55 protein-coding genes (1 of these 55 only partly in view) are annotated in these 55,100 nt (G+C 60.7%); 32 read left to right on the top strand and 23 right to left on the bottom strand.

Annotation, left to right across the window (positions count from 1 at the left end; all coding sequences use genetic code 11):
* Positions 1–54: 54 nt before the first annotated feature.
* The 5 genes from glyA to AC09SL_RS25240 form a co-directional block, all read right to left on the bottom strand.
* On the bottom strand, positions 55–1,293 hold the full coding sequence (glyA, locus tag AC09SL_RS25260) for a serine hydroxymethyltransferase (RefSeq protein ID WP_058543594.1): 1,239 nt from the start codon (positions 1,291–1,293) through the stop codon (positions 55–57).
* 11 nt (positions 1,294–1,304) lie between these two features.
* The gene (gene thrC, locus AC09SL_RS25255) at positions 1,305–2,558 is read right to left on the bottom strand and encodes a threonine synthase (protein ID WP_058543595.1); all 1,254 of its coding nucleotides are present in this window, start codon (positions 2,556–2,558) and stop codon (positions 1,305–1,307) included.
* A gap of 94 nt (positions 2,559–2,652) precedes the next feature.
* The gene (locus AC09SL_RS25250) at positions 2,653–3,084 is read right to left on the bottom strand and encodes a Rid family detoxifying hydrolase (protein ID WP_058543596.1); all 432 of its coding nucleotides are present in this window, start codon (positions 3,082–3,084) and stop codon (positions 2,653–2,655) included.
* A 29-nt stretch (positions 3,085–3,113) separates the two neighbouring features.
* A complete protein-coding gene (locus tag AC09SL_RS25245; protein WP_058543597.1) occupies positions 3,114–4,286 on the bottom strand; it encodes an NAD(P)/FAD-dependent oxidoreductase in 1,173 nt (390 codons plus the stop codon).
* On the bottom strand, positions 4,283–5,488 hold the full coding sequence (locus AC09SL_RS25240) for a benzoate/H(+) symporter BenE family transporter (protein ID WP_058543598.1): 1,206 nt from the start codon (positions 5,486–5,488) through the stop codon (positions 4,283–4,285). The genes AC09SL_RS25245 and AC09SL_RS25240 overlap by 4 nt, the downstream gene beginning before the upstream one ends.
* Before the next feature lie 342 nt (positions 5,489–5,830).
* On the opposite strand from AC09SL_RS25240, the gene AC09SL_RS25235 reads away from it, so the two are divergent.
* Entirely contained in the window at positions 5,831–7,222 is a 1,392-nt protein-coding gene (locus AC09SL_RS25235) for an aminotransferase-like domain-containing protein (protein ID WP_058543599.1), read from the top strand.
* 66 nt (positions 7,223–7,288) lie between these two features.
* Here AC09SL_RS25235 and AC09SL_RS25230 read toward each other — a convergent pair whose 3' ends face one another.
* The gene (locus AC09SL_RS25230; protein WP_003205410.1) at positions 7,289–7,549 is read right to left on the bottom strand and encodes a YebG family protein; all 261 of its coding nucleotides are present in this window, start codon (positions 7,547–7,549) and stop codon (positions 7,289–7,291) included.
* 323 nt (positions 7,550–7,872) lie between these two features.
* Here AC09SL_RS25230 and AC09SL_RS25225 point away from each other — a divergent pair, with 323 nt between their 5' ends.
* A complete protein-coding gene (locus AC09SL_RS25225) occupies positions 7,873–8,373 on the top strand; it encodes a phosphate-starvation-inducible protein PsiE (RefSeq protein ID WP_047699631.1) in 501 nt (166 codons plus the stop codon).
* Here AC09SL_RS25225 and AC09SL_RS25220 read toward each other — a convergent pair.
* The gene (locus AC09SL_RS25220) at positions 8,370–8,687 is read right to left on the bottom strand and encodes a DUF3509 domain-containing protein (protein WP_058543600.1); all 318 of its coding nucleotides are present in this window, start codon (positions 8,685–8,687) and stop codon (positions 8,370–8,372) included. The genes AC09SL_RS25225 and AC09SL_RS25220 overlap by 4 nt on opposite strands.
* Positions 8,688–9,194: 507 nt before the next feature.
* Here AC09SL_RS25220 and AC09SL_RS25215 point away from each other — a divergent pair.
* Entirely contained in the window at positions 9,195–9,605 is a 411-nt protein-coding gene (locus AC09SL_RS25215; protein ID WP_058543601.1) for an HPF/RaiA family ribosome-associated protein, read from the top strand.
* A 132-nt stretch (positions 9,606–9,737) separates the two neighbouring features.
* Here the strand turns inward: AC09SL_RS25215 and AC09SL_RS25210 are convergent, their stop codons facing one another.
* Entirely contained in the window at positions 9,738–10,613 is an 876-nt protein-coding gene (locus AC09SL_RS25210; protein WP_058543602.1) for a helix-turn-helix domain-containing protein, read from the bottom strand.
* Between the two features lie 137 nt (positions 10,614–10,750).
* Here AC09SL_RS25210 and AC09SL_RS25205 point away from each other — a divergent pair, with 137 nt between their 5' ends.
* A complete protein-coding gene (locus AC09SL_RS25205; protein ID WP_058543603.1) occupies positions 10,751–11,653 on the top strand; it encodes a DMT family transporter in 903 nt (300 codons plus the stop codon).
* A 44-nt stretch (positions 11,654–11,697) separates the two neighbouring features.
* Here the strand turns inward: AC09SL_RS25205 and AC09SL_RS25200 are convergent, their stop codons facing one another.
* The 5 genes from AC09SL_RS25200 to norR form a co-directional block, all read right to left on the bottom strand.
* Entirely contained in the window at positions 11,698–12,669 is a 972-nt protein-coding gene (locus AC09SL_RS25200) for a 2-hydroxyacid dehydrogenase (RefSeq protein WP_058543604.1), read from the bottom strand.
* A gap of 209 nt (positions 12,670–12,878) precedes the next feature.
* Positions 12,879–13,628 (bottom strand): YkgJ family cysteine cluster protein, encoded by a 750-nt coding sequence (locus AC09SL_RS25195; protein ID WP_058543605.1) that lies wholly within the window; start codon positions 13,626–13,628, stop codon positions 12,879–12,881.
* 79 nt (positions 13,629–13,707) lie between these two features.
* Positions 13,708–14,034 (bottom strand): hypothetical protein, encoded by a 327-nt coding sequence (locus tag AC09SL_RS25190; RefSeq protein WP_058543606.1) that lies wholly within the window; start codon positions 14,032–14,034, stop codon positions 13,708–13,710.
* 102 nt (positions 14,035–14,136) lie between these two features.
* Positions 14,137–15,039: a chemotaxis protein CheV gene (locus tag AC09SL_RS25185; protein ID WP_058543607.1), complete on the bottom strand. Its 903-nt coding sequence runs from the start codon at positions 15,037–15,039 to the stop codon at positions 14,137–14,139.
* Between the two features lie 384 nt (positions 15,040–15,423).
* Complete coding sequence (norR, locus tag AC09SL_RS25180; RefSeq protein ID WP_058543608.1) at positions 15,424–16,980, bottom strand: nitric oxide reductase transcriptional regulator NorR; 1,557 nt, start codon at positions 16,978–16,980, stop codon at positions 15,424–15,426.
* Between the two features lie 153 nt (positions 16,981–17,133).
* Here norR and hmpA point away from each other — a divergent pair, with 153 nt between their 5' ends.
* The 9 genes from hmpA (at position 17,134) to AC09SL_RS25135 (ending at position 25,561) form a co-directional block, all read left to right on the top strand.
* Positions 17,134–18,315, top strand: coding sequence for an NO-inducible flavohemoprotein (hmpA, locus tag AC09SL_RS25175; RefSeq protein ID WP_064106949.1), 1,182 nt, complete (start codon positions 17,134–17,136; stop codon positions 18,313–18,315).
* A 318-nt stretch (positions 18,316–18,633) separates the two neighbouring features.
* Complete coding sequence (locus AC09SL_RS25170) at positions 18,634–19,143, top strand: disulfide bond formation protein B (protein ID WP_058543609.1); 510 nt, start codon at positions 18,634–18,636, stop codon at positions 19,141–19,143.
* Between the two features lie 775 nt (positions 19,144–19,918).
* Entirely contained in the window at positions 19,919–20,866 is a 948-nt protein-coding gene (gene cyoA, locus AC09SL_RS25165; RefSeq protein ID WP_058543610.1) for a ubiquinol oxidase subunit II, read from the top strand.
* A gap of 3 nt (positions 20,867–20,869) precedes the next feature.
* Positions 20,870–22,900: a cytochrome o ubiquinol oxidase subunit I gene (gene cyoB / locus AC09SL_RS25160; protein ID WP_058543611.1), complete on the top strand. Its 2,031-nt coding sequence runs from the start codon at positions 20,870–20,872 to the stop codon at positions 22,898–22,900.
* A 3-nt stretch (positions 22,901–22,903) separates the two neighbouring features.
* Complete coding sequence (locus AC09SL_RS25155; RefSeq protein WP_003205395.1) at positions 22,904–23,530, top strand: cytochrome o ubiquinol oxidase subunit III; 627 nt, start codon at positions 22,904–22,906, stop codon at positions 23,528–23,530.
* The gene (gene cyoD, locus AC09SL_RS25150) at positions 23,531–23,866 is read left to right on the top strand and encodes a cytochrome o ubiquinol oxidase subunit IV (protein ID WP_058543612.1); all 336 of its coding nucleotides are present in this window, start codon (positions 23,531–23,533) and stop codon (positions 23,864–23,866) included.
* Between the two features lie 11 nt (positions 23,867–23,877).
* Complete coding sequence (gene cyoE / locus AC09SL_RS25145; protein ID WP_058543613.1) at positions 23,878–24,765, top strand: heme o synthase; 888 nt, start codon at positions 23,878–23,880, stop codon at positions 24,763–24,765.
* Between the two features lie 140 nt (positions 24,766–24,905).
* Positions 24,906–25,250 carry a hypothetical protein gene (locus tag AC09SL_RS25140; RefSeq protein ID WP_058543614.1) on the top strand — a complete coding sequence of 115 codons (345 nt, stop codon included), beginning with the start codon at positions 24,906–24,908 and terminating at the stop codon, positions 25,248–25,250.
* Entirely contained in the window at positions 25,247–25,561 is a 315-nt protein-coding gene (locus AC09SL_RS25135; protein ID WP_003205391.1) for a helix-turn-helix domain-containing protein, read from the top strand. The genes AC09SL_RS25140 and AC09SL_RS25135 overlap by 4 nt, the downstream gene beginning before the upstream one ends.
* Before the next feature lie 95 nt (positions 25,562–25,656).
* Here the strand turns inward: AC09SL_RS25135 and AC09SL_RS25130 are convergent, their stop codons facing one another.
* From AC09SL_RS25130 to AC09SL_RS25120, 3 genes are all read right to left on the bottom strand, one after another.
* Positions 25,657–26,361 carry a hypothetical protein gene (locus AC09SL_RS25130; protein WP_058543615.1) on the bottom strand — a complete coding sequence of 235 codons (705 nt, stop codon included), beginning with the start codon at positions 26,359–26,361 and terminating at the stop codon, positions 25,657–25,659.
* A gap of 104 nt (positions 26,362–26,465) precedes the next feature.
* A complete protein-coding gene (locus AC09SL_RS25125; protein ID WP_058543616.1) occupies positions 26,466–27,479 on the bottom strand; it encodes a GGDEF domain-containing protein in 1,014 nt (337 codons plus the stop codon).
* Positions 27,480–27,696: 217 nt separating this feature from the next.
* On the bottom strand, positions 27,697–28,614 hold the full coding sequence (locus AC09SL_RS25120; RefSeq protein WP_064106950.1) for a LysR family transcriptional regulator: 918 nt from the start codon (positions 28,612–28,614) through the stop codon (positions 27,697–27,699).
* Positions 28,615–28,713: 99 nt separating this feature from the next.
* Between AC09SL_RS25120 and AC09SL_RS25115 the strand changes: the two genes are divergently transcribed.
* Entirely contained in the window at positions 28,714–29,889 is a 1,176-nt protein-coding gene (locus AC09SL_RS25115; protein ID WP_058543617.1) for an aspartate aminotransferase family protein, read from the top strand.
* Between the two features lie 152 nt (positions 29,890–30,041).
* Positions 30,042–30,776: a YiaD family glycine zipper/OmpA-like lipoprotein gene (locus AC09SL_RS25110; RefSeq protein WP_003205385.1), complete on the top strand. Its 735-nt coding sequence runs from the start codon at positions 30,042–30,044 to the stop codon at positions 30,774–30,776.
* A gap of 225 nt (positions 30,777–31,001) precedes the next feature.
* On the opposite strand, the gene ehuA is transcribed toward AC09SL_RS25110, so the two are convergent.
* From ehuA to ehuB, 4 genes are all read right to left on the bottom strand, one after another.
* On the bottom strand, positions 31,002–31,871 hold the full coding sequence (gene ehuA, locus AC09SL_RS25105) for an ectoine/hydroxyectoine ABC transporter ATP-binding protein EhuA (protein WP_014340096.1): 870 nt from the start codon (positions 31,869–31,871) through the stop codon (positions 31,002–31,004).
* The gene (gene ehuD, locus AC09SL_RS25100; protein ID WP_058543618.1) at positions 31,871–32,527 is read right to left on the bottom strand and encodes an ectoine/hydroxyectoine ABC transporter permease subunit EhuD; all 657 of its coding nucleotides are present in this window, start codon (positions 32,525–32,527) and stop codon (positions 31,871–31,873) included. Before ehuD ends, ehuA begins: the two co-directional genes overlap by 1 nt.
* On the bottom strand, positions 32,524–33,183 hold the full coding sequence (gene ehuC, locus AC09SL_RS25095; RefSeq protein WP_058543619.1) for an ectoine/hydroxyectoine ABC transporter permease subunit EhuC: 660 nt from the start codon (positions 33,181–33,183) through the stop codon (positions 32,524–32,526). The genes ehuD and ehuC overlap by 4 nt, the downstream gene beginning before the upstream one ends.
* Before the next feature lie 83 nt (positions 33,184–33,266).
* Entirely contained in the window at positions 33,267–34,121 is an 855-nt protein-coding gene (ehuB, locus tag AC09SL_RS25090; protein ID WP_058543620.1) for an ectoine/hydroxyectoine ABC transporter substrate-binding protein EhuB, read from the bottom strand.
* 290 nt (positions 34,122–34,411) lie between these two features.
* On the opposite strand from ehuB, the gene ehuR reads away from it, so the two are divergent.
* The 8 genes from ehuR (at position 34,412) to AC09SL_RS25050 (ending at position 44,070) form a co-directional block, all read left to right on the top strand.
* Positions 34,412–35,806, top strand: a complete 1,395-nt coding sequence (ehuR, locus tag AC09SL_RS25085) for a MocR-like ectoine utilization transcription factor EhuR (RefSeq protein WP_058543621.1) — start codon at positions 34,412–34,414, stop codon at positions 35,804–35,806.
* A gap of 288 nt (positions 35,807–36,094) precedes the next feature.
* Positions 36,095–37,066: a hydroxyectoine utilization dehydratase EutB gene (gene eutB, locus AC09SL_RS25080; protein WP_058543622.1), complete on the top strand. Its 972-nt coding sequence runs from the start codon at positions 36,095–36,097 to the stop codon at positions 37,064–37,066.
* Between the two features lie 22 nt (positions 37,067–37,088).
* Positions 37,089–38,081 carry a cyclodeaminase gene (locus AC09SL_RS25075; protein WP_058543623.1) on the top strand — a complete coding sequence of 331 codons (993 nt, stop codon included), beginning with the start codon at positions 37,089–37,091 and terminating at the stop codon, positions 38,079–38,081.
* Positions 38,082–38,120: 39 nt separating this feature from the next.
* The gene (doeA, locus tag AC09SL_RS25070; protein ID WP_058543624.1) at positions 38,121–39,311 is read left to right on the top strand and encodes an ectoine hydrolase DoeA; all 1,191 of its coding nucleotides are present in this window, start codon (positions 38,121–38,123) and stop codon (positions 39,309–39,311) included.
* Between the two features lie 3 nt (positions 39,312–39,314).
* A complete protein-coding gene (doeB, locus tag AC09SL_RS25065) occupies positions 39,315–40,316 on the top strand; it encodes a N(2)-acetyl-L-2,4-diaminobutanoate deacetylase DoeB (RefSeq protein ID WP_058543625.1) in 1,002 nt (333 codons plus the stop codon).
* A 274-nt stretch (positions 40,317–40,590) separates the two neighbouring features.
* The gene (locus AC09SL_RS25060) at positions 40,591–41,070 is read left to right on the top strand and encodes an Lrp/AsnC family transcriptional regulator (RefSeq protein WP_058543626.1); all 480 of its coding nucleotides are present in this window, start codon (positions 40,591–40,593) and stop codon (positions 41,068–41,070) included.
* A gap of 130 nt (positions 41,071–41,200) precedes the next feature.
* Complete coding sequence (locus tag AC09SL_RS25055; protein ID WP_058543627.1) at positions 41,201–42,688, top strand: NAD-dependent succinate-semialdehyde dehydrogenase; 1,488 nt, start codon at positions 41,201–41,203, stop codon at positions 42,686–42,688.
* Positions 42,685–44,070: an aspartate aminotransferase family protein gene (locus AC09SL_RS25050; RefSeq protein ID WP_058543628.1), complete on the top strand. Its 1,386-nt coding sequence runs from the start codon at positions 42,685–42,687 to the stop codon at positions 44,068–44,070. Before AC09SL_RS25055 ends, AC09SL_RS25050 begins: the two co-directional genes overlap by 4 nt.
* Positions 44,071–44,240: 170 nt before the next feature.
* Here AC09SL_RS25050 and AC09SL_RS25045 read toward each other — a convergent pair whose 3' ends face one another.
* On the bottom strand, positions 44,241–44,678 hold the full coding sequence (locus AC09SL_RS25045) for a Z-ring associated ZapG family protein (protein ID WP_058543629.1): 438 nt from the start codon (positions 44,676–44,678) through the stop codon (positions 44,241–44,243).
* A gap of 147 nt (positions 44,679–44,825) precedes the next feature.
* Here AC09SL_RS25045 and AC09SL_RS25040 point away from each other — a divergent pair, with 147 nt between their 5' ends.
* From AC09SL_RS25040 to zapE, 3 genes are all read left to right on the top strand, one after another.
* Entirely contained in the window at positions 44,826–45,455 is a 630-nt protein-coding gene (locus tag AC09SL_RS25040; protein ID WP_058543630.1) for an alpha/beta hydrolase, read from the top strand.
* A 24-nt stretch (positions 45,456–45,479) separates the two neighbouring features.
* Complete coding sequence (locus AC09SL_RS25035; RefSeq protein ID WP_064106951.1) at positions 45,480–46,835, top strand: tryptophan--tRNA ligase; 1,356 nt, start codon at positions 45,480–45,482, stop codon at positions 46,833–46,835.
* A gap of 102 nt (positions 46,836–46,937) precedes the next feature.
* Positions 46,938–48,032 carry a cell division protein ZapE gene (gene zapE, locus AC09SL_RS25030; protein WP_058545581.1) on the top strand — a complete coding sequence of 365 codons (1,095 nt, stop codon included), beginning with the start codon at positions 46,938–46,940 and terminating at the stop codon, positions 48,030–48,032.
* A 191-nt stretch (positions 48,033–48,223) separates the two neighbouring features.
* On the opposite strand, the gene AC09SL_RS25025 is transcribed toward zapE, so the two are convergent.
* Positions 48,224–49,120 (bottom strand): GlxA family transcriptional regulator, encoded by an 897-nt coding sequence (locus AC09SL_RS25025; protein WP_172681420.1) that lies wholly within the window; start codon positions 49,118–49,120, stop codon positions 48,224–48,226.
* Between the two features lie 244 nt (positions 49,121–49,364).
* Between AC09SL_RS25025 and AC09SL_RS25020 the strand changes: the two genes are divergently transcribed.
* Positions 49,365–50,501: an acyl-CoA dehydrogenase family protein gene (locus tag AC09SL_RS25020; RefSeq protein WP_003205367.1), complete on the top strand. Its 1,137-nt coding sequence runs from the start codon at positions 49,365–49,367 to the stop codon at positions 50,499–50,501.
* A 56-nt stretch (positions 50,502–50,557) separates the two neighbouring features.
* Here the strand turns inward: AC09SL_RS25020 and AC09SL_RS25015 are convergent, their stop codons facing one another.
* A complete protein-coding gene (locus AC09SL_RS25015; protein WP_058545582.1) occupies positions 50,558–51,598 on the bottom strand; it encodes an NADP(H)-dependent aldo-keto reductase in 1,041 nt (346 codons plus the stop codon).
* 245 nt (positions 51,599–51,843) lie between these two features.
* Between AC09SL_RS25015 and rplM the strand changes: the two genes are divergently transcribed.
* The 5 genes from rplM to AC09SL_RS24990 form a co-directional block, all read left to right on the top strand.
* Positions 51,844–52,272, top strand: a complete 429-nt coding sequence (rplM, locus tag AC09SL_RS25010; RefSeq protein WP_003205365.1) for a 50S ribosomal protein L13 — start codon at positions 51,844–51,846, stop codon at positions 52,270–52,272.
* A 14-nt stretch (positions 52,273–52,286) separates the two neighbouring features.
* The gene (rpsI, locus tag AC09SL_RS25005; protein WP_003205364.1) at positions 52,287–52,679 is read left to right on the top strand and encodes a 30S ribosomal protein S9; all 393 of its coding nucleotides are present in this window, start codon (positions 52,287–52,289) and stop codon (positions 52,677–52,679) included.
* Positions 52,680–52,935: 256 nt separating this feature from the next.
* The gene (gene petA, locus AC09SL_RS25000; protein ID WP_058545583.1) at positions 52,936–53,529 is read left to right on the top strand and encodes a ubiquinol-cytochrome c reductase iron-sulfur subunit; all 594 of its coding nucleotides are present in this window, start codon (positions 52,936–52,938) and stop codon (positions 53,527–53,529) included.
* A complete protein-coding gene (locus tag AC09SL_RS24995) occupies positions 53,529–54,740 on the top strand; it encodes a cytochrome b (protein WP_058545584.1) in 1,212 nt (403 codons plus the stop codon). Before petA ends, AC09SL_RS24995 begins: the two co-directional genes overlap by 1 nt.
* A protein-coding gene (locus tag AC09SL_RS24990) for a cytochrome c1 (protein ID WP_058545585.1) crosses the window boundary here: on the top strand, positions 54,740–55,100 show its beginning. 419 nt of this gene lie beyond the right edge of the window; the window shows 361 of its 780 coding nt (coding positions 1–361); it begins with the start codon at positions 54,740–54,742; its stop codon lies beyond the right edge, outside the window. Before AC09SL_RS24995 ends, AC09SL_RS24990 begins: the two co-directional genes overlap by 1 nt.

Genomic DNA, 55,100 nt, shown 5'->3' with positions numbered 1-55,100 from the left:
GATCAAAAGATCAAAAGATCGCAGGCTTCGCCAGCTCCTACAGTGTGCCGCTGCCTACCTCAGCAGATACACCGGAAAGCATTCGCACAGGTGCATCACCCGGCGCCGGGTGTTATCCAGGCGTGCTGCGTTGTCTGGCTGTTCCAGCAGGTCGGCGATCAAGTTCGCCACTTCGGCACATTCCGCTTCGCCAAATCCGCGTGTGGTCAGTGCCGGCGTGCCGATGCGAATGCCGCTGGTGATGGCCGGTTTCTGCGGATCGTTGGGGATCGCATTTTTGTTCAAGGTGATATGAGCACTTTCCAGCAGCGCCTCGGCGTCTTTGCCGGTGATGTTCATCGCGCGCAGATCGAGCAGAAACATGTGGCAGTCGGTACCGCCGGACACCACCCGCAAGCCGCGTCGGGTCAGGACGTCGGCCATGACGCGGGCGTTGTCGATGACTCGCTGCTGGTAGTGCTTGAACCCGTCGCCCAAGGCTTCGTTGAACGCCACGGCCTTGGCGGCGATGACGTGCATCAGCGGGCCGCCCTGGTACACCGGGAAAATCGTCTTGTCGAGCAGGGCGCCATATTGCGCCTTGGCCAGGATCAGGCCGCCCCGCGGGCCGCGCAAGGTCTTGTGGGTGGTGGAGGTGATGAAGTCGGCGATGCCAACCGGCGACGGATACACGCCGGCGGCGATCAGGCCGGCGTAGTGGGCCATGTCCACCATCAGGTAGGCGCCGATTTCATCGCAGATCTTGCGAAAGCGCTGGAAGTCGATGGTGCGCGAATAGGCCGAGGCTCCGGCGATGATCATCTTCGGCCGGTGTTCCCTGGCCAGGGCTTCCATTTCTTCGTAGTCGAGGGTTTCGGTTTCCGTGTCCAGGCCATAGGAAAATGCCCGGTAGATCTTGCCGGAAAAATTCACCGAGGCGCCATGGGTCAGATGGCCGCCATGGGCCAGGGACATGCCCAGGATGGTATCGCCGGGTTCAAGTACCGCCAGGAAAACCGCCTGGTTGGCCTGGGAGCCGGAGTGCGGCTGCACGTTGACGTATTCGCAGTCGAACAATTTGCGAGCCCGTTCGATGGCCAGGTTCTCGATTTCATCGACGACCTTGCAGCCGCCGTAGTAACGCTTGCCCGGATAGCCTTCGGCGTATTTGTTGGTGAGCACTGAGCCCTGGGCCTGGAGCACTTCTTCGCTGACATAGTTTTCCGAAGCGATCAGCTCCAGGTGGGTTTCCTGGCGGTTGCGCTCGCGGTCGATCAGGCGGGCAATGGCGGGGTCGAAATTTTGCAGGCTCATGGTGCGATTCCTTAGATAAGCGCTTCGGCCAGCGGCGCAGTCACGTGATGCGGCAACACCCGTGGCTGGCTTTTGGTCGAGTCGGATAGAAAAATGGAGGTGTCTTTCAAACCGCTGCCGGTGATCAGGATCACGGCGGTTTGCGGTGTGTCGGGGTGTGTTTCGGCGTACTTGAGCAGACCGGCGAAGGCACTGGCGGCGCCGGCTTCTGGAAACACGCCGGTGCTGGCGGCCAATCTCGAGGCGGCTGCGACGATGCTCGGGTCGCTGACACAGATGAACTCACCGCCGCTGGCGGTGACCGCACGCATGGCCTTGAGGCGATCACGCGGCAGCGCCACATTGATGCTGCTGGCCAGGCTGGTGGGGGGGCGGCGTTCGGTTTTCTGCATCGAGCGGTCGTTGCGCCAGGCGCGGTACATGAAATTGCTGTGCTCGGCCTGCACCCCGATCAAGCGTGGGATGCGTTCGATCCAGCCCAATTGCAGCAAGTCGAAAAAGCCTTTGTAGACCGAACCCAGGATGCAGCCGTTGCCGACGGGCACGAACACCAGGTCCGGCACCTGCCAGTTGAGTTGTTCGCACATCTCGAAGGCGACGGTTTTCTTGCCTTCGCTCATGTACGAGTTGATCCCGGTGGTGCGGTTGTACCAGCCGTGCTCTTCGCAGGCGTTGAGGCATTGCTCGAAAGCTTCGTCATATTGCCCGTCGACCAGCACGATCTCGGCGCCGTAGCCCTGCATCTGCGCGAGCTTTTCACGGGGCGCGCTCTTGGGCAGGTAGATGACGTTGCGCAAGCCCAGGCTGGCGCTCATTCCGGCCAATGCCGAGGCGGCATTGCCAGTGCTGGCCACCGCCACGGTGCGGGCGCCGGATTGCATGGCGTGGGCCACCGCCAGGGCGCTGGCACGATCTTTCAACGACCCGGTCGGTTGCCGCGATTCGTCTTTTACGAAGACTTTGATCCGGGCGCCTTTACCGAGCAATTCCGGGCGCGAGTACAGCGGCGTGTTGCCCACCAGTAACGGTGGAATGAACTGCGTCGAGCTCAACGGCATCAAGCGGTCATAGCGCCACATGCCACGGGCGTGGTCATGGGCCAGGCTGTCCCGGGACCATTCGCGCTTGAGTGTCGGGTAGTCGTAAAGCGCGTCCAGGGCACCATCGACTTTGCAATGAGGGCAGTAATAGCTGACCTCATGGGGCTGGTAGCTTCGATCGCAAACCAGGCACTGCAATACATACTCTCTGTACGAATTTTTCATGGTCACCCTCTGAAAGTACGCTGTGCTGGTGCTTTCCTTGCCAACGTCGGTCCAATTCGCCGGACCGACGGGCACTCCGCTGACGGAAGGTGTTTCAGATCACCATGATGGCGTCGATGGCAACCAGGGTATTGCGTGCCAGTGCACTGGCGCCGGCGGTGGTGCGGGCCGGGTAGGGTTTGGTGAAGTACTCTTCCATGACGCGGTTGAGGGTCGGGAATTCATTCAAGTCAGTGATGAACGCCGTGACCTTGACCACGTTCGCCAGGGTGCCGCCTGCCGCTTCGGCCATTTGCACCAGGTTGTCGAGGGTCTGGCGCAGTTGGCCTTCGAAATCCTTGGCCAGCACTTCGTTGTTCAACGCCGAGACCGGGGTCTGCGCCGACAGGTAGATGGTCTGCCCGTGATTGACCTTGATACCCTGGGAATAGGTACCCAGCGGCAATGGCGCCTTGTCGGTGAAAATCACGTTCTCTTCGCCAAGGAAAGGTTTGGCGGCGGGCTGGATTTGAGCGGTGGTTTGCATAGTGACGTTCCTTGTTAAGTGGATTGGGGTTAATGCAAATCGGCAACCTGCTTGACGGCCAGGCTGGAAAATTCCTCGTCGCGGCAACGGGCCGGGGAAAAATGCTGGTAATTGAGTTGCAGCGCCGCCAGGTCGTCCGGCATGGCGATGCCCAGCGCCGCATGGCTGCACAGGCGTGCAATGGCGGGCGCGGCCTGGATGCCGTAGCCACCGAGGGCGGCGAGCCAGATAAAACTCTCTTGCTGCGGATCTTGGCCGAGCACCGGCGAGCGGTCGGCGACGAAGGTTCGCAATCCCGCCCATTTGTTGATGATCGAGCGTGGGCGCAGGCGCGTGGTGTTTTGCAGGCGATCCATGGTGATGGCCAGGTCAAGCTCTTCCGGCAGGGCGTCGCAGGGCAACGAGGGGCTTTCATCGCAAGGGGAGACGATCAGCCGCCCGGCTTCAGGCTTGATGAAAATATCCTCGTCGACCGTGCCCAGGTAGGGCGTGTGATGCACGTCACATTGTGGGTCGACCGCCAGCACGGTGCGCCGCAACGGTCGGACACCGACCTTGGGCACGCCGCAGCGCTCGGCGAGTTCATCGGCCCAGGCTCCGGCGGCGTTGACCACGATGGCTGCTTGCAATGGCTGGCCGTCCTGGGTCTGCAGGTGCCAGTGCCCGTCGCGATATTCGCCACGCAGCACTTCGGTCTCACGCTTGATCACGCCACCGCGGGCCCGCAGCCCACCGAGGTAGGCGCCGTGAATACCGTGCACATCCAGATCGAAGGCGCTGGGCTCGTAGATCCCTGCGCTCCAGGCGCCTTCGGCGAGATAGGGGACCAGCTCCTGCACTTGCTTGTCGTCGAGCAACTCGGCCGTGGGCACTTGGCCCAAGACGGCGCTGAAACGCGCTTTGAGTTTGTCCACCCGTGCCGCTTGGGCCACGATCAGCGCGCCCCGGGGCGCCCATAGCGGATGCTCGGCCAGGCCCTCGGGGGGATTTTCGAAAAAGCGCCGGGACGCGCAGGTCAGTGAGCGGATCTGTTGGTTGCCGTAGCTTTCCATCGAGATCGCGGCTGAACGCCCTGTGGTGTGATAAGCCAGTTGTTGTTCCTGTTCGAGCAGGCAGACACTGCCATGGGCCGCCAATTCATAAGCGACAGACACGCCGGCGATACCGCCACCCACCACAATGAAGTCGTAACGAGCGGTCATGGTCGGCTGCCCTCGGCGATAACGGCGGCTTTGCGTTCGCGGGTGTAGGTCAGCACGAAGTGCGCCACGAGGCCGAAGATCAAGCCCCAGAATGCGGCGGCCAGGCCGAGGAAGCTCATGCCCGAAGCCGTCACCAGGAAGGTGATCAGTGCAGCTTCGCGTTGTTTCTCGTCAGCCATGGCGCCGGTCAGCCCGGCACTGATCGCGCCAAACAAGGCGAGGCCGGCGAGGGAGGCGATCAATTCTTTCGGCAATGCGGAAAACACCGAGGCCAGGGTGGCGCCGAAGGTACCCATCAGAATGTAGAACACCCCGCAGGCGATCCCGGCCATGTAGCGTTTGTCGCGGTCTTCGTGGGCTTCGCGGCCGGTGCAGATCGCTGCGGTAATGGCCGCCAGGTTAAAGCCGTGGGAACCGAACGGGGCCATCAGGACCGAGCCAATCGCGGTGACCGAAATGATCGAGCGTGCTGGCGTGTTGTAGCCCGAGGTGCGCAACACCGCCATGCCTGGCACGTACTGGCCGGTCAAGGTCACCAGTGCCAGTGGCAAGCCGATGTTGATGATTGCGTGCCAGTTCCATTCGGGGGCGATGAAGACCGGTTGGGCCACGGCGATGGTGATCGAGCTGCTGTTGAGTTCACCGAATGAGGCGGCCACTGCGCAACCGACGATCAGCACCGACAGGATCGCGTAGCGTGGCGAAAAGCGCTTGAAGACCAGGTACGCCGCGATCATCGCCAGCACCAATGCCGGCTGCAGCTTGATCGAGGTGAACAGCTCGGCGCCGAAGCGGAACAGGATGCCGGCGAGCATGGCGGCGGCAATGGCCTTGGGCAGGCGGCTCATCAGTTTGTCGAACGCACCGGACAGACCGACCAGCGCGATGATCACCGACGCCACCACATAGGCACCGATGGCCTGGGGCAGGGTCACGGTGGGCAGCATCGACACCAGCAACGCTGCCCCCGGTGTCGACCACGCGGTGATGACCGGAACACGCAGGCGCCAGCTCAGGAACAGGCCGGTAATTCCGCTGCCGATGGAAATGGCCCAGATCCATGAAGACACCACGTCGTTGGGCAGGTGCGCTTCCTTGGCTGCCTGGAACACGATGATGAGCGGGCCGGCGTAGGAGATGATCACGGCGATGAAACCCGCGATGACCGCTGACAGGGATAGATCCTTTCTGAATGTGTCCATGATGTCTCGACTTGGCGCGACAGAAGCACGCAGTGAATGATTGAGTCGATTGCTTCGATTCGGAATCAGTGTATTTGAATGAATTGAGTTGATTCAATAGGGAGCGGGATTGTTACGAGATATTTTTCTGCTATGACGGACGGTTTTTGCGATTTTTTAAAGTTAACTGATTGATTTTTAATAATAATATTTGTTCTAAAAATTTATTCGTGTCGCATTGAGAAACGATTCAATAATCGAATCAATCGATTCAAATGGCTGATTGCGTCGAATTATTAGTTGCCTAACCTCCATGTGATATGCTCGGATATTCATCATTTCTACGATGGGCAGTGATCATTCATGTGGGTTCCCCAGCTAAGCGAGTTCAGCCAGCCGATGTATTTGTCGATTGCCGATGCGTTGGCGCGCGATATCAACAACGGCGTGCTGAACGAGGGCGATCGCCTGCCGACCTTGCGGGAGCTGGCCACCACCTTGAATGTCACGCCGGGCACCATCAGCCGGGCCTATAGCGAAGCTCATCGGCGTCGGTTGGTGCAGGGGGAAGTGGGGCGTGGCACCTACGTGCTCAACCAGAAGCAACTGGAGCTGCCGGCCAGCAACAGCGCCGCCGCGCCGCTGAACCTGGGGCAATCCGAACTGCTCGACCTTTCGATCATCAAGCCCTACAGCGAAACCCTGGAGTACTGGTTGCGTGGCGCGCTGGTGGGCATGGCAAAGAGCACCGATTTCGCGCGCGCACTCGATTACGCGCCGGATGGTGGGCACCCGGCGCATCGCGAGGCCGGGGCGCAATGGTTGCGTCATTCATTGCCCGACGCGCAATGGCAGCAAGTGGTGATTACGGCAGGGGCCCAGCATGGCTTGATGGTGGCGATGAGCGCCCTGACCAACGCCGGTGACCTGGTGCTCTGCGAAGCGCTTTGCTACCCGGGGATCATTTCCCTGGCCCATGGCCTGGAACGCCGCCTGCGTGGCGTGCCGATGGATGACGAAGGCATCATTCCCGAAGCATTGCGCGAACTGTGCCTGCGAGAGAAGCCGGCGATGCTGGTCTGCGTGGCGACCTGCCAGAACCCGACAGCGGCGATCATGTCGCAGAAGCGTCGGGCCCAGATCGCCGCGCTTGCCGAGGAGTTCGATTTCATCATCCTGGACGATGACATCTATGGTTTCCTTGCCACCGATCCGTCGATCAAACCACTGTCGGCTTTTGCGCCGGACCGTTCGGTCTACCTGACCAGCTTGTCGAAATCGGTCATGCCGGCGCTTCGCGTCGGTTATATCTACAGCCCGCCGAAACTGCTGTCGCGCCTGACCTCGATGGTGCGCAGCAGCGTCTGGATGCCGTCACCATTGACCGCGCAGTTGGCCAGCAATGTGATTACCGAGGGCCTGGACAAGAAGCTGATTCGTATCCAGCGCAACGAGGCGGCGGGAAGACAAGCCATCGCCCGGGAAATCTTTGCCAATTTCGAGCTCAAGACCCAGCCATATTCCTATCACGTCTGGTTGACGCTGCCGGAGCCCTGGACCAGCGACGAGTTCACCATGCTCGCCCGGGCCAACGGCGTATTGGTGCTCAGCGGCACCCAGTTCCAGGCTGAGCGCTCAGGGACCACCCGCTGTGTACGGCTGGTGTTGATGTCCCCTACCAGCCAGGACGAACTGCGTTTCGCCCTGACCAAGCTGGCGAGCCTGATCGATTCGGATCCGCGCCGTTATTACTAAAAAAAGATCGCAGCCTTCGGCAGCGCCTACGCGGTGTAGGCGCTGCCGAAGGCTGCGATCTTTTGGTCATTCGTCCGACGGATTGAGCAGTTCGGACAAGGCGTCCGGCTGGCTCTTGAATGCCTTGGCAAACACATCGCGATTCTTCGCCATGTAGATCCCGGCTTCCTCGACCTGTTGCTCGCTCAGCGATGGAACGGCTTTTTGCAACACCTCGGCCAGCAATTCGGCGAGTTCCAGCATTTTGTCATGACGGTCAGCTTCGGCTTTATCCATGAACAAGCGCTCCAGATCTCGGCTGCTGCGGTATACCACTTCGACGGCCATTCACCACCTCACATGCCTTCACATTGGTTGTCTTTGTGACTACTGTATTTATATACAGGCAAAAGAATAAGCGAATCCTGTTGCTTTGGATAGTGGCTTTTTAATGTAGACCGATTTCGACATGTGAGGACAAGGCTTGTGCAGGAGCAAAGCTTGTGTGGGAGCAAAGCTTGCTCGCGATAAGGCCGCATGAAGCTCGCAAAAGTGCCGGATGCCAGCCTATCGCCATCTCACCCTCAGTCGCTGGCCTTTTTTCTGCATGCAGAACAACCGTCACGTCCAACCCGCATCATCCGGTCGAGCCGACCTAAGGAAACTACATCGTGAAAATCAACTGGGCCGAGAACCTGCGCCAGAACGTGCATCAGCTGGCCGAATCCCTGGGCAACCTGTTCGTCGAGACCTTCCATTACCTGGCCCTGTTCGCCATCGGTGCGGTGACCGCGTGGGCGGCAGTGATGGAATTTTTGCAGATGATCGAGGCGGGGCACATCAAGATCGATGACATCCTGCTGCTGTTCATCTACCTGGAATTGGGGGCGATGGTCGGGATCTACTTCAAGACCAACCACATGCCGGTGCGGTTTTTGATCTACGTGGCGATCACGGCGCTGACGCGACTGCTGATTTCCAACGTTTCCCATCACAGCCCGCCAGACCTGGGGATCATCTACCTGTGCGGGGGCATCCTGCTGCTGGCGTTTTCGATCCTGGTGGTGCGCTACGCTTCGTCGCAGTTCCCCTCGGTGAAGATCGAGCACCCACACCGCAAGGTCGGCGCGGGTTCCAGCGAGCATGCCGAAGTGGAGAAAGGAGAAATCTAGATCCCGGCGGCAGAGGACGCCGGCCCCTGCGCGTGCGGTGGTGGCAGCTTGATGTTGTCACCGCCGGTCATGGCTTCGAGGATGGCCACGGCGCTGTGGCCCTGCTCGATGGCGATACCGAACTGAATGCTTTGCACCAGGCGCTTGAGCCGCTCCGGGTCGTTGCGCTGCTGGGCGCTGATCATGCGTTTGGCGACGATGCGCCCGCTCTTGGACAGGGTCAGCATGATGCTGCCGTCCAGGCCTTGGATACTCAGGTTGATTTGATAATGCGGCGCAAAGGCGTCGGTAATGATCTGAAAAGGGTTGTCCATGATGCGTCACCGCCTGATTGAACGTGCAGTTGTTGACCGGCCGTGATCGGGATTAGTTCGCAACACCGGACCACCGGCCATTCCATGATCGTATTCATCTCAAGATTCCAGGGGCCGGGCAGGCCTCAAGATCAAAAGATCGCAGCCTGCGGCAGCTCCTACAGGGAGTTAGCAAGTGGCATGCCGGAAAAACTGTCGGACAATGATCCCGGAGCCTGGGCGCCAAACGCTCTGGAATGCGGCTGTGGCCGCTGCCCGTTTCGGGGCAATAAAGCGTGGATGTTCGCTGACGGTGCAGGAGGGGAGGCGATAGGCGGTGGGATAGCGGGGCGGGGCAACTCCCGACATTAACAGCGCTTTTGCCCGTTGTCTGGCTTTATTTGCATATGAATATTTATCTTTTTTTAGGGCTTGAATTGTTCTTCCGCCAGCCCGACTCTGTATTCAAGGGGTCGTTGCATCAACGTCGACGGCTCCCGGCGAGCTAGCTGAAATAAGGGATGAACTATGCAAATCCAAGTCAACAGCGATAACCATATTCAAAGCAGCATCCGACTGGAGGAGTGGGTACGTACTACCATCGAAAGCACGCTCGAACGTTATGAAGAGGACCTGACACGGGTCGAGGTTCATCTGCGGGACGAGAACGGCGATAAGCCGGGTCCCCATGATCTGCGTTGCCAGCTTGAAGCTCGGCCGAAGGGCCATCAGCCGGTCTCCGTGACGCACAAGGCCGAATCGCTGGAGCTGGCGATAGAAGGCGCGGCCACCAAACTTGAAAATGCCCTGGAGCATTTGTTCGGCAAACTGCGCGGCAAGCGCGCCGCCGATTCGACGCCAACTGAATCCGTAGCCTTGGCCGATGCGCTGCTGGAAGAGGAATTCCTGGAGAACGAACGGGCTGCCCTTCACGGCTGAAACTTCGTTCATTTCACGTGCGACTGAAAAACGGGCCTGCAATCGCAGGCCCGTTTTGTTTTTATCGGTCTCGCGCTCCTGCAGTGATCACATTCTCCTGTGCGGGCTTGCTCGCGATGCCGATAGCCGGCGCTAGCGCAAAAACGCCTGCCGATACTCCCCAGGCGTCGCCCCCAGGGCTTGGCGGAAACGATTGGTGAAGTGGCTGGCGCTGGCGAATCCGCAGGCCAATGCCACGTCGCCCAGCGGTTGTGAGGTGGTGCGCAGCAAATGCCGCGCGCAGGTCAAGCGCCTAGCCAGTACATATTGATGAGGTGGCAGCCCGAAGCTTTCGCGGAACATCCGCGCGAAGTGATATTCGGACAACGCACACAGCGCCGCCAATTGGCCAAGGCTGATGGCGTCGGCCAGGTGGCTGTCGACGTAATCCACCAGCAACCGCCGCTGATGAGCGGCCAGGCCACCTTTGAGGCGAAGCCCCTGGCGCTGGCCAACCTGGCTGAGCAGCAGGTGATTGAGCAAGTCATGGGCCAGGCTGGTGGTCAGCAAGCGCTCACCGGGTTCGTCCCAGTTCAGCGCGATCAACTGGCGAAAACGCTGTGCCTGTCGCGGGTCGTCGAGGAAAGTCTCCTCGTGCAGTTGTACCTGCCTGGGCTCGCGGTCCAGCAGCGTGACGCAACCAAGGGCAAATTGTTCAGCGCTGAAATACAGGTGAGCGAGGCGAATGTCGCCGTTGATGACCCAGGCTGACTCATGCCCGGCCGGCAGGATGCAGAGTTTGTCGGGCGCCCCTGTGGTGTCGGGCCGCTCGCGGCGAAACGTACCGGTGCCGCCCGCGATGTAGCACGACAGCGTATGGTGCGTTGGCGCCTCGTAGTCCCGGGCGTCGTGGTGATTGCTCCACAAAGCGGCCGCCAAGCCGTCCCCGAGCTCGGCGCTGTGCTCCAGACGAGCATTGGGCGAGCTGTTGAGGGCTTGAAAGACTTGCAGGGTTTGCAGTGTGGACATGATCGGTTCTCCAACGCCTGCATCCTACTCCGTCGGCCCATCCGTGCCAGCCTGGCAGCGGACAAAAACCGCAAGTTTACGCAAGTGCTGCAGCAGCAGTGGCGTGACACTGGGCGTCATTGTCAGGAGCCGTCGCCATGAACCTCTCGTTGTACCTGCTTACCGTGCTCATCTGGGGCACCACCTGGATTGCCCTGAAACTGCAATTGGGCGTCGTCGCCATCCCGGTGTCGATTGTCTATCGCTTCGGCCTTGCGGCCCTGATCCTGTTTGCGATGCTCTTGCTCAGCCGGCGCTTGCAGGTGATGAACCGACGCGGTCACTTGATTTGCGTTGCCCAGGGCCTGTGCCTGTTCTGCATCAATTTCATGTGCTTCCTGACCGCCAGCCAGTGGATTCCCAGTGGGTTGGTCGCCGTGGTGTTTTCCACCGCCACGCTCTGGAATGCCCTCAATGCCCGCGTGTTCTTCGGTCAGCGGATTGCGCGTAACGTGCTGTTGGGCGGTGCCTTGGGGCTTTCGGGGCTGGCGCTGCTGTTCTGGCCGGAGCTGGCCGGCCATAGCGCAAGCCCGCAAACCTTGCTTGGGTTGGCGTTGGCGTTGCTGGGCACCTTGTGCTTTTCGGCAGGCAACATGCTGTCGAGCTTGCAACAGAAGGCCGGTCTCAAGCCGTTGACCACCAATGCCTGGGGCATGGCCTATGGCGCGGCGATGTTGGCGGTGTGGTGCGCGTTCAAAGGCATCCCGTTCGACATGGAATGGAACACGCGCTACATCGGCTCGCTGTTGTACCTGGTGATCCCGGGTTCGGTGATCGGCTTCACTGCCTATTTGACGCTGGTGGGGCGCATGGGGCCGGAGCGCGCGGCGTATTGCACGGTCCTGTTCCCAGTGGTGGCGTTGAACGTCTCGGCGTTTGCCGAAGGCTATCAGTGGACGGCCCCGGCATTGGTGGGGCTGGTGCTGGTGATGCTGGGGAACGTGCTGGTGTTTCGCAAACCCCGGCCACAGCCCATGAAGGCCGCCCTGGGCGCACGTTGAATGACTGCGTGGGCCGGCCCGCTCAGGCGGACCGGCCCAGGGGTTTACTTCCAGACTTGCGGGTTGACCAGGTTCTTCGGTCGCTCGCCCAGCAATGCACTGCGCAGGTTATCCACAGCAAGATCGGCCATGGCGGCACGGGTTTCGTGGGTGGCCGAGCCGATATGGGGCAGGGTGACGGCGTTTTTCAACTGGAACAGCGGCGATTCGGCCAGCGGTTCTTTCTCGTAGACATCTAGCCCGGCACCGCGGATGCGATTGTTCTGCAGGGCTTCGATCAGCGCCGGTTCATCCACCACCGGGCCCCGGGAAATGTTGACCAGGATGGCGCTCGGTTTCATCAGGCCCAGTTCGCGCTGGCCGATCAGATGGCGAGTTTTGTCGCTCAATGGCACGACGAGGCAGACGAAGTCCGCTTCGGCCAGCAACTGGTCCAGTTCGCGAAATTGTGCGCCCAACTGGCTTTCCAGCTCGGTCTTGCGGCTGTTGCCGCTGTAGAGGATCGGCATGTTGAATCCCAGCCGGCCACGCCGGGCAATGGCCGCGCCGATGTTGCCCATGCCGACGATACCCAGGGTCTTGCCATGTACATCGCTGCCGAACAGATGCGGGCCGACCGTCGCCTGCCATTGCCCGGCCTTGGTCCAGGCGTCCAGTTCGGCCACGCGCCGGGCGCTGCTCATCAGTAGGGCGAAGGCCAGGTCGGCGGTGCTTTCGGTGAGTACGTCGGGGGTGTTGGTGAGCATGATCCCGCGCTCATTGAAGTAGGCCAGGTCATAGTTGTCGTAGCCCACCGACACACTGGACACCACTTGCAGGTTCGCAGCGCCTTGCAGTTGCTCGCGCCCGAGCTTGCGACCGACCCCGATCAGCCCGTGGGCGTGGGGCAGGGCTTCGTTGAACTGTGCGTTGATATCGCCCTTGGACGGGCTCGGCACGATCACGTCGAAGTCCTGTTGCAGGCGCTCGACCACCTGGGGCGTGATACGGCTGAAGGCAAGTACGGTTTTTTTCATCGTGCAAGGCTCATCGGGGAGAAGATACCAAGCACGCTAACATTCCTGGCGAGGGTTAGGCGAGGGGGGATCTTGATTGGGATGCGGCAAAACCCTGTGGGCGCGGGCTTGCTCGCGAAGGCGATCTGCCTGAGACGGTGATCTTGAATGTGCCACCGCTTTCGCGAGCAAGCCCGCTCCCACAGGGGCGTTATGCCCGTTCCGGGGTCTTATGCCGCCCGCAGCGAAATAAAGGCGTAATTGACCGGCGCCTCAGTAACCACCTGCGCGCCGCTGGCCAATACCTGGCTGGCCACATCATCGCCAGACAGATGGAACTGCCATTGACTGGCGTGCTGTTGCGCAGGTTGCAGGCGTGCCTGATCGAGGGCGGCCACGAATGCGCTCATGTCCGGCAGATACGCAGTGAACCCGTCGCCCTTGAGCGCGGTGGTGCCGATGCCCAGGGCGGAACAGATGCGCTCCTTGATGGCGATCTCCTCACGATCGGCCTGGCGTGAGCGCTCGATCAACCGCGCCAGTTCCTGGTCGACCAGTTCACCGCCGAGTATCAATTGTGGCCCGGTTTCCCACGACTCTGGAGGGCATTCCTTGACGGCGATGTTGAGGGGAATGTGCGGGTTGATTTCCATCGGATAGATGCGGCATACCAAGGGGCGGCGCTCATAGATGCGGCACAGGTTTTCTTCGTCAAGATTCCGACAACGGCCGACGTTGTAGGCGGCAAAGGTGATCGCCAAAAGGGCCTCGGTGCTGCCGCTGTGGACCACTGCCGAGCGGCGCTCGGCGTGCTCGCGTTGCCCTGCCGGCAGGCCGAGGCCGTTGGGCAGGAAGGCTTCCGCCAGGACGATCACCTGGCCGCCGTCGTCCGCCCACATCCGGGCCTCGTCGAGGGTCAGGGGAACATGGTGATCGGTGCAGCATTTGCCGCACCCTACACAGGAAAACGTTGTGTTCATTGAACGCCCGGTCGCAGAAAGCAGGGGACGGCGACAGAAAAACGCCGTGATGGACCGTGCGAAGCAAGTTATGCGCCACTCACTGCTCGGTAGCGGCGGGGCGGATCGAGTCCCACTCAGTCACGTAGGCGGTTTTGGTTTTCTTGCGGTAGAGGCACAACTCGTTGCCGATCGCGCCTTTCATGTGTTTCTGCGGATATTGGCCTTGCAGCAACAATGCGGTGTAGCCGACGCGGTCGTCGAATTGAGCGGCGGTACCCACCGGCTCAGCGCTTTTCAAACCGCTGGCCTTGATGCAACTGGCCAGCACGGCTTTGTCGTAGGTGGCCCAGGCGTCCGGGCTGGAGGCGTGGGCCTGGGAGGCCAGGACAGTGAAGCCAAGGAGCGTCAATAGGCGGATGTTCATCAGGGAGCCTTGTTCCAGGAAAGCCAGGACAAGAGTATGCCTGAGGTTATCGGACAGTGATCGCTCCCGCGCTGGAACGCAGAAGCGAGCAACCGATAGGACTCAGTGACCTTGCTCGGCAACGGCCTTGGCCGCCGTGATCAGGCACTTGGTCAGTTCCGGCGAGGAGAACTTGGTGAGCACGCCGTTGGCACCCGACAGCCGGGCTTTTTCGCTGTTCATGGCGCTGTCCAGCGAGGTGTGCAGCAACACGTAGAGGTGGGCGAAGTCCGGCGTTTCGCGCAGCGTCCGGGTGAGGGCGTAGCCGTCCATCTCCGACATCTCGATGTCGGAGACGATCAGGTTGATCTGTTCGGCCGTGCCTTGCAGGTCCAGCAGGCACTCGATGGCTTCCTTGGCGCTGCGTGCGGTGTGGCATTGCAGGCCCAGGTTGCGCAGGGTGTGCACCGATTGCTGCAGCGCGACCTGGCTGTCATCGACCACCAGGATCCGTGCGTTGCCCAGCACCTCGGCGTCTTCCATGCTCAGCTCGGTCGGCGCGGTTTCGATCTGAGCCGGTGCGATGCCATGGATGACCTTTTCGATGTCCAGCACCTGCACCAGCGTGCCATCCACCGAGGTCACGCCGGTGATGAACGAACGCACACCGCCGGAGCCATAGGGCGGCGGTTTGATGTCAGTGGTCAGGCAATGCACGATCTTGCTCACCGCCTGCACATGCAAACCCTGTTTGGAGCGGCTGACGTCAGTGACGATCAGGCAGCCGCCATCCGGGTCTTCCAGCGGCCGCTCGCCAATGGCGCGGCTCAGGTCGATCACCGACAACGATGCCCCGCGCAGGGTGGCGATGCCTTTGACGTGCGGATGCGACTCCGGCAGTTTGGTCAACAATGGGCAGGGAATGATTTCACTGACCTTGAGCAGGTTGATTGCCATCAGCTTGCCGCTGCGCAAGGTAAACAGCAGAAGCGAAAGTGAATCTGCGCGGGCTTTGTTGGAAGACATAAAAACCTTCTGTGGAAAAAGGTGGGGCGAACATACCGATCGCCAAAACAGCTTTTGATATTGGGTTATCGACTCGTTGGGGACAGGCTTTAGGGCGAAAACTGTCAATAACGAGGATCGCTGTAACAAGCCCGCTTTTGTGGCGAGGGAGCTTGCTCCTGCTCGGCTCTGTAGGAGCTGGCGAAGCCTGCGATCTTTTGATCTTGATCTTTTGCTCTTGATCTTTTGCTCTTGATCTTTTGCTCTCGACTCAATTGCCAGTGGAAAGATCGCAGCCTCGTTGCACTCGACAGCTCCTACACAGCTCCTACACAGCTCCTACGTGGCTCCTACGGCGCAGCCCAGCGGGAGCAAGCTCCCATGCCACAAAAGCGCACCCGGCCACTATTTCAGGCCAAGCCGTTTTGCCATCCGTCCCAGGTTCGCCCGGTCCAGCCCCAGCTCCCGGGCGGCGCTGGCCCAGTTGTGCTGGTGACGCTCCAGGCAGGCAGCGATCAGCTTGCGCTGGAACTCGTCCACCGCTTCACGCAAATCCCCCGTCACGTTCGCCATGGCCGGTGCCGGGCTGATGGACGAAGGCGCGGGGTTGTGCTCAGGCGCCTGGGGCAAATCCAGGTCCTGGGCGCTGAGGCTGAGGATTTTCGGGCGCGTCGCGCACCGGCCCAAGGCCTTCAAGGCACTACGGCCGATCAGGTGTTCCAGTTCGCGCACATTGCCCGGCCAGTCGTAGGCCAGCAGTGCGGCCTGGGCGTCACTGGTCAGGCGCAGGCTGCCCAGGCCCATGCGCGAACGATTTTGTTCCAGGAAAAAACCGCTGAGCAGCAGCACGTCCCGCCCGCGATCGCGCAGCGCCGGCACCTGCAGCGGATACACACTCAAGCGATGGTAGAAGTCGGCACGATAACGGCCGTTGCGCACTTCTTCGGCCAAGTCGCGATTGGTGGCTGCGATCAGGCGCACGTCGACCCGGTGTTCCTTGTCCGAGCCCAGGCGTTGCAGTTGGCCGCTCTGCAGCACTCGCAGCAACTTGGCCTGGACGGTCAGGGACAACTCGCCCACTTCGTCGAGAAACAGGGTGCCGCCGTCGGCCAGTTCGAACTTGCCGCGCCGGTCGCTCGTGGCCCCGGTGAAGGCGCCGCGTACATGGCCGAAGAGTTCGCTTTCCACCAGCGTATCGGGCAGGGCGGCGCAATTGAGGCTGATGAGTGGCTGCTCGGCGCGTTTCGATGCGGCATGGATGGCCTGGGCGACCAGTTCCTTGCCCACGCCGGTTTCGCCGGTGATCAGTACCGTCAGGTCGCTGCCGCCCACCAGCGCGATCTCTTCCACCAAACGCTTGTGGGCCTTGCTCTGGCCGATCATGTCGCGAGGCTGCTGGCTGCTGGCCTGGCGATAGACCTCGGCGCGGCGGTGCTCGTCCTCGGCCTTCAAGGCCAGGCGCTCGATGCGTTCGGCGGCACTGACGGTGGCTGCGGCGAGGCTGGCGAAGGCCTGCAGGGCACTCAGGTCGATGGGCTCGAAGCGCTCCGGATCCAGCGAATCCAGGGTCAGCAGGCCCCAGGGCCGTTCGTCGACGAACAGCGGGCAGCCCATGCAGTCGTGAACCTCCAGATGCTCGGCGAGCCCCTCGACCAGCCCATCGTACGGATCGGGCAGGCCGCTGTCGGCAGCGAAGCGGGTGGGCTGTGGGTTGGCCAGCAGCGCTTCGAAGCGCGGATGTTCATTGATCCGGAATCGCCGGCCCAATGTATCGGTGCTCAAGCCATCCACGGCGAGCGGCACCAGGCAGTCGCCCTCCAGGCGCAACAGCGCCGCCGCATCGCAGGGCAGCAAGGCTCGCAAGGTACCGAGCAGGCGACGATAACGTTCGCCCTCAGGCAGCTCGCGGGACAGATCGGCTACCAGCGGCAGCAGGGAGGTCAGCAGGGCGGTTGCGGTCATAATGACTCCATATAGTCTTAATGACTATAAGGCGTGGTGTGTCTATATGACTACACTGTTTTTAACTTGCTGATATTAAAGATAAAAATTTATGGCATGAAAACTGATAAGGCTTACGTAACTTGTTATCGGCCTTACGCCAGGAGTCACCCTATGCTCAGTCGAGAAGAACGCGCCATCATTCGCTCCACCGTTCCGTTGCTTGAAAGTGGCGGTGAGGCGCTGATCACTCACTTCTATCGCATGATGCTGTCCGAATTCCCGCAGGTGCGCCCACTGTTCAACCAGGCTCACCAAGCCAGTGGCGATCAACCGCGGGCATTGGCCAACGGCGTGTTGATGTATGCGCGCCATATTGACCAGCTCGATCAATTGGGCGACCTGGTGGCGAAGATCGTCAACAAGCACGTTGCCTTGCAGATTCTGCCGGAGCACTACCCGATTGTCGGTTCGTGCCTGCTGCGGGCAATCGCCGAAGTGCTGGGCGCAGAGATCGCCACGCCCGAAGTGATTGCGGCGTGGGGCGCAGCCTACAACCAGTTGGCCGATATCCTCATCGGTGCCGAAGCGGGCATGTACGACAAGAAGGCCGAGGCGCCGGGCGGCTGGCGTGGGGAGCGTGAATTCATCCTGACGGCCAAGGTCCAGGAAAGCGCGGAGATCACCTCGTTCTACTTCGAACCGGCGGACCAGGGCCCGATCCTGGTGGCCGAGCCGGGTCAGTACATCGGTATGAAGCTCATGCTCGATGGCGAGGAAGTACGCCGCAACTATTCACTGTCAGCCCTGGCGGACAATGGTCAATACCGTATCAGCGTCAAGCGCGAGCCGGGCGGGCGGGTGTCCAACCACTTGCATCATCATTTCGACGTCGGCAGTCGCATCCAGTTGTTCCCGCCGTCCGGGGATTTCTACCTGACGGCCAGCGACAAACCGCTGGTGCTGATCAGTGGCGGCGTCGGCATCACCCCGACCCTGGCCATGTTGCAGGCGGCGCTGCAAACCGAGCGGCCGGTGCATTTCATTCACTGCGCGCGCAACGGCGGTGCCCATGCGTTCCGCGACTGGATCGACGACCTGGCCAAGCGGCATCCGCAGCTCAAGCGCTTCTACTGCTACGACGAAGACGACGGCTTGAGCCCGGCGGCCGACAAGGTGGGGCTGTTGAGCCAGGAACAACTGGCGCAATGGTTGCCGCAACAACGTGACCTGGACGCCTATTTCCTCGGGCCGAAAGGTTTCATGAGCGCCGTCAAGCGCCATCTCAAGGCCTTGGGTGTGCCGGACCAGCAGAGCCGTTACGAATTCTTCGGCCCGGCGGCGGCGCTGGAATAAGGTCGTGGCCAACTTGGGAAACCGGGTTGGCCTCATCGCGAGCAGGCTCCCCACCCTGGATCTGTGTGGGTGACAACATCCACGCCCGCCACAGATCCCTTGTGGGAGCGGGCTTGCTCGCGATGGCGGCGGCAGATCCATCCTGGTCCACCTGCCAGAATTAATCCGCACTTAACCTTCTTGCAGTCTATTTCCCCTTCAATGTCGACGCTCGCTGCTCGTTCACTGTCATGGTCTGCGTGTAGACTTCGGGCATCCGAGCACGCGCCCGAGTGTCGCCGTGCTGCGCGTCGATCCATGCAGACAAAGGGAAACGCAATGAGTGAGGAAATGATGCGCTTAGGCCGTGAGCGGCGCTATCTGGTGCTGCTGGGGCTGATCTGCCTGGCGCTGATCGGTGGTGCGCTGTACATGCAGGTGGCCCTCGGTGAGGCGCCGTGCCCGCTGTGTATCTTGCAGCGCTATGCGCTGTTGCTGATCGCCATCTTCGCCTTCATCGGTGCCGCCATGCGCACCCGCCGCAGCCTGACGATCTTCGAAGGCCTGGTGGTGCTCAGCGCCCTGGCCGGTGCCGGTGTGGCAGGGCATCACGTGTACACCCAGTTCTTCCCCGCGGTCAGTTGCGGCATCGACGTGTTGCAACCAATTGTCGATGATCTGCCGTTGGCGAAGATCTTTCCGCTGGGGTTCCAGGTCGATGGTTTTTGCTCCACCCCCTACCCACCGATCCTGGGCCTGTCCCTGGCTCAGTGGGCATTGGTGGCCTTCGTGTTGACGGTGGTGCTGGTGCCGTTGCTGGTGTCACGTAACCGCAAACAGACTCGCTGAAGCGCCTTCATGAAACGCCCCGGTTCCCCGACAGGAGGGCCGGGGCGTTTTGCGTTTCACTCTTGAGCCGGAACGTCCTTGATCCGGGGCAAGAATAGCCTGCGACAACGTGCGACACGTTGTCACATATCTTGAGGCGTTCAGCCTTTGCGAGGGCGATTAAGCGTTCCTTTCTGTAATAAAAAATCGCCTGGTTTCGCTAAACCTGTATCAGCTGCAGCAGGCATTTTTAACAGCGAAGCGTCAGGCGCCGCAGGCCCCTGAAACTGGGCGCTTGCCGGGTATGAAAGCTCTTCGTGATCCTCCCGGGCTGTCTAAATCGGGCGTAGTAGCCCTACGTTTTTTGGGGTTCTTGTTGAGAATTAATTTCGATAACATGCTGGCTTGTTGCAATATCTGTGAAAGATTGTTGCCGGATCGGATAAAAATTATTTCGAGATGAGACATGGTCTACAGCGGCTCAGCTCTCTACAATCGCCCGCACCGATTTTCCGACCCGGCTCAAGCTTGAGCACGAGAGTGGTCGAAGGGCGCCAGCGCCCCATGCGACCCCAGGTGTCGGTGCCTCCAACTACCCGCACCAAATGGAATTGGGCTTGAACTAGGCCTTTGACCAACGAATAAGAACTCACTGCTGGCCCAGGATGTGTCGAACAGCCTCTGACGTTCGACGGGCAGCCCTTATTCAATCCAAGAAAATGCCAACCCTTGGCAGGGTGAAGTGTTGGCGATCAAAACCCAACTGCATTGCGCAAGCTGCTTTAGAGGTCGTGAGATGATTAAAAACAGGTACCCCCGATTACTAGGCTTGTTGCCGCTGCTCGGCACGTTGCTGCTGGGAGGCTGCAACATGACCTTGCTCGATCCCAAGGGCCAGGTCGGCCTGGATGAACGAAACCTGATCATCACCGCTACGCTGCTGATGTTGCTGGTCGTTGTGCCGGTCATCGTCATGACCTTCCTGTTCGCCTGGAAGTACCGCGCAACCAATACCAAGGCCACCTACACGCCGAAGTGGTCGCATTCGACCAAGATCGAAGTGGCGGTGTGGACCATTCCGGTGCTGATCATCATTGCCCTGGGTTACATCACCTACAAGTCGACCCACGCCCTGGACCCGTATCGTCCGCTGGATTCCGACGTCAAGCCGATCACTATCGAAGTGGTCTCCATGGACTGGAAGTGGCTGTTCATCTATCCGGAACAAGGCATTGCCACGGTCAACAAGATCGTGTTCCCGGCCCACACGCCGATCAATTTCAAGGTCACTTCCGACACCGTGATGAACTCGTTCTTCATCCCGGGCCTGGGCGGCCAGATCTACGCGATGGCGGGCATGCAGACCAAGCTGCACTTGATCGCCAACCAGAACGCCGAACTCGACGGTATCTCCGCCAACTACAGCGGCGCGGGTTTTACCGGCATGAAGTTCAAAGCAATCGCCACGACCCAGGAAGATTTCGACGCCTGGGTCAACGATGTGAAGAAGGCACCTAAACAGCTTGAAAAAGCTGAATACGAAGCCCTTTCCAAACCGAGCCAGAACAACCCAGTCGAACTCTACTCGTCGGTCACGCCGAACCTGTTCCAGACCATCATCGACAAATATGAAGGGATGAATCCGGGCAAGCCGATGCACCACGAGAAGAACGAGAAGGAAGTGGCCCACAACATGGAAGGGATGGACATGAGTTCGCATTCAGCTGCCGGGGCAGAGGAGTAAACGATGTTTGGTAAATTAAGTTGGGAAGCGATCCCGTTCCACGAGCCGATTGTCATGGTGACCCTCGCCATCATCGCGCTCGGTGGTCTGGCATTGTTTGCAGGCATCACTTATTTCAAGAAGTGGACCTACCTGTGGACCGAGTGGCTGACGTCGGTCGACCACAAGAAAATCGGCGTGATGTATATCGTCGTCGCCATGGTCATGCTGCTGCGTGGTTTTGCCGACGCCATCATGATGCGTACCCAGCTGGCCATGGCCACCGAGGGTTCGCCTGGCTACCTGCCGCCTGAACACTATGACCAGATCTTCACCGCCCACGGTGTGATCATGATCATCTTCATGGCGATGCCATTCTTCACCGGCCTGATGAACCTTGCAGTGCCGCTGCAGATCGGTGCCCGCGACGTGGCCTTCCCGTTCCTGAACTCCCTGAGCTTCTGGCTGCTGGTGTCTGGCGTGGTGCTGATCAACCTGTCCCTGGGCGTCGGCGAATTCGCCAAGACCGGCTGGGTTGCCTATCCACCGTTGTCGGGCCTGCAATACAGTCCGGGCGTGGGGATGGATTACTACATCTGGGCGCTACAGCTATCCGGGTTGGGGACGACGCTGACGGGGGTCAACTTCCTGGCCACCGTGGTCAAGATGCGTACCCCGGGCATGAAGCTGATGGACATGCCGATCTTCACCTGGACCTGCACCTGGGCCAACGTCCTGATCGTCGCTTCCTTCCCGATCCTGACCGCTACCCTGGCCCTGCTGACGCTTGACCGTTACATGGATTTCCACATTTTCACCAATGAGCTGGGTGGAAATCCGATGATGTACGTCAACCTGTTCTGGGCCTGGGGTCACCCTGAGGTGTACATCCTGATCCTGCCGGCGTTCGGGATTTTCTCCGAAGTCATCTCGACCTTCTCCGGCAAGAAACTGTTCGGCCACCACTCGATGATCTACGCCAGCGGCGCGATCTCGGTGCTGGGCTTCATGGTCTGGCTGCACCACTTCTTCACCATGGGTTCGGGGGCCAGCGTCAACGCTTTCTTCGGCCTGGCGACGATGCTGATTTCGATTCCGACGGGGGTGAAGCTGTTCAACTGGCTGTTCACCATCTATCAGGGCCGCCTGCGTTTCACCAGCCACGTGATGTGGACCCTGGGCTTCATGGTGACCTTCGCCATCGGCGGCATGACCGGCGTATTGCTGGCCATCCCGGGTGCTGACTTCGTGCTGCACAACAGCCTGTTCGTGATCGCGCACTTTCACAACGTGATCATCGGTGGCGCCGTGTTCGGCTACATCGCCGGTTTCGCCTTCTACTTCCCGAAAGCGTTCGGCTTCAAGCTGCACGAAGGCTGGGGCAAGGCCGCGTTCTGGTTCTGGATCACCGGCTTCTTCGTTGCGTTCATGCCGCTCTATGTACTGGGCTTCATGGGCATGACCCGTCGCCTGAACACCACCACCAACCCTGAGTGGGTGCCGTACCTGTACGTCGCCATGTTCGGCGCGGTGATGATTGCCGTCGGCATCGCCTGCCAGCTGATCCAGTTGTACGTCAGCGTGCGCGATCGCAAGAAGCCAGAGAACATGTGCGAACACGGTGACCCGTGGAATGCCCATACCCTGGAATGGTCGACCTCTTCGCCACCACCGTTCTACAACTTTGCCGTGCTGCCAAAGGCAGACGTCATCGACCCGTTCACCGAAGCCAAGGAAAACGGCACCGCGTACCCGGTCCCGGCCAAGTACGAGCCGATCCACATGCCCAACAACACCGCCACCGGTGTGGTCATGGGCGCGCTGCTGACCGTGTTCGGTTTCGCGATGATCTGGCACATCTGGTGGCTGGCCATCGCCAGCCTGGTCGGCACCGTGGTGTATTTCGCTATCCATGCTGCCCGTGACGATCAGGGCTACATGGTGCCGGTGGATGTCATCGAGCGCATCGAAGCCGAGCAGCACAAACGTCTGGTAGCGGCCGGGAAAGTCCCTGCCACCGCCACCCGTGTTGAAACCTCGTTGGAACAGGCTTAAACCATGTCGAACTTAGTGACCACTGTTGGACACGCCCATGGTCATGACCATGGGCACGATGACCATCACCACGACTCGGGCGAGATGACCGTATTCGGTTTCTGGCTCTACCTGATGACCGACTGCATTCTGTTTGCGTCGATCTTTGCAGCGTACGCGGTGCTGGTTAACAACGTCGCCGGTGGCCCATCGGGCCACGACATCTTCGAACTGCCATACGTACTGGGCGAAACCGCGCTGCTGCTGTTCAGTTCGATCACCTACGGCTTCGCCATGCTGGCGTTGTTCAAGGGCAAGAAAACCCAGGTACTGGGCTGGCTGGCCATGACCTTCCTGTTCGGTGCCGGCTTCATCGGCATGGAGATCAACGAGTTCCACATGTTGATCTCCGAGGGCTATGGCCCTAACCGCAGCGGTTTCCTGTCCGGGTTCTTCACCCTGGTCGGCACCCACGGTCTGCACGTGACCAGTGGCCTGATCTGGATGGCGATCATGATGTACCAGGTCCAGAAAAACGGCCTGACCGCCACCAACAAGACGCGCCTGAGCTGCCTGAGCCTGTTCTGGCACTTCCTGGACGTGGTGTGGATCTGCGTATTCACCGTTGTTTATCTGATGGGGACCCTGTAAATGGCTAACGCACATTCCCATGATGGCCACGACGCCGGCCACGGCAGCGTCAAGTCCTACGCTATCGGTTTCATTCTGTCGGTGATCCTGACCGTCATTCCGTTCGGCCTGGTGATGTACCCATCGCTGCCCAAGAGCCTGACCCTGTGGATCGTACTGATCTTCGCCGTGGTCCAGGTCCTGGTGCACCTGGTGTACTTCCTGCACCTGGACCGCTCCGCCGCCCAGCGTAACAACGTGGTCGCGTTTATCTTTGCCGCGATCGTGATTGTCCTGCTGGTTGGCCTGTCGTTGTGGATCATGTTCAGCATCCACACCAACATGATGGCGCACTGAGGAAAGTCCGGATGTCCCTGAAGCACTTTATCCAAATCACCAAGCCTGGGATCATTTTCGGTAACGTGCTTTCTGTGGCAGGCGGGTTTTTCCTGGCCTCGAAAGGGCATGTCGATCTGGCCATCTTCCTGGCGGCGATGATCGGTACTTCCCTGGTGGTGGCGTCCGGTTGTGTGTTCAACAACTGCATCGACCGTGACATCGATATCAAGATGGAACGCACCAAGAATCGGGCGCTGGTCCAGGGCCTGATTCCGGTGCAACTGGCCCTGGCGTTCGCCACGGTGCTGGGCGTGGCCGGCGTGGCGCTGTTGTATTGGGTGGCCAACCCGTTGGCGGCGTTGTTCGCGGTGATCGGTTTTGTCATCTACGTTGGCCTCTACAGCCTGTACCTCAAGCGCAAGTCGGTCCACGGCACGCTGGTGGGCAGCCTGTCGGGGGCGATGCCGCCGGTGATCGGCTATGTGGCGGTCAGCAACAGCTTCGACATGGCTGCGCTGACGCTGCTGGTGATGTTCAGCCTGTGGCAGATGCCGCATTCCTACGCCATCGCGATCTTCCGCTTCAACGACTACCTGGCGGCTTCGATTCCGGTGCTGCCGGTCAAGCGCGGCATTCGGGTGGCCAAGAAGCACATCCTGCTCTACATCCTGGCCTTCCTCGTGGCGACCTTGATGCTGACCTTCAGCGGCTACGCCGGCATGAGCTACTTCGCCGTCGCCGCCGCCATGGGCATGTACTGGCTGTACATGGCCTGGACCGGCTACAAGGCGGTGGATGACACGGTCTGGGCACGCAAGCTGTTCGTGTTCTCGATCTTCACCATCACCGCCCTGAGCGTCATGATGTCCCTGGACTTCAAAGTGCCGAGTGAGCTGCTGCTGACCTACGCGCCTTAAGCTTCAGACGCTGCAAAAAAAAGCCCCGCCTTCGAGAGAAGTGCGGGGCTTTTTGTTGAGGTGAGGTGTGGATTGGCTGTCATTCGTCGCAATAGATTATGGTTTGTTGAACTGTACGCAATGTGCCTATAGTTTCTGCCATGCGTACCCTATTTTTTGAAACGACTACATTCACCGACACGGTTGGCCATTACCTGACTGATGATGAGTATCGCCTGCTTCAGTCCTATATGCTGCAGCATCCAGAGGTTGGTGACGTCATGCCACGTACCGGCGGCTTTCGTAAGCTGCGCTGGTTCGATGAACGTCGTGGTAAAGGGAAGAGAGGCGGGTTGCGCGTTATTTATTATTGGCTCATGAACGATCGTCAGTTCTGGATGTTCGCGATTTATGACAAGGACGAGTTGGAAAACCTGACCTGCGAGCAAGAGAAGACGCTCAAGCGCGCCATAGAAGCTGAGTTGAAAGTAAGAGGTACCTTATGAAAAAGCGCGATCTGTTTGCCGAGATGATGCAAGGCGTCGAGGAGATGGCCGCTCACCGGGAGGGCAAGATTACCCTTCGCCAGATATCGATTGAAGACAAACCGGTTCCCGAGGTGTCTGCCCAAGAAATCGTGGCGTTGCGCGACAAGCTCCACATGTCTCAAGCCGTTTTCGCCAAGAGCATCAGGACCAGTCCAGGTACGCTCAGGAACTGGGAACAGGAGAAGTCCAAGCCTAACGCCCAGGCGGCTTTGTTGATCAAACTGGTCGAGAAATTTCCAGATATGGTCGAACGACTTGGCGCTGTTTGATCCGCTCATATCCATGAAAAAAGCCCCGCCTTCGAGAGAAGTGCGGGGCTTTTTCTTGGGGATTACTCCCACAAGGGGGAAAAATCAACGTGGGTTTATTGCTGGGCGATGCTGTAGCCGTCGAATGCTTTCTGCTGTTGCAGGGCGGTGACGATGCTTTTGCGGGTGAGCGGTTGTTCGGCGCCGTCGTTGTCCAGGAAGGTTTCGCTTTCCAGCTCGGCTTCGTCGCCTTCGCCTACGAAGTTGAAGCCCAGGAACTCGAAGGCTTCGCGGTCGACGTTCGGCTTGGAGCGTGGTGTGCGCAGGGGCAGGGTGACGCTGATGCCGTCCTTGCTGATGACGAACACTTCGGCTTCCTTCTTGGCCCGCGAGGCCTTGCCCTTGCTGCCGCTCGGGTTGCTGATGGCCTGGTGGGTCTGGTTCAGCACTTTCAGGGCCAGGCCGTAGACCAGTTCCTGGAACGACGGGTCGTCCTTGTAGCTGGAGAGGATGCGGCTGATCGGGAAGCGGCTGCTCAGGTCTTCCAGGGCCGCGAAATCGGCGGCTTCGGCGTCCTTGAGTTGTTTGAGCTGGCCCATCAGTTCGTAGGCCTTGTCGTCGTCGAACGCATCGTGAGCCTGGCGGATGGCGTTGCGCAGTTCGCGGATCTGGTCGCTTTCGCGGTTCGACTGGAACGCATCGAGGACCATCTCACTGATGCTTTTGGCCTGGGGCAGATGCTGTGAAAGATTGATGGAGTTTTCGTATTCCGCTTTGGACGACAGGGTGACTACGGATTCAGCGGTGTTGGAATCGGACATTGAAATTTCACTACTTCTGTTAGCGGGATGAGGCGAGAAAGGCATTGAGCTTTTTTCCGGTCGCCTAATCTATTGGACGCGGGCGGTGTTGTCACGGTCGGACCTCATTCACAAATCACATTCTTGCCCGACATCTTGGAGCGATACAGCGCCTGGTCCGCCCGGTGCAGCAACGTCGCATGCTGTTCATCCTCGAGTCGCTGCACCACGCCAAAACTCATGGTGATCTGGAAGTCGCCCACCGGCAGCAGATCGGACAGGCCCCGGCGAATGCTCTCGGCCAGCAGGCGGGCGTCGGCCAGGGTGGTGTTGGGCAAGATCATGATGAATTCGTCACCGCCCCAGCGCACCAGCAAGTCGCCGTCGCGCTCGCAGCGCTTGACGCTCTGCACCACTTGTATCAACGCTGCGTCGCCAAAGGCGTGGCCGTAGCGATCGTTGATGTCCTTGAAATCATCCACGTCCATGGCGATCAGCGACAACGGCTCGCGAAAACGCTGCGCGCGCTCACAGGCCAGCGGCAGCGCCTGGTCCAGGCGATAACGGTTGGCGACCCGGGTCAGGGCGTCGGTTTCGGCAAGCTTGCGGTTTTCGTCGAGCTGGATCTGCAACTGATGGTTGACCCGGGACAGTTCGCGGGTGCGTTCTTCGATCACGGCTTCCAGGGATTTGTTGCGCCGTTCCAGCTGTTCGAACAGGCGTTTCTTGTCATCGATACTGCGGTGGGCGCCGATCATGCGCGCCACCGTGCCGTCCGGGTTGCGGGCGATCACATAGCCGCGATCCTCGATCCAGATGTAGGAACCGTCGTAGGTGCGGCAGCGGTATTCGGCCTGGTAGACGTGGGATCGGTGTTCCAGGTAGTCGTCGAACAATGCCATGACCCGTGGATAGTCATCCGGGTGGATCACGCTTTCCCAGGTCAGTACGGTGTTGTCCAGTGAGTGAGGCAGGTAGCCAAGCATCGTGTACCAGCCGGGGTTGCGGTAGACGAAGCCGGTGTTGGCATTCCAGTCCCAGATGCCATCGCTGACCAGTTCCAGGATGGTGTGCAGTACGCCTTCGTCCAGATCGGACAGGTCGAGCCGCAGCATGTCGATGTTCGAGGCATCTCCCATCGTCGTTTCCTCAATCAGCCTTGATATCAAAATGCTCGTCCAAGGAGGAAGAGTAGCTGATGGGGGGCGAGAGGCACTAGCGGGGGATGTTCAGGCGGGGTTCGCTTTTGTGGCGAGGGGATTTATCCCCGTTGGGTCGCGCAGCGGCCCCCGATGTGAACCGACAGCCTTGGGGTTGCTGCGCAACCCAGCGGGGATAAATCCCCCCGCCACAACATCATTCGGCTGGGGTTTGGGGTTTGCCCCATTTTTCCAGCGCGAACTCGACAAAACTGCGCAGTTTCGGCAAGCGGTAGCGATCCTGCGCATACATCAAGCTCATTGGGCGATGGGGCAACCGGTAGTCCTGCAGCAGCGCTACCAGGTGTCCATCCTGCAGGTCCTGGGCCACCAGCGCATCGGGCAGCATCACCACGCCCATCCCGGCCAGGGCGGCGCGGTGCAGGCCCGAAGAGCTGTTGATCAGCATCGGTCCGTTGACCGGGACCTTGATTTCCCCTTCCGGGCCGTTGATCGGCCAGAGGTCCTGGGCAAAGCGCCAATCGTCCCCTGCTAAATAGGCGAACGACAGGCAATCGTGTTGCTGCAGGTCCGCGGGTTTTTCCGGTGTGCCGCGCCGGGCCAGGTAAGCGGGGGAGGCGCAGATGGTCAGGGTGTAGTCCATCAAGGGGCGGGCGATCAGTTTCGGGTCGGGATGACCGAGGCGGATGGCGACGTCGAATCCATGTTCGAGCAGGTCCAGCCGCTGGTTGGTCAGCACCACGTCGAGCTTGACCTGTGGGTAGCGTTGGCTGAATTCGGCCAGGGCCGGCGCCAGGCGCTCGCTGCCAAAGGTCAGCGGCGCGGTGATGCGCAGGGTGCCGGCGGGTTCGCCCTGGGTCTGTTCGGCCAGGCGCTCGGAATCGGCCACCAGCCCCAGCACTTCCAGGCAACGTTGGTAGTAGGTCGAGCCGAACTCGGTCAGGCGCTGGCGCCGCGTCGTACGGTTGATCAGACGCACGCCGAGACGTTGCTCCAGCGCACGAAGATGATTGCCCACCATGGTGGTGGACATTTCGCACGCCTGGGCCGCCGCTGTCAGGCTTCCGGCTTCCACCACCTTCACGTAAACGGTCATTGCCTGGAACAGGTCCATTATCAAGCTCAACTTTAAAATGATTGAAGTAAAGCAGCGTTTATCCAGTCTTGGTGGCTAACCATACTGGAAAAAACCAACCCAATGGAGCTTGATGTCATGACCGCTGCCTGCCTGATGACCACTTACCAACCCCTGGCGCTGAGTTTCACCCATGGCTTGGGTACGCGCTTGTGGGACCAGGACGGCCGCGAATACCTCGATGCGGTGGCGGGTGTGGCGGTGACCAATGTCGGCCACTCCCACCCGCGGCTGGTGGCCGCCATCAGCGAGCAGGCTGGCCTGCTGCTGCATACGTCGAACCTGTACAGCATCGATTGGCAACAACGCCTGGCGCAAAAGCTCACCCAACTGTCGGGGCTGGAGCGGGCGTTTTTCAACAACTCAGGCGCCGAGGCCAACGAAACCGCGCTGAAACTGGCGCGTCTCTATGGCTGGCACAAGGGTATTGAGCAGCCGTTGGTGGTGGTCATGGACAATGCATTCCACGGGCGCACATTGGGCACGATGTCCGCCAGTGACGGCCCGTCCGTGCGGCTGGGCTACAACCGCTTGCCGGGGGATTTCATCAAGGTGCCGTTCGGCGATCTGGCAGCGTTGGAAGCGATCGAGCAGGCTCATGCCGAGCGCATCGTTGCGGTATTGGTGGAGCCGATCCAGGGTGAAAGCGGTGTGCAACTCGCCCCGCCGGGTTATCTCAAGGCCTTGCGGCAGCTGTGCAGCCGGCGCGCCTGGCTGTTGATGCTTGACGAGATCCAGACCGGCATCGGTCGTACTGGCCAGTGGTTCGCATTCCAGCACGAGGGCATCGTGCCGGACGTCATGACCCTCGCCAAAGGCCTGGGCAACGGCGTGCCCATTGGGGCCTGCCTGGCACGGGGCAAGGCTGCCGAGCTGTTTACCCCGGGCAGCCATGGCAGCACCTTTGGCGGTAATCCGCTGGCCTGTCGGGTCGGCTGCACGGTGCTGGATATCATTGAGCAACAAGCGCTGGTGGACAACGCCAGGCATCAGGGCGAACAGTTGCTGAGCCGGCTGCGGGCCGAGTTGGCGGACAACCCGAATGTCTTGGCGATTCGCGGCCTGGGGTTGATGATCGGCATCGAACTCAAGCAACCGGTCCGCGACCTGGCCCTTCGCGCCGCCCGGGACCACGGCCTGCTGATCAATATCACCCGGGGCCAGACCATCCGCCTGCTGCCGCCACTGACGATCGATGGGCGGGAAGTGGAGATGATTGTCCGGGGCGTGAGCCGCTGTCTGGCGCAGGGATGAGGGGCGTTCGCCCGGACGACGAGTTTTTATCGGTCAGCCGGGCGAAGCGCGACGCAGCGGGACGGAATTTTTAACGGTTGTTGCGTTCCAACGCCTGCCAGAGTCGATTGCCTACACTTTGGCATTCAGACTGAAAAACCAGGAGCATCTTCATGTTCACCTCGCGTCGCTTGATCGTTGTCGCAACTGCCGTGGCCCTGTTGTCCGGCTGTGCGTCGCCTAACCCCTACGACAACCAGGGACAGGCCTCTACCGAATCTTCGGGCATGAGCAAAACCGCCAAGTACGGCGGCCTCGGTGCACTGGCAGGGGCGTTGGCCGGTGCGGCCATCGGTCACGATAACCGCGGTAAGGGCGCATTGATCGGCGCCGCAGTGGTGGGGGCATCCGCGGCCGGCTACGGCTACTACGCCGACCAGCAAGAAAAGAAACTGCGCGCCAGCATGGCCAATACCGGTGTTGAAGTGCAGCGCCAGGGTGACCAGATCAAGCTGATCATGCCGGGCAATATCACCTTCGCCACCGATTCGGCGAACATCGCCTCCAGCTTCTACCAGCCGCTGAACAACCTGGCCAACTCCCTGAAGGAGTTCAACCAGAACCAGATCGAAATCGTCGGTTACACCGACAGCACCGGTAGCCGCCAGCACAACATGGACCTGTCCCAGCGTCGTGCGCAGAGCGTGGCGACCTACCTGACGTCCCAGGGCGTGAGCGGCGCCAACCTCTCGGCCCGTGGCGCCGGCCCGGACAACCCGGTGGCCAGCAACGCCGACGTCAATGGCCGTGCGCAAAACCGTCGTGTCGAGGTCAACCTCAAGGCCATTCCCGGCCAGCAGTACCAGGCACCGGCGCAGCAGGGCCAGACTTACCAGCAGTATCCATAACGGCTGGGCGGCAAATGAAACGGGGGCTCTGGAAACAGGGCCCCCGTTTTTTTGTGGTTGTCAGTTTCTATCCGCCTGATGCCGCCACTTGTGGCGAGGGGATTTGTGGGAGCAAAGCTTGCTCGCGAAACAGGCGCCTCGATTTTCTGAAAGACCGCATCGCTTTCATCGCGGGCAAGCCTTGCTCCCACAAGTCTCCTCGCCACAAAGGTGTTCACAAGGGGATCAATTCGCCTCTTTCACCGCACTGAGGAACGCACACGTGCGCTCCTGCTGCGGGTGTTCGAAAATCTGCGCCGGGGTGCCCTGTTCGTGGATCTGCCCTTTGTAGAAGAAGCACACCCGGTCGGCGAACTCCCGGGCGAAGCCCATCTGGTGGGTCACCATCAGCATCGTCAGGTTATGTTCGGCCCCCAGTTTGCGGATCACATTCAGCACTTCGCCGCACAACTCAGGGTCAAGCGCAGAGGTCACCTCGTCAAACAGCATCACCTTGGGCCGCATCGCCAGCGCCCGGGCAATCGCCACCCGCTGTTGCTGGCCGCCGGACAACTGCGACGGGTAATGGTCGAGCTTGTTGCCCAGCCCCACCAGCTCCAACAGGTCGGCGGCGCGCTCCCGGGCTTCTTTCGGGTTCATGCCCAGCACCTGCACCGGCGCCTCGATCACGTTCTGCAGTGCGGTCATGTGGGGGAACAGGTTGAAACTCTGGAACACCATGCCGATCTTGCCGCGCACCCGGCGAATATGCCGGTCGTTGGCCGGCACCAGCACGCCGTTGCGGTTGGGCATGTGGGTCAGGGAGTCATCCTCGACGCGGATCTGGCCCTGGTCGATGCCTTCCAGGGTCATCAACACCCGCAGCAGCGTGGACTTGCCCGAGCCGCTGGGGCCGATGATCGCGACCTTTTCACCGGGGGCGACATCCAGGTTCAGATGGTCGAGCACGGTGAAGCTGCCATAGCTTTTGGTCACGTCCTGGAAACTCACGATCGGCCGGGACGGTGTGGGAATTTGCATGGCCGGGGCCTCCTGCTGCGATGCCAGCGTGCTGCGCCGGGACAAATCGGTGGGCGTGGACAGAGGTAATGTCATTAGCGTAGCTCCATGCGCGTTTCAAGGCGCCGTACCAGATAGGCCAGGGCAAGGCTCAGGGCGAGGAAGAACAGGCCCACCATGGTGATCGGTTCCAGATAACGGAAATTCTCGGAACCGATGTTCTTGGCCTGTTGCATGATTTCCACCACGGTGATCGCCGACAGCACCGGCGTGTCCTTGAGCATTGCCACCAGGTAGTTGCCCAGCGGCGGCACAATCGGCCGCAACGCCTGGGGCAGGATGATGTTGCGGTAGGCGTCGTACGGCGCGATGTTCAGCGCTGTCACCGCTTCCCACTGCGCCCGCGGCACCGCGTCCAAACCACTGCGATAGACCTCGGCGATGTAGCAGGCGTAGTGCAGGCCGATGCCGAGGATGCCAACCTGCATGGCCGTCAGGCTCAAGCCGTAGTTGGGCAGCACGTAATAGAGGAAATACACCTGGATCAGCAGGGGCGTGCTGCGGATGAACTCGATCACCGCGGTGGCCGGCCACGACAGCCAGAGTTTGCGACTGCGCCGGCCAATCGCCAGGAACAGCCCCAGGACAATCGCGATCAGGAAGCCGATCAGGGTGATGCCCACGGTATTGAGGGAGGCGCGCAGCAGGTCCGGCAGGATTTGTGCGGCGTAGGACCAGTCGAACAGCGTCATGACAGACCTCCACGCATCCGGCCCCGGCTCAGTCGTCGTTCGACGTGGCGCATGCCCAAGTTGATGGCCTGGGCGAGGATGAAATACATCACCAGGGCCAGGCTGAAGATTTCCAGGGTCTGGAAGGTCGCCTGATCCAACTGCCGCGCCCGGAAACTCAGGTCCGACAAGGTGATCAGCGACACCAGCGAGGTGTTCTTCAGCAGCTCGATCAACAGGTTGGTGCCCGGTGGAATCGCCGCCAGCAACGCCTGCGGCAGGATAATCCGCTTGAAGCGCGTAAAACCGCTGAAATTCAACGCCGTGCAGGCTTCGTATTGGCCCTTGGCGACCGAACTGATGGCACCGCGCATCACCTCGGCCCCGTAGGCGCCGATGTGCAGGCCCAGACCGACAATTGCCACGGCGTAGGGGCTCAGCGCAATGTTGAAGGGTGGCAACGGCAACACGAAGAACAGCCAGAACAGTTGCACCAGCAGCGAGGTGCCGCGGAATACTTCGATGTAGGTGATGGAAAACCAGCGCAACGCTCGCCACGGCGAGAGTCGCCCGAGGGCCGCCAGTACGGCGGTGACAATCGCCAGCAGCGAGCCGAAGAAGGTCACCTGGAGCGTGACCCAGGCCCCTTGTATCAATAACGGAAGTAATTCGCCCATGGTTCAGCCCAATGTCCGGTGAAGCAGGGAACAGGCATCACGCACCGCGCGTCATGCCCGTTTCGGCACGCCAGTCTTGACCACTACTGAGCGCAGAGCTCGGCCGCGGTCTTGCTGGTCACGTTGGATTTGTCGAAGCCGAATGGCGCAACCGTCTTGAGGTGCTCTTCGGAGCCCAGCCACTTCTTCAGCTCGGCATTGACCGCATCGCGCAGGTCTTTGTCTTCGGGCCGGAAGGCCAGGGCGCCATAACCGATGTGGGACGGGTCGTCCTTGAACTCGGTCATCGCCTCTACCTTGTCGCCGCCCTTGCTGGCCAGGCCTTTCATGGTCAGCTGGGTACCGACGGCAGCGTCCGCGCGCCCGGCACGCACGGCTTGCAATTGTGCGGTGGTGTCGGGGACCTGGAGGATCTGCTCGTCCTTGACCCCGGAATCGCGGGCATAAGCCAGGTTCACCGTGCCGGCCATGATTGCCAGTTTCACATCCGGTTGCTTGGCGATGTCTTCATAGCTGTGGAGTTTTTTCGGGTTGCCCTTGGCCACGAGCAAGGCATCGGGCAATTGGTACTGCGGATCGGTGAACAACACTTGCTTGCAGCGCGCCGGGGTGATGTACATACCCGCGGCAATCACGTCGAAGCGCCCGGCCCGCAGGCCTGGAATCAGCGAGCCCCATTCGGTGAGCACGCCATTGACCTGCTTGATGCCCATCTTGGCGAAGATGATCTTGGCGATCTCCGGCGATTCACCGGTGACGGTGCCGTCGGTTTCGGTGAAGGCGAACGGCGTTTCGTTGGCGTAGCCGATCCGGATGCTGCTGTTGCTTTTGACGGTATCCAGGGTGGCCGCTTGAACGCTGCCGGCCAGGCCCAATACGGCACAGGTCAGCAAGAGCCGACGTAGGGGCGCACGGGTGCTGGGAAGAAAATTGCTCATCGATAAAATCTCCTGTTTCTTGTGGATCCGTCGTTTGACGGCTCTGTGGTAGGAGGCAGTGTTACAAGAGCAAAGCGTACAGCGGCGGATCCGGGCGTGGCCTGGAATCGGGAACAGCGCCGGTACAGGTCGATCCGGCTTTTTATCAGGGCGATGAGCCCGCCTGGGTGACGACCTTGGACCGAGCATACAAAAGCCCCGGCATCGATTGTATTGCACTAGGACAATTGCTTTGCGGCGATGGTCGCGCAATGCTGTGCGCACCCCTACATACGCCGGTTGCAGCCGTTATGGATAAGTGGAAGTCAGCCTTGGACCTCGCCCGCAGCGGTGAATCCAAATACAAGATTCTGGTGCAGGCCATTGCCGATGATATCGAACAGGGCACCCTGGCCAACGACCAGCGCCTGCCGCCGCAACGGCAGGTGGCCGACGCCATGGGCATCAGCGTGCAAACCGTCACCAACGCCTATAAGGAGTTGGAGCGCCAGGGGCTGGTGCGCTGTGAGGTCGGACGTGGCAGTTTCGTCTCGCGGCGCATGAGCGACCGGGTGGCGACGTACATTCTCGACAGCCCCGAGCGGGCGCTGGTGGATTTTTCCATCACCCGCATCCTGCACACCCGCGAGCATGACCAGGCGTGGCGTGATACCTGCGCAGCGCTGAGCACTGAAGAGGATCAGCCGTGGATTCATGCGTTTCGCCCCATCGCCGGTTTCGAGTCCCATCGCGAAGCGGCGGCGCAGTGGATCGGCCGGCAAGGGCTGAAAGTCGACCGTAGCGATGTGCTGATCACCAACGGCGCGGCCCACGGGATTTTCCTGGCCCTCGCTTCGCTGGCCGGCCCTGATGATGTGGTGCTCTGCGAAGGCTTGACCGACCACGGCGTGATCGGCAATTCCCAAGTGCTGGGCTTCACCCTCAAGGGCCTGGAGATGGACCGCTATGGCATCGACCCCGAACATTTCGAAGACATGTGCAGCAACGAGCGCATCACGGCGCTGGTGTGCACGCCGAACCTGAACAACCCCACCACCAGCCTGATGCCCGATGCCCGCCGCCGGGAAATCGCCGAGATTGCCCGGCGCTTCGGTGTGCACATCATCGAAGACGATGTGTACGGCCCTCTGCTGGACGAGCGCCGGGCACCGCCCATCAGCCATTACCTGCCGGAGCTGTCGTTCTACTGCACGAGCATGACCAAGTCGGTGCTCACCGGCCTGCGTACTGGATATCTGGTGGTGCCCAAGCGCCTGGCCTTGCGCACCGAGAGCATCCTGCGGGTCAACAGTTGGATGGCCACGCCCATGGTCTCGGAGATCGCCACCCGCTGGATCCGCGATGGACGCGCCGAGTCGCTGGTGCAACTGCAACGTCAATTGCTCGCCGGGCGCCAGGCGATGGTCACCGAGTACATGGGCGAGCATCTGCTGGGCCAGCATCCTCACGCCTTGAATGCCTGGGTTGGCATCCCGTCCCATTGGGAAGTGGACAGCCTGGTGCGGGCCCTGCGGCACAAGCACATCGCCGTCACGTCTCCCGACCCTTTCACCGTACGCGGCACCCCCAGGCCCCGCGCGGTGCGACTCTGCGTCGGCGCCGAATGCAGCGATGAAGAAATGCGCCATGCGCTGATCGGCATGCGGCAGATCTTCAACCAGTATCCGCAGATTCATGATTTCTGAGAGCTTGCTCCCGCTGGGACTGTAGCTGTCGAGCGAAGCGAGGCTGCGATCTTTGCCCAGGCAGTTGAATCGAGAGCGAAGATCAAGATCAAAAGATCGCAGCCTCCGGCAGCTCCTACAGAGTCCCAGCGCGAGCAAGCTCCCTCGCCACGGGGGGAGGGGACCCTTCATAGGTTTTGTTCGCCTCTTTCAACCGGCAACGAACGCAAACTAAATTGCCCTAGTACATTCATCACCACAATCCAGCCCTCTTAGACTGCGCCCAACACATCAGCTCGGGACGCAGTCATGGCAGTGTTGCAGCTTCAGGATATCTACCGTGCTCGCCAGCGCATCGAGTCGCAGGTCAGGCGCACGCCCATGGAGCATTCCCCGAGTTTGTCGCGGTTGATGGGCGTGGCGGTGTACCTCAAGCTCGAGGCCCTGCAAATCACCGGCAGCTTCAAGCTGCGCGGGGCGAGCAATGCGGTGGCGCAACTCAGCGCCGAGCAAAAGGCCCGCGGCGTGGTGACGGCTTCGACCGGCAATCATGGTCGGGCACTGGCCCATGCCGCTTCGCAACAAGGCGTCAAGGCGATTGTCTGCCTGTCGAACCTGGTGCCGGCCAACAAGGTGCAGGCGATTCGCGACCTCGGCGCCGAGGTGTGCATCGTCGGCCAGTCCCAGGACGATGCCCAGCGCGAGGCCGAGCGCATCGCCCGGGAGCAGGGCGCGACCTTTTTGCCGCCCTTTGACCATCCGGCGATCATCGCCGGGCAGGGCACCCTCGGCCTGGAGATCCTCGAGCAGCAGCCGGATGTGGCCCAGGTCCTGGTGCCGTTATCCGGTGGCGGCCTGTTCGCCGGTGTTGCCCTGGCCCTCAAAAGTGCCAACCCAGCGATTCAAGTCCACGGCATCAGCATGGAACGAGGCGCCGCGATGCACGCCAGCCTCGCCGCCGGTCAGCCCGTGGACATCGAGGAACTGCCGACGCTGGCTGACTCCCTTGGTGGCGGCATCGGCCTGGACAACCGCTACACCTTCGCCATGACCCGGCAACTGAGCGATGACGTACACCTGCTCTCGGAAGCCTCTATCGCCAATGCCATCCGCCACGCCTATCACCATGAACGCCTGGTGCTCGAAGGCGCTGCCGTGGTGGGCATCGCGGCGCTGCTCGACGGCTTGATCGCGCCACGCGGGCCGATTGTCCTGGTGGTCAGCGGGCGCAATGTCGACACCGAACACCATGCCCGCGTGATCGCTGGCGCCAACGCTTGATAACCCCTAACGGAGCCCTGTCATGAGTGAAGTCACCCTATTGAGCGAAGCCGACCTGCGCAGCTGCGTGGCCCTCGACCTGGCCAGCATCGACGCCATCGAACAGGCCTTCGTACTGTTGGCCACCGCCGCCGTGGCGATGCCGCCGATCCTGCGCTTGGACATCCCCGAGCACAACGGCGAAGTGGATGTGAAGACCGCTTACCTGCCGGGTCTGGAACGCTTCGCCATCAAGGTCAGCCCGGGTTTTTTCGATAACCCCAAGCTCGGCCTGCCCAGCCTCAACGGCATGATGATGCTGCTCTCGGCGCGCACGGGCCTGCTGGAAGCACTGCTGTTGGACAACGGTTACCTCACCGCCGTGCGCACCGCTGCAGCGGGTGCGGTGGCGGCGCGTTGCCTGTCTCGCGAGCAAAGCCGCAGCGTCGCGCTGATCGGCGCCGGCGAGCAGGCGGCGTTGCAACTTCAGGCACTGCGCCTGGTGCGGCCCATCGATGAGGTGCGGGTCTGGGCGCGCGATGCGCAGAAGGCCAAGGCGTTCAGTCAGGAGCTGGCGCGTGACAGCGGGCTTGCCGTCACGCCTTGCGCCTCCATTGACGATGCCCTGGAAGGCGTGGACATCGCCATCACCTGCACCCCGAGTCGCGAGCCGCTGATCCAAGCCCGCCATTTGCATCCCGGCCTGCACATCACGGCGATGGGCTCGGACGCGGAACACAAGAACGAAATTTCCCCGCAAGCCCTGGCGGCCGTCGACTGCTATGTCGCCGATCGCCTGAGCCAGACCCGCGTGCTCGGCGAACTGCACCACGCCCTGGCGGCCGGTGCCGTTCGCGACGACCTGGCGTTGATGGAGTTGGGACAGGTGCTGGCGGGACAGCAGCCCGGGCGCAGCGATCAAGCGCAGGTGACGCTTTGCGACCTGACCGGCACCGGCGCCCAGGACACCGCCATCGCCAACCTGGCGTTCGAGCGGGCGCGGGCGGCGGGCAAGGGCTTTGCGTTCGGCCGCTAGATCATTTTTCTCATGAGTCATTGAACAGAGGGTAGGTGGATGTCAGAGATCGTCGTCAATCTTCCGTTTAAACGGGAGGAATATGCCCAGCGCCTGGCAAAGGTTCGCGCGGCCATGCAGGCCCAGGGCCTGGAGCTGCTGCTGGTCACCGATCCGTCGAACATGGCCTGGCTCACCGGCTATGACGGGTGGTCGTTCTATGTGCACCAGTGTGTGTTGCTGGCACTGGAGGGCGAGCCCGTGTGGTTCGGTCGCGGCCAGGATGCCAATGGTGCCAAGCGCACGGTGTTCATGCAGGCCGACAACATCGTCGGCTACCCGGACATCTACGTGCAGTCCCGCGAGCGCCACCCCATGGACTACCTGTCCCGCGAGGTGATCATCGCCCGTGGCTGGGGCGCGCTGACCATCGGCGTGGAGATGGACAACTATTACTTCAGCGCCGCCGCGTACCTGTCGCTGCAAAAGCATTTGCCCGAAGCGAAACTGATGGATGCGGCGGGCCTGGTGAACTGGCAGCGGGCGGTCAAGTCGCCCCAGGAAATCGCCTACATGCGCATCGCCGCGCGCATCGTCGAGAACATGCACAGCCGGATCCTGGAACGGATCGAGCCGGGCATGCGCAAGAACGAACTGGTGGCCGAGATCTACAGCAGCGGCATCCTCGGTGCCGACGGCCATGGCGGCGACTACCCGGCCATCGTGCCGCTGTTGCCCACCGGTGCCGACGCCAGCGCGCCGCACCTGACCTGGGACGATTCACCCTTCGAGAAGGGCGCAGGCACCTTCTTTGAAATCGCCGGTTGCTACAAGCGTTACCACTGCCCGCTGTCGCGCACCATTTACCTGGGCAAGCCGCCGCAACATTTCCTCGACGGCGAAAAAGCCGTGGTCGAGGGCATCGCCGCCGGTCTGGATGCAGCCAAGCCGGGCAACACCACTGGCGACATTGCCGTGGCGTTTTTCAAGGTGCTGGAGAAATTCGGCATCCACAAGGACAGCCGTTGTGGCTACCCCATCGGGATCAGTTATCCGCCGGATTGGGGCGAGCGCACCATGAGCTTGCGCCCCGGTGACAACAGCGTGTTGCAACCGGGCATGACCTTCCATTTCATGCCGGGGCTGTGGATGGACGATTGGGGCCTGGAGATCACCGAAAGCATCCTGATCACCGAGACCGGCGTCGAGACGCTGTGCAACGTGCCTCGTCAATTGTTCGTGAAGGATTGAGCCATGCCCGACTTGCCCAACAATCCCATCAGCGCCACGGTCGACTTTACCCGCGAGGGCGTGCAGCACGGTTTTCTCAAACTGCCGCATTCGCGGGACGATTCGGCCTGGGGCGCTGTGATGATTCCCATCACCGTCATCCAGCGCGGCAGCGGCCCGACGGCGCTGCTCAGCGGTGGCAACCACGGTGACGAATACGAAGGCCCGGTGGCCCTGAGCAAGCTGGCGCAGCAACTGACGGCTGAAGACGTGAGCGGGCGGGTGATCATCGTGCCGTTCATGAACACCCCGGCCTTCCATGCCGGGCGCCGGACTTCGCCCATCGACAAGGGCAACCTGAACCGCAGTTTTCCCGGCAGGCCGGACGGCACCGTCACCGAGAAAATCGCTGACTATTTCAATCGCACGCTGCTGCCCTTGGCCGACATTGTCCTGGACATTCATTCCGGCGGCCGAACCCTGGATTTCCTGCCGTTTGCCGCCTGCCACGTCTTGCCGGACAAGCAGCAGCAAGCGCGCTGCGAGGCCGGGATGCTGGCGTTCAACGCGCCGTATTGCATGCGCATGCTGGAGTTGGACGCCGGGGCGATGTACGACACGGCGGCCGAGTCCCAGGGCAAGGTGTTCGTCACCACCGAACTGGGCGGCGGCGGTTCGTCGACCGCCCGCAGCGTGGCGATTGCCGAGCGTGGGGTGCGCAACCTGTTGATCCATGCCGGCATCCTGCGGGGCACGATCGAGTTGCAGCCCTCGCTGGTGCTCGACATGCCGGACGCCAGTTGTTTCATCGCCAGCGAACACGACGGCTTGCTGGAAATGTGCCGCGACCTGGGGGAGCACGTGACCGGGGGCGAGGTGGTCGCGCGCATCTACGACGCCACCCGCAGCGGCGTCGCCCCGGTCGAATACCGCGCGGCCCGCAGCGGCCTGCTGGCGGCCCGGCACTTTCCCGGGTTGGTGCAGTGCGGCGATACGCTGGCGGTGATTGCGGATGTGTTGGCGTGATAAACCTCAACTGACACACCACCCTGTGGCGAGGGAGCTTTGTAGGAGCTGGCGAAGCCTGCGATCTTTTGATCTTTTGATCTTTCGCTTGAGACTCAAGCGTCAGGGGAAAGATCGCAGCCTCGTTGCACTCGACAGCTCCTACACAGCTCCTACACAGCTCACAGCTCACAGCTCCACACAGCTCCACACAGCTCCTGCAGACCCAGCGGGAGCAAGCTTCCTTGCCACACGGGAGGTGTGATTTTCTGAATTGCCTGGAGAGCCACGGCCCATGCACAAGCTTGATCGCTATGACCTCAAGATCCTGCAGATCCTCGCCGAGGACGGGCGGATTACCAAGTCGAGCCTGGCCGAGGCCATCAACCTGTCGGTGACGCCGGCCTGGGAGCGGGTGCGCAAGCTCGAAGCTGCGGGCCTGATCATCGGCTATCGGGCGCAGATCGATTGGGGCGCGGTGTTCAAGCGTCAGCAGGTGCTGGTGGAAATCACCCTGGCCCGGCACACCGCCCAGGACATGCGCCGTTTCGAGCAACGCATGATCGCCGCGCCAGAAGTGGCGTTCTGTTACGCCACCGGCGGCGGTGTGGATTACCTGGCGATGATCCAGGCGCCAGACGTCGATGCCTATCAGCGTTTCGTCGACCAACTGCTGCTCGAAGACCTCGGCATCGAACGCTACTTCACCTACATCGTCACCAAGACCATCAAGACCAGCGGCGCCTTGCCGGCGGAGTTGTCCGAGCCGTCGTGAGCACCGCAGAAAACTCGGTTTGCTGCCCTCGATTCAGAAAAAAACCAGGGTTTGACCCACGGTAAACCCCCAATTCCCCAAGCGCCGCTGCCCTAGCATGGATTCACGCACACGCTCTGGAGTGAACGTCATGCCTTACCAGCATCCGCTGCTGTTCAAAGCGCTTTGCTACATCGACGGCCATTGGGTCCACAGCGACAGCGGCCACAGTGTGGCCGTCCACAACCCTGCCACCCGCACCGTCATCGGCCATGTGCCGATGCTGGATCAGCCGCAGATCGTCGCGGCGGTGGACGCGGCGCATCGCGCATTCCCGGCGTGGCGCGAGCAGAGCCTGGAGACCCGGGGCGCACTGCTACGGCGCTGGGCAGCATTGATCACCGAACATAGCGAAGACCTCGCGCGCATTCTCAGTCTGGAGCAGGGCAAGCCGTTGGCCGAGTCCCGTGGCGAAATCGCTTATGCGGCGAGCTTTATCCCATGGTTCGCCGAAGAGGCCCGGCGCCTGTACGGTCAGAACATCCCCAGCCATATCCCGAATGCGCACCTGGGGACGATCAAGGAACCAGTGGGCGTCTGCGCGCTGCTTACTCCGTGGAATTTCCCGTCGGCGATGATCACCCGCAAGGCCGCCGCTGCCCTGGCCGCCGGTTGCACCGTGGTGGTCAAGCCGGCCCACGAAACGCCGTACTCGGCTTTGGCGCTGGCGCAATTGGCCGAGGAAGCCGGTTTTCCCGCCGGGGTCTTCAACGTGGTATTGGGCGAGCCGCAAATGGCCATGCAAACCCTGGTCAAGGATCGTCGCGTCCGCTCGGTGAGCTTCACCGGCTCGACCCGGGTCGGCAAATTGGTGCTGCAAGCGGCTGCCCATGACGTGAAGAAAGTCGCGCTGGAGTTGGGCGGCAACGCGCCGTTCATTGTCTGCGCCGATGCCGACCTGGCCTTGGCGGTGAAAGTCGCCGTGGAGGCAAAGTTCCAGACTTCGGGGCAGGACTGCTGTGCGGCCAACCGAATCATGGTGCAACGCCCGGTGTACCAGGCGTTCCTCAGTCGTTTCGCCGCCGCGGTGCGCGCCTTGCGCGTCGGGCCGGCGATGGTCGATCAACAGGAGCAGGACGTGGAGGTCGGGCCGTTGATGCATCAGGCGGCATTCGATGCGACCGCCGACCGCGTCGCCGATGCGCTGGCCCTTGGCGCTCAGCGCCTGGTGGGTGGTGAGGCCCATGCCTTGGGCGGATTATTTTATCAGCCCACGGTGCTGGCCGACGTCACGCCGCAGATGCGCATCTACCGTGAAGAAAACTTCGCGCCCATTGCCGGGGTGATGCCGTTCGACACCCTGGACGAGGCCATCGACATGGCCAACGACACCGAATACGGTCTGGCGGCCTATATTTGTTCCAACCGCCTGGACGTCATTTATCCGCTGATCCGCCGTCTCGACCATGCCATGGTCGCGGTCAACGGCGTCAAGTTCACCGGCCACCCGATCCCCTTCGGTGGCATGAAAGCCTCGGGCCTCGGTCGCGAGGGTGGCAGCGAGGGCTTCGAGCCCTTTGTCGAAACCAAATATTTTTGCCTGCACCATCAAGGCCAGTTCCCAGGAGAGCCCGCATGAGCCAAGAACTCAACACGCTGTTCGAACAAGACCGTGCGCATTTCATGCACCCCTCGACCCACGCTCACGACCACGCCAGTGGCGCGCTCAAGGGCCGGATCATCAAGAGTGCGTCAGGCATTCGCATTCGCGACCATGAAGGCCGTGAGTTCATCGATGCCTTTGCCGGCCTCTATTGCGTGAACATTGGTTATGGGCGCACGGAAGTGGCGGACGCCATCTACAAGCAGGCCAAGGAACTGGCCTACTACCACACCTACGTCGGCCACTCGAGCGAGGCGATCATCGAGCTGTCCAGTCGCATCATGGACTGGGCGCCGGAGGGGATGAAGAAGGTTTATTACGGTTTGTCCGGCTCCGATGCCAACGAAACCCAGGTCAAGCTGGTGCGCTATTACAACAACGTACTGGGCCGGCCGCTGAAGAAGAAAATCATTTCACGGGACCGTGGCTACCATGGCTCGGGCATCATGACCGGCAGCCTCACGGGGCTGGCGACCTTCCACCAGCATTTCGATCTGCCGGTGGAAGGGGTCAAGCACACCGTGTGCCCACACTGGTATCGCAAGGCCCCGGCGGGCATGGACGAAGCGGCCTTCGTGCGCTATTGCGCCGATGAGCTGGAAAAAATGATCCTCGCCGAAGGCCCGGACACCGTGGCGGCGTTCATTGGTGAACCGTTGATGGGCACCGGCGGCATCATCGTTCCCCCCGCCGGTTATTGGGATGCGATCCAGGCCGTGCTGAAAAAATACGACGTGCTGCTGATTGCCGATGAAGTGGTCTGCGCATTCGGTCGCCTGGGTTCGAAGATGGGCAGCCAGCGCTACGGCATGAAGCCGGACCTGATCACCACCGCCAAAGGCCTGACCAGTGCCTATGCTCCCTTGTCGGCGGTGATTATCGGCGAAAAGGTCTGGAGCGTGATTGAAAAAGCTTCCCAGACCGAAGGGGCCATGGGCCATGGCTGGACCTATTCCGGGCATCCGATTTGCGCGGCGGCGGCACTGGCGAACCTCGACATCCTTGAGCGGGAAAACCTCACGGCCAACGCCGAGGATGTTGGCGGCTACCTGAATCGTCGCCTGCGTGAAACCCTTGAGGGGCATCCGCTGGTGGGCGAGGTGCGCGGTGACGGCATGCTGGCAGCGGTGGAATTCATGGCCGACCGTGAACAGCGCACGGCGTTCGACCCGGCACTCAAAGTCGGCCCGAAGGTCTCCGCCGCCTGCCTGGAACGCGGCATGATCGCCCGCGCCATGCCCCACGGCGACATCCTGGGCTTCGCCCCGCCACTGATCCTGACCCGCGAAGACGCGGACCTGATCGTCGACATCACCAAAGGGGCTATCGATCAGGTGGCGGGTGAGGTGTTGGCTTAAGCCCGCTTTAAATGTGGGAGCTTGCTCGCGAAAGCGGTCTGTCTGAACCGGTAATGTTGGATGTGCCGGCGTCATCGCGAGCAAGCTCGCTCCCACAGGGGATTTTCTTGAGCCAATAAAAAGCCCGCCCGATCATGTGATCGGGCGGGCTTTTGGTTGTTGCTTGGCGATTACTTCTTCAAACCGTAATGCTCATCGAGCATGCCGGGCGAATTCGGGGCCTTGGGGGCATAGTCCCGCGGCGGTTCCTGAAGCCCTTTTGGTGGGGTCAGGCGTTCCCGTGGAGTCTGTGCCGCATCGGCTTGCAGGGCGGCCAGCAGGCGCTGGCGAGTCTGCTCGTCCAGGGCCAGGCGATTGGCACCCTCGGACAAATGATCCTGGACGTCCTGGTAGCTCTGGGTGAGTTTTTTCACCAGAGAAGCGGTGCTGTTGAAGTGGGTGACCACTTCATTCTGATAACTGTCGAAACGTTCCTGAATGTCGTCCAGCTGACGTTGGGTGCTGTTGGGCACCGCGTTGGGCAGCAGTCGGGCAAGCAGGAATCCAATGGCGACACCGGCAACCAGGGCAAGAGTCGGCAACAACCAAACTAAGAGCGAGTGTTCCACGAGTCCTTCCTCTATAAACGGCTTTGCTTTACGTTAACGGCTCGGACCTGCGCTGTATACCGCGAAGAACATCGCAATCATGCCAGGCACAGACTTTAGCTAGACGAGTCGACCCAATTCGAGGTCACGGAGTTCTTTCCCTTGCTTATGCGCGAAACCCCTGTAGTCATCGATGGCCCGGTGGGCCAACTGGAAGCCTTGTACCTGGACAACGAGGCCCCCCGTGGCCTGGCGCTGATCTGCCACCCGAACCCGGTGCAGGGCGGGACCATGCTCAACAAAGTCGTCTCGACCTTGCAACGTACTGCCCGTGATGCTGGCCTGGTTACGTTGCGTTTCAATTATCGTGGCGTGGGTGCCAGTGCCGGCAATCATGACATGGGCACCGGCGAAGTGGACGATGCCCAGGCTGTCGCCCAATGGCTGCATGAAAAATACCCGCAATTGCCCCTGACCCTGTTCGGTTTTTCCTTCGGTGGCTTCGTCGCCGCCAGCCTGGGTGGGCGTCTGGAAGCCCAGGGTCAGCCGGTCAAGCATCTGTTCATGGTGGCCCCGGCGGTGATGCGCCTGGACGAGCAATCGCCCTTGCCGACCGGTGGCGAGCTGACTGTGATCCAGCCGGAAACCGACGAAGTAGTCGATCCGCAGCTGGTTTACGAATGGTCTGACACGCTCCAACGCCCCCATGAGCTGCTGAAAGTGGCAGAATGCGGACACTTTTTTCATGGCAAGCTGACTGATCTCAAGGATCTGATCCTGCCTCGCCTCTCGAATTGACAGCAGTCTGACAAGCGATAACCCATGACGACGCGTACCCGTATCCTGACTGGCATCACCACCACCGGCACCCCGCACCTGGGCAACTATGCCGGCGCCATCCGTCCGGCGATCCTCGCCAGCCGCGACAGCAACGCCGATTCGTTCTACTTCCTGGCCGACTACCACGCCCTGATCAAGTGCGATGACCCGCTGCGTATCCAGCGCTCGCGCCTGGAAATCGCCGCCACTTGGCTGGCCGGCGGCCTGGACGTGGACCGCGTGACGTTCTATCGCCAGTCCGATATTCCCGAGATCCCGGAGCTGACCTGGCTGCTGACCTGCGTCGCCGCCAAGGGCCTGCTCAACCGTGCCCACGCCTACAAGGCCTCGGTGGACAAGAACGTCGAGGCCGGTGAAGACCCGGACGCCGGCATCACCATGGGGCTGTACAGCTACCCGGTATTGATGGCCGCCGACATCCTGATGTTCAACGCCCACAAGGTGCCGGTCGGTCGTGACCAGATCCAGCACGTGGAAATGGCCCGCGACATCGGCCAGCGCTTCAACCACCTGTTCGGCCAGGGCAAGGAGTTCTTCACCATGCCCGAGGCGCTGATCGAAGAAAGCGTCGCCACGCTGCCGGGCCTCGACGGCCGCAAGATGTCCAAGAGCTACGACAACACCATCCCGTTGTTCAGCAGCGCCAAGGACATGAAGGATGCGATCTCACGGATCGTCACCGATTCCCGCGCCCCGGGCGAAGCCAAGGATCCGGACAATTCGCACCTGTTCACCCTGTTCCAGGCCTTCGCCACCGCCGAACAGTCCGCGGAGTTTCGCAGCGAACTGCTGCAAGGCCTGGGTTGGGGCGAAGCCAAGAACCGCCTGTTCCAGTTGCTCGACAGCGAGCTGGGTGAAGCGCGTGAGCGTTATCACCAGTTCATCGAGCGTCCATCGGACCTTGAAGACATCCTGCAACTGGGCGCGAAAAAAGCCCGGGCCGTGGCAACGCCGTTCCTCAACGAACTGCGCGAGGCCGTTGGCCTGCGTTCGTTTGTCAGCCAGGTCCAGGTAGCCGCCAGCACCAAGAAGAAAGCCGCCAAGGCTGCCCGCTTCGTCAGCTTCCGCGAAGACGACGGCAGTTTCCGCTTCCGCCTGCTGGCCGCCGACGGCGAGCAACTGTTGCTGTCGCGCAACTTTGCCGACGGCAAGGCTGCCGGTCAGGTGACCAAACAACTGCAAGCCGGCCAGCCGCTGGATGTACGAAGCGACGACCTGGGTTTCAGCGTCTGGCTCGACGGCGAGTGCGTGGCGAACAGCCCAGCCTTCGCCGACAGCACCGCCCGGGATGCCGCCGTCGATGCGTTGCGCGTTGCCCTGACGCCTGCCCAGGACTGATCCCGGCGCGTCACCCGACCATCGGCCCGAATACGGGCCGATTGCCATTCCTCTGGGCCGTCGCTACAGTGACGGCCCGTTTTTGTTGCCTTGCTAACGAATATGACGCCCCTAGAACGATATCAAGCTGATCTGAAACGCCCGGAGTTCTTCCACGACGCAGCCCAGGAAACGGCGGTGCGGCACTTGCAGCGCCTGTACGATGACCTGGTCGCGGCGTCGAACAACAAGCCCGGCCTGTTGGGCAAACTGTTCGGCAAAAAAGACCAGGCTCCGGTCAGGGGCCTGTATTTCTGGGGCGGCGTGGGCCGTGGCAAGACCTACCTGGTGGACACCTTCTTCGAAGCGTTGCCGTTCAAGGAGAAGACACGAACGCACTTCCACCGCTTCATGAAGCGCGTGCACGAGGAAATGAAGACCCTGGGCGGCGAGAAGAACCCGCTGACCATCATCGCCAAGCGTTTTTCCGACGAAACACGGGTGATCTGCTTCGATGAGTTTTTCGTTTCCGACATCACCGACGCCATGATCCTGGGCACCTTGATGGAAGAGCTGTTCAAGAACGGCGTGACCCTGGTCGCCACCTCGAACATCGTGCCGGACGGCCTGTACAAGGACGGCCTGCAGCGGGCGCGTTTCCTGCCGGCCATCGCGCTGATCAAGGAACACACTGAAATCGTCAACGTCGACAGCGGCGTCGACTACCGCCTGCGTCACCTCGAACAAGCGGAGCTGTTCCACTTTCCGTTGGATGCCGCTGCCGAGGAGAGCCTGCGCAAGAGCTTCCGCGCCCTGACGCCGGAATGCACCCAGGCCGTGGAAAATGATGTATTGGTCATCGAAAATCGCGAAATCCGCGCCGTGCGTACTTGCGATGACGTGGCCTGGTTCGACTTCCGCGAACTGTGCGACGGCCCACGCAGCCAGAACGACTACATCGAACTGGGCAAGATCTTCCACGCCGTGCTGCTCAGCGGTGTCGAGCAGATGAGCGTCACCACCGACGACATCGCCCGTCGCTTCATCAACATGGTCGACGAGTTCTACGACCGTAACGTGAAGCTGATCATCTCGGCTGAAGTCGAACTCAAGGACCTCTACACCGGCGGTCGCCTGACCTTCGAATTCCAGCGGACCTTGAGTCGCTTGCTGGAGATGCAGTCCCACGAATTCCTGGCACGGGCGCATAAGCCGTAGGGAAATTCGGAACACCAAAAAAGGCCTGCGATTGCAGGCCTTTTTTTTGTGCGAAATTTAGCAGCCCACTGCACAACCCTGTGGGAGCGGGCTTGCTCGCGAAGAGGGCGGCATGTTCAGCATCGATGCAAGTTGGCCCACCGCTTTCGCGAGCAAGCCCGCTCCCACACTGGATTGCATTCAGCTCCGGTTCACGCCGCCTGTTGAAACTGCTGCCGATACTGGTTCGGCGACAGGTCGGTATGTTGGCGGAACAGCCGGGCGAAAAAGCTCGCATCGTCGTAGCCGACTTCATAGCTGATGGTCTTGATGCTCTTGCGGCTGCCGGAGAGCAGGCCCTTGGCGGTTTCGATCCGCAGCCGTTGCAGGTAATGCAGCGGCTTGTCACCCGTGGCGGTCTGGAAGCGGCGCATGAAATTACGGATGCTCATGCCGTGTTCACGGGCGACGTCTTCGAAGCGGAATTTGTCGGCGAAGTGCTCTTCGAGCCATTGCTGGATCTGCAGGATGATCACGTCCTGGTGCAATTTCTGCCCGCCGAAGCCGATCCGTCCTGGCGAATAGCTGCGTTGCACCTCATACAGGATGTCCCGCGCCACGGCTTGGGCGACGTTGGCGCCACAGAAGCGTTCGATGAGGTAAATGTAGAGGTCGCAGGCTGAGGTCGTGCCGCCGGCGCAGAACAGGTTGTCGGCGTCGGTCAGGTGCTTGTCCTGGTTCAGGTATACCTGGGGAAAGCGCTCCTTGAAGGCATTGAAGAAGCGCCAGTAGGTGGTGGCTTCCTTGCCGTCGAGCAACCCGGCCTCGGCCAGCCAGAACACCCCGGTGGCCTCGCCGCACAGTACTGCGCCGCGCGCGTGTTGTTCGCGCAGCCAGGGCAGGACCTGGGGATAACGTTGGCAGAGGGTGGCGAAATCATCCCAGAAGGCTGGCAGGATGATGACGTCGGTGTTTTCCAGGCCGCCGTCCACCGGCATGATCACATCGCTGAAGCTGTTCACCGGCTTGCCATCGGGGCTGACCAGCCGGGTTTCAAACGCCGGCGTCAGGCCGTGGCCCAGTTGTTTGCCATAGCGCAGGCTGGCCAGGTGGAAAAAATCCTTGGCTTGCATGAGGGTGGAGGCGAAGACCCGGTCGACTGCCAGGATGCTGACGCGCCGCAAGGGCGTGGAGGCGTGCATAGACATAATTCATCTTTATTTTTATAGGGGAAAGTGGTCAACAGACGGCTGGATCGTCTTATTTTTTGTCGGATGTGTCCAGTGTCCTGTCGTACCTCGCAGGCTTAGGCTCTGTCGGATAACCACACCCAACAATAACCAAAGGTGCCCCATGATCCCAAGAACACTGTTCAGTCCCGAGCACGAATTGTTTCGCGACAGCGTACGAACCTTCCTTGAAAAAGAAGCCGTGCCGTACCACAGCCAATGGGAAAAACAGGGGCATGTCGATCGCCAGCTCTGGAACAAAGCAGGGGAGGCGGGCATGTTGTGCTCGCACCTTCCAGAGGCCTATGGGGGGCTGGATGCCGATTTTCTCTACAGCACGGTGGTGATCGAGGAGATCGGGCGCCTCGGGCTGACGGGGATCGGTTTTTCGCTGCATTCCGACATCGTCGCACCGTACATCCTGCATTACGGCAGCGAAGCGCTGAAACACAAGTACCTGCCGAAGCTGGTGTCTGGTGAAATGGTCACGGCCATCGCCATGACCGAGCCGGGCGCCGGTTCCGATCTTCAAGGGGTGAAGACCACGGCGGTGCTGGACGGTGATGAATATGTCATCAACGGCTCGAAGACCTTCATCACCAATGGTTTCCTGGCAGACCTGGTGATCGTGGTCGCCAAGACCGATCCGAAGGCCGGCGCCAAGGGCACCAGCCTGTTCCTGGTGGAGGCGGGTACGCCGGGCTTTGAAAAGGGCAAGCGCCTGGAAAAAGTCGGCATGAAGGCCCAGGACACGTCGGAACTGTTCTTCCAGGACGTCCGCGTGCCGAAGGAGAACCTGCTGGGACAGGCCGGAATGGGCTTCGCCTACTTGATGCAGGAACTCCCCCAGGAGCGCCTGACTGTCGCCATCGGCGGCCTGGCTTCGGCCGAAGCGGCGCTGCAATGGACGCTGGACTACACGCGCGAGCGCAAGGCGTTCGGCAAATCCATCGCGGACTTCCAGAACACCCGTTTCAAGCTCGCGGAAATGGCCACCGAAATCCAGATCGGCCGGGTCTTCGTCGACCGCTGCCTGGAATTGCACCTGCAAGGCAAGCTGGACGTGCCAACGGCGGCGATGGCCAAGTACTGGGGCACCGACCTGCAATGCAAGGTGCTCGACGAATGCGTGCAGTTGCATGGCGGCTACGGCTTCATGTGGGAATACCCGATTGCCCGGGCGTGGGCGGATGCGCGAGTGCAGCGGATCTATGCCGGGACCAATGAGATCATGAAGGAGATCATTGCGCGGTCGCTTTGAATTCGCTGTGAGCTTGAGGCCACTATCGCGAGCTTGCTCGCGATGAGGCCTATGGATCAAGGCGCCGGGTTCGGTTGATCCTTGTGAATCGCCTCGATCCCCGCCAGCACTTCATCCGACAGTTTCAGGTCGAAGCTGGCGATGTTGCTGTCCAGTTGCTCCAGCGTGGTGGCGCCAATGATGTTACTGGTCACGAACGGCTGCCGAGTGACGAACGCCAGGGCCATCTGCGCCGGGTCCAGGCCATGTTCGCGGGCCAGGGCCACATAACGGCTGCAGGCCGCTTCCGATTGTGGGTTGAAGTAGCGCATGAAGCGGCTGTACAGCGTCAGGCGACCCTTGGCTGGCCGTGCGCCGTTTTCGTATTTGCCCGACAGGAAGCCAAATGCCAGTGGCGAGTAAGCCAGCAGGCCGCATTGTTCGCGAATGGCGATTTCCGACAGGCCGATCTCGAAGCTGCGGTTGAGCAGGTTGTACGGGTTCTGGATCGACACCGCCCGAGGCCAGCCACGGGCTTCGGCCAGGGCGAGGAATTTCATGGTGCCCCACGGCGTTTCGTTGGACAGGCCGATATGGCGGATCTTGCCGGCGCGGACCTGCTCGTCCAGGGCTTCGAGGGTCTCCTCCAGCGGGGTAAACGTTTCGTCGGCCTTGTGCTGGTAGCCCAGTTGACCAAAGAAGTTGGTGCTGCGCTCCGGCCAATGCAGCTGGTAAAGATCGATCCAGTCGGTCTGCAGGCGCTTGAGGCTGGCGTCCACGGCTTCGACGATGTGGCGGCGGTTGTGTTTGAGGTTCTTGTCGCGGATGTAGTCGATGGTATTGCCGGGACCGGCGATCTTGCTCGCCAGGATCCAGTCGGCACGGTCGCCGCGGCTCTTGAAGTAATTGCCGATGTAGCGTTCGGTGGTGGCGTAGGTTTCGGCCTTCGGTGGCACCGGGTACATCTCGGCGGTGTCGATGAAATTGATGCCGGCACCCTTGGCGCGCTCGATCTGGGCGAAGGCCTCGGCCTCGCTGTTCTGCTCACCCCAGGTCATGGTTCCGAGGCACAGGGCACTTACGTTCAGATCGGTACGGCCTAGCGGGCGATAGTCCATCGGGAACTCCTTGGGCAAAACAATCATAAAAGCAGGTTGAAAAATTTTTCGCAATCTGCATAATTGCGCACCTCTTTCTGCAGTGGAAGTGATGCGCCGCCGCCGAAGAATCTTGCCGTTGAACGGACGCGCCGACCCGAGCCCCCGAAAGCGTCTGTATCCGGCTGCCTTTGACTTGTCAAAGTACGCACTATTCAGTAAGATCCGCCGTCTAATTTACAGGGCGGCCCCTGAGGCTATAAAGAATGAAAACTTTTACTGCTAAACCGGAAACAGTAAAGCGCGACTGGTTTGTCGTCGACGCTGCTGGTCAGACCCTGGGTCGTCTGGCCACCGAAATCGCGAGCCGTCTGCGTGGCAAGCACAAGCCTGAGTACACCCCTCACGTTGACACCGGTGACTACATCGTCGTGATCAACGCTGAGCAAGTACGTGTTACTGGCGCTAAAACCACTGACAAAATGTACTACTCCCACTCCGGTTTTCCTGGCGGCATCAAGTCGATCAACTTCGAAAAGCTGATCGCCAAAGCCCCTGAGCGCGTGATCGAGACCGCGGTTAAAGGCATGCTGCCTAAGAACCCACTGGGTCGCGACATGTATCGTAAGCTGAAGGTTTATGCGGGCGCTGCTCACCCTCATACTGCTCAGCAGCCCCAAGAACTGAAGTTTTAACGGAATAGTTCATTATGTCGGCGACTCAAAATTACGGCACTGGCCGTCGCAAGACTGCAACCGCACGCGTTTTCCTGCGTCCGGGCACTGGTAACATCTCCATCAACAACCGCTCCCTGGATAACTTCTTCGGCCGCGAAACTGCCCGCATGGTAGTTCGTCAGCCGCTGGAACTGACCGAGACCGTCGAAAAATTCGACATCTACGTCACTGTTATCGGTGGTGGTGTAAGTGGTCAGGCTGGCGCAATCCGCCACGGCATCACTCGCGCCCTGATGGATTACGACGAGACTCTGCGTGGTGCTCTGCGCAAAGCCGGCTTCGTAACTCGCGATGCTCGCGAAGTTGAACGTAAGAAAGTCGGTCTGCGTAAAGCGCGTAAGCGTCCGCAGTACTCGAAGCGTTAATTTCGCTTCCGCTTTCAAAAGGCGCCCAGTTCCTCACGGAGCTGGGCGTTTTTTTATGGGCAAAAGAATTGCTCTGTGACAACTTGCCACATTCGTAGAGGCCCTATACTACAAGGCTTGGCGGTTTGGCCGCATGGTAATTACCTTGTCAGAATTGGGGCTTTTCATTACCATTCGGCAAAATTTTTATAAGTTCAGATTTTTACTTAGTAGACGCCTGATCTAACAGGCCACAAAGCTGATGGGAGAGGACTGAATGAGCAATGACGGCGTGAATGCAGGCCGGCGTCGCTTCCTGGTAGCAGCCACATCCGTGGTGGGTGCTGCAGGAGCGGTGGGGGCTGCGGTCCCGTTCGTGGGGTCATGGTTTCCCAGTGCCAAGGCGAAAGCCGCAGGTGCACCGGTGAAAGTGAATGTCAGCAAGATCGAGCCAGGCCAGCAGATGATTGCTGAGTGGCGCGGCCAGCCGGTGTTCATCGTCCGCCGTACAGAGGAAATCCTGGGGAATCTGAAAAAGATCGAGGGTCAGTTGTCCGACCCGACCTCCAAGAACTCGGTCCAACCGGAATACGTCAATCCTGAAACGCGTTCGATCAAGCCGGAAATCCTGCTGTTGATCGGAATTTGTACGCATCTGGGTTGCTCGCCAACGTTCCGCCCTGAAGTGGCCCCTGCTGATTTGGGCAAGGACTGGGTCGGTGGTTATTTCTGCCCTTGCCACGGCTCCCACTATGACCTGGCCGGTCGCGTCTACAAGTCGCAGCCTGCACCTCTGAACCTGCCAGTTCCCCCGCATTCCTATGAGACCGACGACATCATTGTCATCGGCGTCGATACGGAGAAAGCGTGATGAGCAAATTCATGGATTGGGTTGATGCGCGCTTTCCCGCGACCAAAATGTGGGAAGACCATCTCAGCAAGTATTACGCCCCAAAGAACTTCAACTTCTTCTACTTTTTTGGCTCCCTGGCGCTGCTCGTTCTGGTCAACCAGATCGTTACCGGTGTCTGGCTGACCATGAGCTACACCCCGTCGGCCGAAGAAGCGTTTGCCTCCGTCGAATACATCATGCGCGACGTCGAGTACGGCTCGATCCTGCGTCTGCTGCACTCCACCGGCGCTTCGGCGTTCTTCATCGTGGTCTACCTGCACATGTTCCGTGGCCTGCTCTACGGTTCGTACCAGAAGCCTCGTGAGCTGGTGTGGGTCTTCGGCATGCTGATCTACCTGGCGCTGATGGCCGAGGCCTTCATGGGCTACCTGCTGCCGTGGGGCCAGATGTCCTACTGGGGGGCTCAGGTGATCATCTCGCTGTTCGGTGCGATCCCGGTCATCGGTGACGACCTGACCCAGTGGATTCGTGGTGACTACCTGATCTCGGGCATTACCCTGAACCGCTTCTTCGCCTTGCACGTGGTCGCACTGCCGATCGTGATCCTTGGCCTGGTGGTGTTGCACATCCTGGCCTTGCACGAAGTCGGTTCGAACAACCCGGATGGCGTGGACATCAAGAAACACAAGGACGAGAACGGCGTACCGCTGGATGGCATCGCCTTCCACCCGTACTACACCGTGAAAGATATCGTCGGCGTGGTGGTCTTCCTGTTCATCTTCTGCTCCATCGTGTTCTTCTTCCCGGAAATGGGTGGTTATTTCCTGGAGAAGCCGAACTTCGAGCAGGCGAATGCGTTCAAGACGCCTGCGCATATTGCTCCAGTTTGGTATTTCACGCCGTTCTACGCGATCCTTCGGGCAATTCCGGACAAGCTGATGGGCGTTATTGCCATGGGCGCAGCCATCGCCGTGCTGTTCGTCCTGCCGTGGCTGGATCGCAGTCCGGTCAAGTCGATGCGCTACAAAGGCTGGCTGAGCAAGATCTGGCTCTGGGTATTCTGCATCTCGTTTGTGATCCTGGGTGTGCTCGGGGTACTGGCACCGACGCCGGGGCGTACGCTGCTCTCGCAGGTCTGCACGTTCCTGTATTTCGCCTATTTCATTCTGATGCCGTTCTACACCAGGCTCGAGAAGACCAAACCGGTTCCGGAAAGGGTGACTGGCTGATGAAAAAGTTATTTGCAGTTTTGATTCTGGCTGTGCTTCCTGCTGTCTCTTTTGCCAACACGCTTGAGCCTGAGCTTGAAAAGGTTGAAATTGACGTCGCTGATAAGGTCGCCTTGCAAGATGGTGCGCGTACATTTGCCAACTATTGCATGGGCTGTCACAGCACGAAGTTCCAGCGCTATGAGCGCGTAGCCAAAGATTTGGATATCCCCGCAGATCTCATGCAGAGCCATCTGATATTCACGGGTGCCAAAATCGGTGATCACATGGAGATCGGCATGCAACCTGCGGACGCCAAGACCTGGTTCGGTGCCGCGCCGCCGGACCTGACCCTGGTCGCTCGTGTGCGTGGGACGGACT

This window comes from Pseudomonas sp. PF05 (assembly GCF_056521845.1).
The sequence above is the reverse complement of the archived record's forward strand: the minus strand, read 5'-3'. Positions and strand labels throughout refer to the sequence as shown.

Excerpts from the sequence above, each read along its gene's own strand:
- AC09SL_RS25035 (WP_064106951.1), top strand. The coding sequence starts at position 45,480 with ATGACGACGCGTACCCGTATCCTGACTGGCATCACCACCACCGGCACC.
- AC09SL_RS25245 (WP_058543597.1), bottom strand. The coding sequence starts at position 4,286 with ATGACCGCTCGTTACGACTTCATTGTGGTGGGTGGCGGTATCGCCGGC.
- AC09SL_RS25120 (WP_064106950.1), bottom strand. The coding sequence starts at position 28,614 with ATGGACCTGTTCCAGGCAATGACCGTTTACGTGAAGGTGGTGGAAGCC.
- AC09SL_RS25205 (WP_058543603.1), top strand. The coding sequence starts at position 10,751 with ATGAACCTCTCGTTGTACCTGCTTACCGTGCTCATCTGGGGCACCACC.
- doeA (WP_058543624.1), top strand. The coding sequence starts at position 38,121 with ATGTCAGAGATCGTCGTCAATCTTCCGTTTAAACGGGAGGAATATGCC.
- AC09SL_RS25230 (WP_003205410.1), bottom strand. The coding sequence starts at position 7,549 with ATGGCCGTCGAAGTGGTATACCGCAGCAGCCGAGATCTGGAGCGCTTG.
- petA (WP_058545583.1), top strand. The coding sequence starts at position 52,936 with ATGAGCAATGACGGCGTGAATGCAGGCCGGCGTCGCTTCCTGGTAGCA.
- AC09SL_RS25050 (WP_058543628.1), top strand. The coding sequence starts at position 42,685 with ATGAGCCAAGAACTCAACACGCTGTTCGAACAAGACCGTGCGCATTTC.
- ehuA (WP_014340096.1), bottom strand. The coding sequence starts at position 31,871 with ATGACATTACCTCTGTCCACGCCCACCGATTTGTCCCGGCGCAGCACG.
- AC09SL_RS25235 (WP_058543599.1), top strand. The coding sequence starts at position 5,831 with ATGTGGGTTCCCCAGCTAAGCGAGTTCAGCCAGCCGATGTATTTGTCG.
- glyA (WP_058543594.1), bottom strand. The coding sequence starts at position 1,293 with ATGAGCCTGCAAAATTTCGACCCCGCCATTGCCCGCCTGATCGACCGC.
- rplM (WP_003205365.1), top strand. The coding sequence starts at position 51,844 with ATGAAAACTTTTACTGCTAAACCGGAAACAGTAAAGCGCGACTGGTTT.
- AC09SL_RS25215 (WP_058543601.1), top strand. The coding sequence starts at position 9,195 with ATGCAAATCCAAGTCAACAGCGATAACCATATTCAAAGCAGCATCCGA.
- AC09SL_RS25155 (WP_003205395.1), top strand. The coding sequence starts at position 22,904 with ATGTCGAACTTAGTGACCACTGTTGGACACGCCCATGGTCATGACCAT.
- AC09SL_RS25250 (WP_058543596.1), bottom strand. The coding sequence starts at position 3,084 with ATGCAAACCACCGCTCAAATCCAGCCCGCCGCCAAACCTTTCCTTGGC.
- AC09SL_RS24995 (WP_058545584.1), top strand. The coding sequence starts at position 53,529 with ATGAGCAAATTCATGGATTGGGTTGATGCGCGCTTTCCCGCGACCAAA.
- AC09SL_RS25060 (WP_058543626.1), top strand. The coding sequence starts at position 40,591 with ATGCACAAGCTTGATCGCTATGACCTCAAGATCCTGCAGATCCTCGCC.
- cyoE (WP_058543613.1), top strand. The coding sequence starts at position 23,878 with ATGTCCCTGAAGCACTTTATCCAAATCACCAAGCCTGGGATCATTTTC.
- AC09SL_RS25015 (WP_058545582.1), bottom strand. The coding sequence starts at position 51,598 with ATGGACTATCGCCCGCTAGGCCGTACCGATCTGAACGTAAGTGCCCTG.
- AC09SL_RS25055 (WP_058543627.1), top strand. The coding sequence starts at position 41,201 with ATGCCTTACCAGCATCCGCTGCTGTTCAAAGCGCTTTGCTACATCGAC.
- AC09SL_RS25140 (WP_058543614.1), top strand. The coding sequence starts at position 24,906 with ATGCGTACCCTATTTTTTGAAACGACTACATTCACCGACACGGTTGGC.
- AC09SL_RS25110 (WP_003205385.1), top strand. The coding sequence starts at position 30,042 with ATGTTCACCTCGCGTCGCTTGATCGTTGTCGCAACTGCCGTGGCCCTG.
- AC09SL_RS25135 (WP_003205391.1), top strand. The coding sequence starts at position 25,247 with ATGAAAAAGCGCGATCTGTTTGCCGAGATGATGCAAGGCGTCGAGGAG.
- AC09SL_RS25200 (WP_058543604.1), bottom strand. The coding sequence starts at position 12,669 with ATGAAAAAAACCGTACTTGCCTTCAGCCGTATCACGCCCCAGGTGGTC.
- cyoD (WP_058543612.1), top strand. The coding sequence starts at position 23,531 with ATGGCTAACGCACATTCCCATGATGGCCACGACGCCGGCCACGGCAGC.
- AC09SL_RS25020 (WP_003205367.1), top strand. The coding sequence starts at position 49,365 with ATGATCCCAAGAACACTGTTCAGTCCCGAGCACGAATTGTTTCGCGAC.
- ehuB (WP_058543620.1), bottom strand. The coding sequence starts at position 34,121 with ATGAGCAATTTTCTTCCCAGCACCCGTGCGCCCCTACGTCGGCTCTTG.
- AC09SL_RS25190 (WP_058543606.1), bottom strand. The coding sequence starts at position 14,034 with ATGAACATCCGCCTATTGACGCTCCTTGGCTTCACTGTCCTGGCCTCC.
- thrC (WP_058543595.1), bottom strand. The coding sequence starts at position 2,558 with ATGAAAAATTCGTACAGAGAGTATGTATTGCAGTGCCTGGTTTGCGAT.
- AC09SL_RS25185 (WP_058543607.1), bottom strand. The coding sequence starts at position 15,039 with ATGTCTTCCAACAAAGCCCGCGCAGATTCACTTTCGCTTCTGCTGTTT.
- doeB (WP_058543625.1), top strand. The coding sequence starts at position 39,315 with ATGCCCGACTTGCCCAACAATCCCATCAGCGCCACGGTCGACTTTACC.
- eutB (WP_058543622.1), top strand. The coding sequence starts at position 36,095 with ATGGCAGTGTTGCAGCTTCAGGATATCTACCGTGCTCGCCAGCGCATC.
- hmpA (WP_064106949.1), top strand. The coding sequence starts at position 17,134 with ATGCTCAGTCGAGAAGAACGCGCCATCATTCGCTCCACCGTTCCGTTG.
- AC09SL_RS25210 (WP_058543602.1), bottom strand. The coding sequence starts at position 10,613 with ATGTCCACACTGCAAACCCTGCAAGTCTTTCAAGCCCTCAACAGCTCG.
- AC09SL_RS25170 (WP_058543609.1), top strand. The coding sequence starts at position 18,634 with ATGAGTGAGGAAATGATGCGCTTAGGCCGTGAGCGGCGCTATCTGGTG.
- ehuD (WP_058543618.1), bottom strand. The coding sequence starts at position 32,527 with ATGACGCTGTTCGACTGGTCCTACGCCGCACAAATCCTGCCGGACCTG.
- norR (WP_058543608.1), bottom strand. The coding sequence starts at position 16,980 with ATGACCGCAACCGCCCTGCTGACCTCCCTGCTGCCGCTGGTAGCCGAT.
- AC09SL_RS25075 (WP_058543623.1), top strand. The coding sequence starts at position 37,089 with ATGAGTGAAGTCACCCTATTGAGCGAAGCCGACCTGCGCAGCTGCGTG.
- ehuC (WP_058543619.1), bottom strand. The coding sequence starts at position 33,183 with ATGGGCGAATTACTTCCGTTATTGATACAAGGGGCCTGGGTCACGCTC.
- cyoA (WP_058543610.1), top strand. The coding sequence starts at position 19,919 with ATGATTAAAAACAGGTACCCCCGATTACTAGGCTTGTTGCCGCTGCTC.
- AC09SL_RS25115 (WP_058543617.1), top strand. The coding sequence starts at position 28,714 with ATGACCGCTGCCTGCCTGATGACCACTTACCAACCCCTGGCGCTGAGT.
- AC09SL_RS25220 (WP_058543600.1), bottom strand. The coding sequence starts at position 8,687 with ATGGACAACCCTTTTCAGATCATTACCGACGCCTTTGCGCCGCATTAT.
- zapE (WP_058545581.1), top strand. The coding sequence starts at position 46,938 with ATGACGCCCCTAGAACGATATCAAGCTGATCTGAAACGCCCGGAGTTC.
- AC09SL_RS25125 (WP_058543616.1), bottom strand. The coding sequence starts at position 27,479 with ATGGGAGATGCCTCGAACATCGACATGCTGCGGCTCGACCTGTCCGAT.
- AC09SL_RS25240 (WP_058543598.1), bottom strand. The coding sequence starts at position 5,488 with ATGGACACATTCAGAAAGGATCTATCCCTGTCAGCGGTCATCGCGGGT.
- AC09SL_RS25130 (WP_058543615.1), bottom strand. The coding sequence starts at position 26,361 with ATGTCCGATTCCAACACCGCTGAATCCGTAGTCACCCTGTCGTCCAAA.
- AC09SL_RS25195 (WP_058543605.1), bottom strand. The coding sequence starts at position 13,628 with ATGAACACAACGTTTTCCTGTGTAGGGTGCGGCAAATGCTGCACCGAT.
- AC09SL_RS25040 (WP_058543630.1), top strand. The coding sequence starts at position 44,826 with ATGCGCGAAACCCCTGTAGTCATCGATGGCCCGGTGGGCCAACTGGAA.
- rpsI (WP_003205364.1), top strand. The coding sequence starts at position 52,287 with ATGTCGGCGACTCAAAATTACGGCACTGGCCGTCGCAAGACTGCAACC.
- ehuR (WP_058543621.1), top strand. The coding sequence starts at position 34,412 with ATGGATAAGTGGAAGTCAGCCTTGGACCTCGCCCGCAGCGGTGAATCC.
- cyoB (WP_058543611.1), top strand. The coding sequence starts at position 20,870 with ATGTTTGGTAAATTAAGTTGGGAAGCGATCCCGTTCCACGAGCCGATT.